54 protein-coding genes (1 of these 54 only partly in view) are annotated in these 55,524 nt (G+C 67.8%); 27 read left to right on the top strand and 27 right to left on the bottom strand.

The features are described 5' to 3' along the window. Nucleotides 1-395: 395 nt before the first annotated feature. The 6 genes from ABFP37_RS07195 to ABFP37_RS07220 all read left to right on the top strand — a co-directional run bounded on the left by ABFP37_RS07195 (nt 396) and on the right by ABFP37_RS07220 (nt 6,160). Nucleotides 396-644, top strand: coding sequence for an SCO4226 family nickel-binding protein (locus ABFP37_RS07195; protein ID WP_078028286.1), 249 nt, complete (start codon nt 396-398; stop codon nt 642-644). A 219-nt stretch (nt 645-863) separates the two neighbouring features. Beyond that, entirely contained in the window at nt 864-2,234 is a 1,371-nt protein-coding gene (locus tag ABFP37_RS07200; protein WP_347033120.1) for an MBL fold metallo-hydrolase, read from the top strand. Between the two features lie 39 nt (nt 2,235-2,273). After that, nucleotides 2,274-2,765: a universal stress protein gene (locus ABFP37_RS07205; RefSeq protein WP_078028288.1), complete on the top strand. Its 492-nt coding sequence runs from the start codon at nt 2,274-2,276 to the stop codon at nt 2,763-2,765. A gap of 108 nt (nt 2,766-2,873) precedes the next feature. Beyond that, nucleotides 2,874-4,190 (top strand): GNAT family N-acetyltransferase, encoded by a 1,317-nt coding sequence (locus ABFP37_RS07210; RefSeq protein WP_078028289.1) that lies wholly within the window; start codon nt 2,874-2,876, stop codon nt 4,188-4,190. 31 nt (nt 4,191-4,221) lie between these two features. Then, the gene (locus tag ABFP37_RS07215) at nt 4,222-4,872 is read left to right on the top strand and encodes a hypothetical protein (RefSeq protein WP_078028290.1); all 651 of its coding nucleotides are present in this window, start codon (nt 4,222-4,224) and stop codon (nt 4,870-4,872) included. A gap of 28 nt (nt 4,873-4,900) precedes the next feature. Then, on the top strand, nt 4,901-6,160 hold the full coding sequence (locus ABFP37_RS07220) for a low temperature requirement protein A (RefSeq protein WP_347033121.1): 1,260 nt from the start codon (nt 4,901-4,903) through the stop codon (nt 6,158-6,160). On the opposite strand, the gene ABFP37_RS07225 is transcribed toward ABFP37_RS07220, so the two are convergent. From ABFP37_RS07225 to gluQRS, 3 genes are read right to left on the bottom strand one after another with little or no spacing between them, the layout of a single operon-like run. Beyond that, complete coding sequence (locus ABFP37_RS07225) at nt 6,138-7,151, bottom strand: NADP-dependent oxidoreductase (RefSeq protein ID WP_078028292.1); 1,014 nt, start codon at nt 7,149-7,151, stop codon at nt 6,138-6,140. The genes ABFP37_RS07220 and ABFP37_RS07225 overlap by 23 nt on opposite strands. A 2-nt stretch (nt 7,152-7,153) precedes the next feature. Next, nucleotides 7,154-7,834 (bottom strand): phosphohydrolase, encoded by a 681-nt coding sequence (locus tag ABFP37_RS07230; protein WP_260680968.1) that lies wholly within the window; start codon nt 7,832-7,834, stop codon nt 7,154-7,156. A gap of 41 nt (nt 7,835-7,875) precedes the next feature. After that, complete coding sequence (gene gluQRS, locus ABFP37_RS07235; protein ID WP_078028293.1) at nt 7,876-8,757, bottom strand: tRNA glutamyl-Q(34) synthetase GluQRS; 882 nt, start codon at nt 8,755-8,757, stop codon at nt 7,876-7,878. Between the two features lie 365 nt (nt 8,758-9,122). Between gluQRS and ABFP37_RS07240 the strand changes: the two genes are divergently transcribed. Together ABFP37_RS07240 and ABFP37_RS07245 are read left to right on the top strand one after the other, a co-directional pair. Next, nucleotides 9,123-9,599: an Lrp/AsnC family transcriptional regulator gene (locus tag ABFP37_RS07240; RefSeq protein ID WP_260680967.1), complete on the top strand. Its 477-nt coding sequence runs from the start codon at nt 9,123-9,125 to the stop codon at nt 9,597-9,599. A 186-nt stretch (nt 9,600-9,785) separates the two neighbouring features. Continuing rightward, nucleotides 9,786-12,506 carry an FG-GAP-like repeat-containing protein gene (locus ABFP37_RS07245; protein ID WP_347033122.1) on the top strand — a complete coding sequence of 907 codons (2,721 nt, stop codon included), beginning with the start codon at nt 9,786-9,788 and terminating at the stop codon, nt 12,504-12,506. A gap of 75 nt (nt 12,507-12,581) precedes the next feature. Here the strand turns inward: ABFP37_RS07245 and ABFP37_RS07250 are convergent, their stop codons facing one another. Further along, nucleotides 12,582-13,037, bottom strand: coding sequence for an Lrp/AsnC family transcriptional regulator (locus tag ABFP37_RS07250; protein ID WP_078028295.1), 456 nt, complete (start codon nt 13,035-13,037; stop codon nt 12,582-12,584). A gap of 104 nt (nt 13,038-13,141) precedes the next feature. Here ABFP37_RS07250 and ABFP37_RS07255 point away from each other — a divergent pair, with 104 nt between their 5' ends. Continuing rightward, entirely contained in the window at nt 13,142-13,789 is a 648-nt protein-coding gene (locus tag ABFP37_RS07255; protein WP_347033123.1) for a LysE family translocator, read from the top strand. 7 nt (nt 13,790-13,796) lie between these two features. On the opposite strand, the gene ABFP37_RS07260 is transcribed toward ABFP37_RS07255, so the two are convergent. The 6 genes from ABFP37_RS07260 to ABFP37_RS07285 form a co-directional block, all read right to left on the bottom strand. Next, nucleotides 13,797-14,156 carry a nuclear transport factor 2 family protein gene (locus ABFP37_RS07260; protein ID WP_078028297.1) on the bottom strand — a complete coding sequence of 120 codons (360 nt, stop codon included), beginning with the start codon at nt 14,154-14,156 and terminating at the stop codon, nt 13,797-13,799. Nucleotides 14,157-14,214: 58 nt separating this feature from the next. Next, complete coding sequence (locus ABFP37_RS07265; protein WP_347033124.1) at nt 14,215-15,177, bottom strand: hypothetical protein; 963 nt, start codon at nt 15,175-15,177, stop codon at nt 14,215-14,217. A 26-nt stretch (nt 15,178-15,203) separates the two neighbouring features. Next, nucleotides 15,204-15,707, bottom strand: coding sequence for a DUF456 domain-containing protein (locus ABFP37_RS07270; protein WP_078028299.1), 504 nt, complete (start codon nt 15,705-15,707; stop codon nt 15,204-15,206). A 158-nt stretch (nt 15,708-15,865) separates the two neighbouring features. Then, nucleotides 15,866-17,071, bottom strand: coding sequence for a malic enzyme-like NAD(P)-binding protein (locus ABFP37_RS07275; protein ID WP_078028300.1), 1,206 nt, complete (start codon nt 17,069-17,071; stop codon nt 15,866-15,868). A gap of 287 nt (nt 17,072-17,358) precedes the next feature. Continuing rightward, complete coding sequence (locus tag ABFP37_RS07280) at nt 17,359-17,961, bottom strand: TetR/AcrR family transcriptional regulator (RefSeq protein ID WP_347033125.1); 603 nt, start codon at nt 17,959-17,961, stop codon at nt 17,359-17,361. Between the two features lie 142 nt (nt 17,962-18,103). Then, the gene (locus tag ABFP37_RS07285; protein WP_347033126.1) at nt 18,104-19,405 is read right to left on the bottom strand and encodes an MFS transporter; all 1,302 of its coding nucleotides are present in this window, start codon (nt 19,403-19,405) and stop codon (nt 18,104-18,106) included. 161 nt (nt 19,406-19,566) lie between these two features. On the opposite strand from ABFP37_RS07285, the gene rraA reads away from it, so the two are divergent. From rraA to ABFP37_RS07300, 3 genes are all read left to right on the top strand, one after another. Then, nucleotides 19,567-20,082: a ribonuclease E activity regulator RraA gene (gene rraA / locus ABFP37_RS07290; RefSeq protein WP_078028302.1), complete on the top strand. Its 516-nt coding sequence runs from the start codon at nt 19,567-19,569 to the stop codon at nt 20,080-20,082. Between the two features lie 106 nt (nt 20,083-20,188). Continuing rightward, nucleotides 20,189-21,841, top strand: coding sequence for an MDR family MFS transporter (locus tag ABFP37_RS07295; protein WP_347033127.1), 1,653 nt, complete (start codon nt 20,189-20,191; stop codon nt 21,839-21,841). A 236-nt stretch (nt 21,842-22,077) separates the two neighbouring features. Further along, nucleotides 22,078-23,517 carry a sugar porter family MFS transporter gene (locus tag ABFP37_RS07300; protein WP_078028304.1) on the top strand — a complete coding sequence of 480 codons (1,440 nt, stop codon included), beginning with the start codon at nt 22,078-22,080 and terminating at the stop codon, nt 23,515-23,517. Nucleotides 23,518-23,639: 122 nt separating this feature from the next. Here the strand turns inward: ABFP37_RS07300 and ABFP37_RS07305 are convergent, their stop codons facing one another. Then, on the bottom strand, nt 23,640-24,128 hold the full coding sequence (locus ABFP37_RS07305; protein ID WP_347033221.1) for a GNAT family N-acetyltransferase: 489 nt from the start codon (nt 24,126-24,128) through the stop codon (nt 23,640-23,642). Nucleotides 24,129-24,381: 253 nt separating this feature from the next. Between ABFP37_RS07305 and ABFP37_RS07310 the strand changes: the two genes are divergently transcribed. Both ABFP37_RS07310 and ABFP37_RS07315 read left to right on the top strand, forming a co-directional pair. Further along, complete coding sequence (locus ABFP37_RS07310; RefSeq protein ID WP_347033128.1) at nt 24,382-24,510, top strand: hypothetical protein; 129 nt, start codon at nt 24,382-24,384, stop codon at nt 24,508-24,510. Nucleotides 24,511-24,609: 99 nt separating this feature from the next. Next, nucleotides 24,610-25,653: an NAD(P)-dependent alcohol dehydrogenase gene (locus ABFP37_RS07315; RefSeq protein WP_347033129.1), complete on the top strand. Its 1,044-nt coding sequence runs from the start codon at nt 24,610-24,612 to the stop codon at nt 25,651-25,653. 143 nt (nt 25,654-25,796) lie between these two features. Here the strand turns inward: ABFP37_RS07315 and ABFP37_RS07320 are convergent, their stop codons facing one another. The 5 genes from ABFP37_RS07320 to ABFP37_RS07340 form a co-directional block, all read right to left on the bottom strand. Beyond that, a complete protein-coding gene (locus ABFP37_RS07320) occupies nt 25,797-26,504 on the bottom strand; it encodes an alpha/beta hydrolase (protein WP_078028306.1) in 708 nt (235 codons plus the stop codon). Further along, a complete protein-coding gene (locus ABFP37_RS07325; RefSeq protein ID WP_347033130.1) occupies nt 26,501-27,292 on the bottom strand; it encodes an alpha/beta hydrolase in 792 nt (263 codons plus the stop codon). Before ABFP37_RS07325 ends, ABFP37_RS07320 begins: the two co-directional genes overlap by 4 nt. Nucleotides 27,293-27,403: 111 nt before the next feature. Further along, entirely contained in the window at nt 27,404-28,567 is a 1,164-nt protein-coding gene (locus tag ABFP37_RS07330) for a mannitol-1-phosphate 5-dehydrogenase (RefSeq protein ID WP_347033131.1), read from the bottom strand. Next, nucleotides 28,567-30,597, bottom strand: a complete 2,031-nt coding sequence (locus ABFP37_RS07335; RefSeq protein WP_078028309.1) for a PTS mannitol transporter subunit IICBA — start codon at nt 30,595-30,597, stop codon at nt 28,567-28,569. Before ABFP37_RS07335 ends, ABFP37_RS07330 begins: the two co-directional genes overlap by 1 nt. A 57-nt stretch (nt 30,598-30,654) precedes the next feature. Continuing rightward, the gene (locus ABFP37_RS07340; protein WP_078028310.1) at nt 30,655-31,383 is read right to left on the bottom strand and encodes a TetR/AcrR family transcriptional regulator; all 729 of its coding nucleotides are present in this window, start codon (nt 31,381-31,383) and stop codon (nt 30,655-30,657) included. 162 nt (nt 31,384-31,545) lie between these two features. Between ABFP37_RS07340 and ptsP the strand changes: the two genes are divergently transcribed. From ptsP to ABFP37_RS07360, 4 genes are all read left to right on the top strand, one after another. Next, the gene (gene ptsP / locus ABFP37_RS07345) at nt 31,546-33,231 is read left to right on the top strand and encodes a phosphoenolpyruvate--protein phosphotransferase (protein WP_347033132.1); all 1,686 of its coding nucleotides are present in this window, start codon (nt 31,546-31,548) and stop codon (nt 33,229-33,231) included. Between the two features lie 181 nt (nt 33,232-33,412). Continuing rightward, nucleotides 33,413-33,832, top strand: a complete 420-nt coding sequence (locus ABFP37_RS07350) for a helix-turn-helix domain-containing protein (protein WP_078028312.1) — start codon at nt 33,413-33,415, stop codon at nt 33,830-33,832. 138 nt (nt 33,833-33,970) lie between these two features. Further along, a complete protein-coding gene (locus tag ABFP37_RS07355; RefSeq protein WP_139362819.1) occupies nt 33,971-34,243 on the top strand; it encodes a hypothetical protein in 273 nt (90 codons plus the stop codon). A gap of 89 nt (nt 34,244-34,332) precedes the next feature. After that, nucleotides 34,333-35,706 (top strand): FAD-binding protein, encoded by a 1,374-nt coding sequence (locus ABFP37_RS07360; RefSeq protein WP_078028313.1) that lies wholly within the window; start codon nt 34,333-34,335, stop codon nt 35,704-35,706. On the opposite strand, the gene ABFP37_RS07365 is transcribed toward ABFP37_RS07360, so the two are convergent. Continuing rightward, complete coding sequence (locus ABFP37_RS07365; protein ID WP_347033133.1) at nt 35,703-36,923, bottom strand: helix-turn-helix domain-containing protein; 1,221 nt, start codon at nt 36,921-36,923, stop codon at nt 35,703-35,705. The two genes, ABFP37_RS07360 and ABFP37_RS07365, sit on opposite strands and share 4 nt — an antisense overlap. A gap of 233 nt (nt 36,924-37,156) precedes the next feature. Here ABFP37_RS07365 and ald point away from each other — a divergent pair, with 233 nt between their 5' ends. Beyond that, a complete protein-coding gene (gene ald / locus ABFP37_RS07370) occupies nt 37,157-38,275 on the top strand; it encodes an alanine dehydrogenase (RefSeq protein ID WP_078028315.1) in 1,119 nt (372 codons plus the stop codon). Nucleotides 38,276-38,385: 110 nt separating this feature from the next. Here ald and ABFP37_RS07375 read toward each other — a convergent pair whose 3' ends face one another. Both ABFP37_RS07375 and ABFP37_RS07380 read right to left on the bottom strand, forming a co-directional pair. Continuing rightward, nucleotides 38,386-39,444, bottom strand: a complete 1,059-nt coding sequence (locus tag ABFP37_RS07375; RefSeq protein ID WP_347033134.1) for a Gfo/Idh/MocA family oxidoreductase — start codon at nt 39,442-39,444, stop codon at nt 38,386-38,388. A 9-nt stretch (nt 39,445-39,453) separates the two neighbouring features. Continuing rightward, nucleotides 39,454-40,065, bottom strand: coding sequence for a TetR/AcrR family transcriptional regulator (locus ABFP37_RS07380; RefSeq protein ID WP_260680966.1), 612 nt, complete (start codon nt 40,063-40,065; stop codon nt 39,454-39,456). Nucleotides 40,066-40,187: 122 nt separating this feature from the next. Here ABFP37_RS07380 and ABFP37_RS07385 point away from each other — a divergent pair, with 122 nt between their 5' ends. Together ABFP37_RS07385 and ABFP37_RS07390 are read left to right on the top strand one after the other, a co-directional pair. Further along, nucleotides 40,188-40,754 (top strand): NADPH-dependent FMN reductase, encoded by a 567-nt coding sequence (locus tag ABFP37_RS07385; RefSeq protein WP_078028318.1) that lies wholly within the window; start codon nt 40,188-40,190, stop codon nt 40,752-40,754. A 190-nt stretch (nt 40,755-40,944) separates the two neighbouring features. Then, nucleotides 40,945-41,796, top strand: coding sequence for a GerMN domain-containing protein (locus ABFP37_RS07390; RefSeq protein ID WP_347033135.1), 852 nt, complete (start codon nt 40,945-40,947; stop codon nt 41,794-41,796). A gap of 101 nt (nt 41,797-41,897) precedes the next feature. On the opposite strand, the gene ABFP37_RS07395 is transcribed toward ABFP37_RS07390, so the two are convergent. Continuing rightward, nucleotides 41,898-42,782, bottom strand: a complete 885-nt coding sequence (locus ABFP37_RS07395) for an isocitrate lyase/phosphoenolpyruvate mutase family protein (RefSeq protein ID WP_347033136.1) — start codon at nt 42,780-42,782, stop codon at nt 41,898-41,900. A gap of 112 nt (nt 42,783-42,894) precedes the next feature. Between ABFP37_RS07395 and ABFP37_RS07400 the strand changes: the two genes are divergently transcribed. From ABFP37_RS07400 to ABFP37_RS07410, 3 genes are all read left to right on the top strand, one after another. Next, nucleotides 42,895-44,190 (top strand): PLP-dependent aminotransferase family protein, encoded by a 1,296-nt coding sequence (locus ABFP37_RS07400; RefSeq protein ID WP_347033137.1) that lies wholly within the window; start codon nt 42,895-42,897, stop codon nt 44,188-44,190. Between the two features lie 133 nt (nt 44,191-44,323). After that, nucleotides 44,324-44,755, top strand: a complete 432-nt coding sequence (locus ABFP37_RS07405; protein ID WP_078028321.1) for a universal stress protein — start codon at nt 44,324-44,326, stop codon at nt 44,753-44,755. Between the two features lie 241 nt (nt 44,756-44,996). Beyond that, nucleotides 44,997-45,335, top strand: a complete 339-nt coding sequence (locus ABFP37_RS07410; protein WP_078028322.1) for a hypothetical protein — start codon at nt 44,997-44,999, stop codon at nt 45,333-45,335. A gap of 46 nt (nt 45,336-45,381) precedes the next feature. Here the strand turns inward: ABFP37_RS07410 and ABFP37_RS07415 are convergent, their stop codons facing one another. The 5 genes from ABFP37_RS07415 to hisC form a co-directional block, all read right to left on the bottom strand. After that, complete coding sequence (locus ABFP37_RS07415; protein ID WP_078028323.1) at nt 45,382-45,990, bottom strand: phosphatase PAP2 family protein; 609 nt, start codon at nt 45,988-45,990, stop codon at nt 45,382-45,384. Between the two features lie 90 nt (nt 45,991-46,080). Then, nucleotides 46,081-47,589, bottom strand: a complete 1,509-nt coding sequence (locus tag ABFP37_RS07420; RefSeq protein WP_078028324.1) for a dihydrolipoamide acetyltransferase family protein — start codon at nt 47,587-47,589, stop codon at nt 46,081-46,083. A gap of 83 nt (nt 47,590-47,672) precedes the next feature. After that, complete coding sequence (locus ABFP37_RS07425; protein ID WP_078028325.1) at nt 47,673-48,653, bottom strand: alpha-ketoacid dehydrogenase subunit beta; 981 nt, start codon at nt 48,651-48,653, stop codon at nt 47,673-47,675. Continuing rightward, nucleotides 48,653-49,885 (bottom strand): pyruvate dehydrogenase (acetyl-transferring) E1 component subunit alpha, encoded by a 1,233-nt coding sequence (pdhA, locus tag ABFP37_RS07430; protein WP_347033138.1) that lies wholly within the window; start codon nt 49,883-49,885, stop codon nt 48,653-48,655. The genes ABFP37_RS07425 and pdhA overlap by 1 nt, the downstream gene beginning before the upstream one ends. Before the next feature lie 148 nt (nt 49,886-50,033). Then, nucleotides 50,034-51,152 (bottom strand): histidinol-phosphate transaminase, encoded by a 1,119-nt coding sequence (hisC, locus tag ABFP37_RS07435; protein ID WP_185982365.1) that lies wholly within the window; start codon nt 51,150-51,152, stop codon nt 50,034-50,036. Between the two features lie 61 nt (nt 51,153-51,213). Here hisC and ABFP37_RS07440 point away from each other — a divergent pair, with 61 nt between their 5' ends. Further along, nucleotides 51,214-51,642, top strand: a complete 429-nt coding sequence (locus ABFP37_RS07440; protein WP_347033139.1) for a phage holin family protein — start codon at nt 51,214-51,216, stop codon at nt 51,640-51,642. 45 nt (nt 51,643-51,687) lie between these two features. On the opposite strand, the gene ABFP37_RS07445 is transcribed toward ABFP37_RS07440, so the two are convergent. Both ABFP37_RS07445 and ABFP37_RS07450 read right to left on the bottom strand, forming a co-directional pair. Then, the gene (locus ABFP37_RS07445; RefSeq protein ID WP_347033140.1) at nt 51,688-53,163 is read right to left on the bottom strand and encodes a hypothetical protein; all 1,476 of its coding nucleotides are present in this window, start codon (nt 53,161-53,163) and stop codon (nt 51,688-51,690) included. Then, a complete protein-coding gene (locus tag ABFP37_RS07450) occupies nt 53,163-53,468 on the bottom strand; it encodes a hypothetical protein (RefSeq protein ID WP_078028330.1) in 306 nt (101 codons plus the stop codon). Before ABFP37_RS07450 ends, ABFP37_RS07445 begins: the two co-directional genes overlap by 1 nt. A 197-nt stretch (nt 53,469-53,665) precedes the next feature. Here ABFP37_RS07450 and purB point away from each other — a divergent pair, with 197 nt between their 5' ends. Together purB and ABFP37_RS07460 are read left to right on the top strand one after the other, a co-directional pair. Beyond that, nucleotides 53,666-55,108, top strand: coding sequence for an adenylosuccinate lyase (gene purB / locus ABFP37_RS07455; protein WP_347033141.1), 1,443 nt, complete (start codon nt 53,666-53,668; stop codon nt 55,106-55,108). A 103-nt stretch (nt 55,109-55,211) separates the two neighbouring features. Continuing rightward, on the top strand, nt 55,212-55,524 hold the 5' end (the start) of the coding sequence (locus ABFP37_RS07460) for a histidine phosphatase family protein (RefSeq protein WP_347033142.1). 353 nt of this gene lie beyond the right edge of the window; only the first 313 of its 666 coding nucleotides appear in the window; the start codon lies at nt 55,212-55,214; the stop codon falls past the right edge of the window.

The raw sequence follows: 55,524 nt of genomic DNA on the forward strand, positions 1-55,524 counted from the left end.
CCCGCTCACCCTGCTCGTCACCCTCGTCGCCTGCGCCCTCATGGTCGCCGGCTGGTACGCCTGCCGCAAACGCATCCACGAAATCGCCGAAACCCGCGACGGCTACACCGGAATGTCCCCCGTAATCGCAAACCGCCCCGGCCCCGGCGGCACGGACCGCATCTAGCCCGCAACAATTGAGCGCGAACGGACACTCGAGGCCCTTGATGAAAGTGGCCCAAGTGTCCGTTCGTGCTTAATCCCAGGGTTCCTGCACGACCCCTGGGGCACCCGGGTTCCCTGGCAACTTAGCCGGGCGCCGCCGTCCGCGTTTTGCTTCTTGACCCCCGGGCTGGCGCGGGCGTAGCTTGGCCGCACCCTGCACCATCATCAAGCCCTAATAAGGAAGTGTCATCATGCCGGAATTCATGGATGTCCATCGCAACATGACTGGACTGACCAAGGAGGACCTTCAAGCTGCACACGATGCGGACCTGGCGATTCAAAGCGAGGAAGGCGTCGTGTTCAAGACGGCTTGGGGTGACCCCGAATCAGGCGTCGTCTACTGCCTGTCCGAGGCCCCGTCGGCGGACGCGGTGAGGCGCATACACGAACGTACCGGCCACCCGGCAGACGAGATACATCCAGTCCCCATTAAGGTCTGAAAACATCCTTCCCGGCATTTCTGCTCCGCTATACGCCGTTCCCCGACGGGCCCGGGCCGTGGTTCCGGGCCTCCACACCCGGGCGGCCCGGCAAAGTGGTGCAGAAATGCCAGAGTTTCCCGTGCGACGGGCCGTTTCCGCCGCCAATCGGCCTACGATTGAAGAATCCGGGGGCGCACGAAGGCGCGCGGGCCGCGGAACGTCGAAGGACCGGGATCAATGGACGTCGTCGTCATCGAAACCCCGCAGCTGGGGGACCGCAGCTACCTGGTCCATGACGGCCGAGTTGGGCTGGTGATCGACGCCCAGCGGGACACGGACCGCATCGAGGAAGCCGCGCGGCAGGCAGGCGTGCCCATCACCCACGTCGCCGAGACGCACGTCCACAACGACTACCTCACCGGCGGACTGATCCTGGCCCGCGCCCACGGCGCAAAGTACCTGGTCAACGCCGCGGATTCCGTGGCATTCGAGCGCGAGCCCATCACCGACGGACAGACCGTGCAGATCGGCGGCTTCTCCCTCAGGGCCGTGGCCACGCCCGGCCACACGCACACCCACCTGTCCTACGTGGTCACGGACGGGCGCACCAAGGCTGTCTTTTCCGGCGGCAGCCTGCTCTACGGCTCGGTGGGCCGCACGGACCTGGCCGGCCCCGCAGATACGGCCGGGCTGGCCAGGGACCAGTACGCCTCGGTGCGCCGGCTGGCTGACGAGGCCGGTCCCGACGCCGCCCTGTTCCCGACCCACGGTTTCGGCTCATTCTGCTCTACCGGCCCGGCGACGGGCGCGGCGGCGTCCACCATCCGGGAGCAACGCGCCACCAACCACGCCCTGACCGATCCGGACCCCGAGCATTTTGTGGCCGAACTGATGGCCAACCTTTCGGCCTATCCCTCCTACTACGCCCACATGGCCCCGATCAACATGACCGGCCCAGAGCCCGCGGACCTGAGCCTGCCAGAATCCCTGGACGGCGCTGAACTCGTCAGCCGGCTGGCGAGGGGCGAGTGGGTGGTGGACCTCCGTCGCCGGGTGCTGTTCGCGAGCAGCCACCTGATGGGAACCGTGAGCTTCGAGTATGGGTCCGGGTCCAGTTTCAGTTCGTACCTCGGCTGGGTCTTGCCGTGGGGAGAGAAACTGACCCTCGTGGGCGACCGCAAGGATCTGCGGAGCGCCATCCGGGACCTCTCCCGCATCGGTATCGACCGCCCGGACGCCGCTGTCGGCACGGAGCCCCACGCACTGGCGCCGGGCGCCGCCGTCGCCTCCTACCCCCGGGCCGGGTGGGCCGCCGTGGTCGCCGAAAAACCCGCCGGCGACACGGTGCTGGATGTCAGGCGCACGGAGGAGTTTAACGCATCCCACGTGGCCGATGCGCTCAACGTGCCGCTGCACGAACTGCTGGGACGCCTGGACGAACTTCCGCCCGGCAGGATCTGGGTGCACTGCAATTCCGGCTACCGGGCCGGCGTGGCGGCCAGCCTGCTGCAGAGGGAAGGCCGGGACGTGGTGCACATTGACGCCCGGTTCCGGGAAGCCGCAGCGGCGGGTGTTCCGATGCACCTGCAACAGGCGCAGAGACTCTAAACGGCTTATCGAGGATCCACATGTCAAAGGAGAACGGTGATGGATGCTGAAGGCAAAGTGGTTGTCGGCGTGGACGGTTCGGAGTCCTCCATAGAGGCGCTGCGCTACGCGGCCCGGGTTGCGCCCGCCCTGGACGCACGGGTTCACGCCGTGGCCTGCTGGAATTTTCCCGAGATGTACGCCGGCTATGTGCCGCCGGACTTCGACGCGTTCGAGGCCTCCGCCGCCAAAATACTGGCGGAAACCGTCGACAAGGCGTTCGGACCGGACGCCCCCGAGGGCCTCACCACGGAGCTGGTGCGCGGCCCCGCACCGGAGAAGCTGGTGGAGGCTGGAGCAGGAGCACGAATGCTGGTGGTGGGCCGCAGGGGGCACGGCGGATTCCTGGGCCTGCATCTGGGGTCGGTGAGCTCAGCCTGCGTCTCGCATGCCGACTGCCCGGTCCTGGTGGTGCATGTGAAGGAAAGCCACCGGCCCCACCATCTCTGGTGGGGCTCCAAGGCCAAGAACCGCGACCCGGCCAAGGGCTGACCGGCCCGCGTAACGCAACGCGCGCGCAACCCCCTGCCCGGCCGGTTCGCATATGCTCAGCAGACAGACTCAAACTGGCTCAGCGACGAACCATCCGGGAGACACTTCATGACCAATTGGCGGATCAGGGATTTCCACTCAGCGGACCTGGACGGCATCCTGCACCTCTGGGAGTCGTTGAAGGCCACCAACGTTGAACCCGTGTACGCGCTCTCCGAAGTGCTCGCGTCCTGCGAAAAGGACCACGCCGTCGTGGCGGTGCTGGGCGATCAGGTGGTGGGCGCCGCCGTCGGACGTGCCGCGCACGACCAAGGCTGGATCGTCTTCCTGGCCACGCTGCCCGAGTACCGCGGCCGCGGGATCGGAACGTCGCTGCTGGCCGCCGTCGAGAACCGGATGGCGCCACACGGGCTCAACAAGCTGTCCGCCCTCATGCCGGAGTCGGAAACCAGGGTGGAGGCCTTCCTGAGCCGGGGGTTCATGCTCAAGAAGAACCTGCGCTACTTCGAGCGCACCATCCCAGTCCAGCGCCAGGAGCTTGAGCCGCTGGGCCTGCTGGGCGGCCGCATCCTGGCCCGGGACCTGTGGGAGAACGTGGCCGGCATGCGCCGCGAAAAGGAGCTGCTGGAACGGCGCCTCGTGCTGCCGCTGGCCGAGGCGGACCTGGCGGACGAGTACGGCGTGGTGCCGCCGCGCGCCGTCGTGCTGTTCGGGCCGCCCGGCACCGGAAAGACCACCTTCGCCAAGGCAATCGCGTCCCGTCTGGAGTGGCCGTTCGTGGAGGTGTTCCCCTCCCGGCTGGCCTCCGATCCCAAGGGCCTGGCCGGGGCGCTGCGCGAGACGTTCCTGGAGATCGCCGAGCTGGAGCACGCCGTGGTGTTCATCGACGAGGTGGAGGAGATCGCCTCGCAGCGCTCGGGCGAGCCCCCGTCGCCGCTGCAGGGCGTCACCAACGAACTCCTCAAGATCATCCCGGCCTTCCGCGAACAGCCGGGCCGCCTGCTGGTCTGCGCCACCAACTTCATCCGCGCCCTGGACACCGCGTTCCTGCGCCACGGCCGGTTCGACTACGTCATCCCCATCGGGCTCCCGGACCGCCAGGCCCGCGAGGCCATGTGGCAGCGCTTCATCCCCGCCGCCGTGGTGGACGACGTCGACGTGGAGCTTCTGGTGGACCGCACCGAGGGCTTCTCCCCCGCGGACATCGAATACGCCGCCCGCAGCGCCTCCCAGCGTGCGCTGGAAAAAGCGGTGTACGACGACGGCGGGCTGGCGTCCGGGGGCACCGTGGCTGTCCGCGAGGCCGTCCGGAAGGGCCCCGCCACGCAGGACTATCTCGATGCCATCGCGGATACCCGGACCACCGTCAGCGACGAGGTGCACGAGACCTTCCTCGAGGACATCGAGGCACTCGGCCGGGTGTAGGGCTGCCCTGCCGCCACGGGAAGGAGGCGCCGTGATCCTGTTCCTGACGGTTGTGAGCGGGCTGGCCTGGACCGTGGTGTACGCAGAGGCCATCCGGATCGGCTTCCGCGGCCGCACCTACGCCATCCCGGCGGCGGCCCTGGCCCTGAACTTCGCCTGGGAGGTGGTCCACGCCTCGCATTCCGTGGCCACCGGGATTACCGCCCAGGGCGTCTTCAACATCGTGTGGGGAGTGGCCGACGTCCTCATCGTGTACACGTTCCTAAGGTTCGGGAGGGCGGAGCTGCCGTCCTGGGTCACCCGGCGGCTCTTCATCGGCTGGGCGGTGCTGCTGGGCGTCACGGCCATGGCGGTGCAGCTGCTGTTCGTGGTGGAGTTCGGCTGGGACGACGCCGCCCGCTATGCCGCCTTCCTGCAGAACCTGCTGATGTCCGGCCTGTTCATCGCGATGTTCGTGGCGCGCGGCGGCAGCCGGGGCCAATCGCTCGTCATCGCGGTGGCGAAATGGATCGGCACGCTGGCCCCCACGGTGGTGTTCGGCTGGTACGGGAATTCACCGCTGGTCCTTGGCGTCGGCGCGCTCTGCAGTGTGCTGGATGTTGCCTACATCGGCCTGCTGTGGCTGGCCCGGACCGGCTCCTTCCCGCCCCGTTACGCCGGTCCTCGCGATCCGTTGGAATAGAGGCCGCCCCGGCGCTACTCTTTGAGCCATGTCTCCGAACCCGCTGCGGCATGCCGCAGCCCGCATGGGCGGCCGCAATCCCCACGAGCAACACAGGACTGCCACGCCGCTGGAACTATTCTTCGACCTCACGTTTGTCATTGCGTTCGGGGTGGCGGGAAGCCAGTTCGCCCACGAGATCGCCGAAGCCCACTTCGGCGCGGGACTGCTCGGCTTCTCCTTCGCGATGTTCGCCGTGATCTGGGCCTGGATCAACTTCACCTGGTTCGCCAGCGCCTACGACACCGACGACTGGGTCTTCCGGGTGGTCACCATGGTCCAGCTCCTGGGCGTGCTGATTCTCGCCATGGGCATCGAGCCGTTGTTCCGCTCGCTCGTGGCCGGCGACCATGTGGACAACGCCGTGATCGTGGGCGGCTATGTGATCATGCGCCTTGCCCTGGTCTTCCAATGGCTGCGCGCGGCGCGGCAGGACCCGGCCCGCCGCCAGACCTGCCTGCGGTACGCGAGCTACCTTGGCACGGTGCAGCTCGGCTGGATCGCGGTGCTGATCATTCAGGCCGACCTACCGACGACCATCCTGATGATCGTCCCCCTCTACGTGCTGGAAATGGCCACGCCCTACGTCGCCGAGCGGTCAATGCGGACCCCGTGGCACACGCACCACATCGCCGAACGCTACGGGCTACTCGCCATCATCGCCCTCGGCGAATGCCTGATCGGCGCGATCGAAACCCTCCGCGCCATCGTGGCCAACCATGGCTGGAGCGTCGATGCGGCGCTGGTGGGGTTCGGCGGAACAGCGCTGGCCTTCAGCATGTGGTGGATCTACTTCATCCTGCCCGCCGGCCAGGCCCTGCACCTCCAGCGGCACCGCTCATTCTTCTTCGGCTACGGGCACATGCCGGTCTTCGCTGCCATTGCCGCGACGGGCGCCGGACTGCATGTGGCCGCCTACTACATCGACCATGGGGCGCACATCAGCGCCGCCGTGGCGGTTGCCAGCATTGCAATCCCCGTAGCGCTGTTCAAACTCTCCCTGACCTGGCTGTTCAGCGTCATGATCTGCGCGGACCGCACCGTCATTGCCGTCGCCGCCGGAGTGGTGGCGGTGCTGGCCGGCGCCGTTGCCCTCGCCGAAGCCGGGGTTTCGTTGCCCGTCTGCCTGATGGTGATTGTCCTGGCTCTTGCCGCGTCCATCGTCATTGATGAGCGCCGCGGCACGGAGCGGCTGGCCGCCGCATTGGAGCACTTGGAAGGCGGGGCTACCGTGGCGCCGGCAGAATGACCACGATTTTCCCTTTGGCGCGCCCATTCTCCAGGGCGGCGAAGGCGTCAGCGATGCCGCCGAACGGATACTCGCTGTCAACGACGGGCTGAAGCGCCCCTTCACCCACCAGCGCGGCGAGGAAGCGCAGGTCATCCCCGCTGGGATGCATGAAGAGGTAGCGGTAGCCGGCGCGCGCCCGCCTTGCCCGCAACCGGACCGGAAGGCTGATGGCCCAGAAGAGCGCCGCGACCCAGCCGGGGGCGGCCAGGTCCTTCCGCGCGGTCAGCGGCTCGGGGACTCCCGCGATCGACACCACCCTGCCTCCCGGCTTGAGGATCCGGAAAGACTGCTTCAGCGTGTCGCCGCCCACCAGGTCCAGCACGGCGTCATAGTCCGGCAGTTCGTCGGCTATGCGTTTCCGGGTGTAATCGATCACGCGGTCCGCGCCGAGTCTCCGCACCAGTTCGTCGCCGCGCGGGGACGCCGTGGTGGTCACCTCGGCACCGAAGTGCTTGGCCAGCTGGATCGCCAGCGTTCCCACGCCGCCTGCGCCACCGGAGATGAAGAGCCTGGTGCCCTTCCCGACGGCGAGTTCGTCGCGCAGGGCCTGAAGCGCGGTCAGGCCGGCCAGCGGCAGTCCCGCCGCTTCGGCGAATCCCAGCGACGCCGGCATGGCGGCGACGATCGCCTGATCAATGCACACAAGCTCTGCAAAAGCGCCGAGGGTGGCCTTGTCGACGCGCGCATACACGCGGTCCCCGATTTCGAAACCGCCCGTTCCGGGTCCGACGGCGTCCACCGTTCCGGCCACCTCGCAGCCGGCGATGATGGGAAGCCTGTAGGAGCTGATGGCCCGCAGCTTTCCCTGGCGCAGCTTGTAGTCGACCGGGTTGAGCCCCGCGGCAGCGACCCGGATCCGCACCTCGCCGGGTCCGGGATGCGGTTCGGGGACGTCCCGGAGTTCCATGGCGTCTGCCCCGCCGTACCGGGTGAGGACGTAGGCCAGCATGGCTAGTCCCTGGGTGCGCCGTCCGTCCCGGGGGTGCCGACAGGCTCGACCGGCGGCTCAGGCTCGGGGGTCGCGGCAGGCCCGACCTGCGGGGCGTCTTCGTAGGACAGATTCTCGTAGTCGGTGTCGTCCGCCTCGTCCAGGCGGTCGTCCAGTTCCTCGAGCAGCCAAGGGTTCACCCTCGCCAGGATCATCCGGATCTCGGCCTCGGGAACGGCTGCGTACAGCACGGGACGGGCGTCGGCATAGCGCGTCACCGGCGGCTTGTCCGGCCACTTCTCGGCCAGCGCCTTCACCCGTTCGGGCAGGGAATTGTGCGCGTTGTCGGCGATTTTCACCAGGGTGGCATCATGGTCCTCGGCGATGAAACGGATGCCGGCCTCGTAATCGTCCGGGTTGTCGTGCAGCCGCTTGGTGACCCGCTCGATGATGCCCACCGCCCGCTCCGAGACGCCCATGTCCAGCAGCGCCTGCCGCGTGATGGGCGTGTCCTCCGCGATGTCATGGAGGTAGCCGGCGATCCGGATGTCGTCGTCGAAATCGGCGAGCGCATCACCGACCGCGATAACGTGCTCGCGGTACGGGCGCTTGAGCTTGTCCTTCTGGCGGTTGTGCGCCACTTCGGCGAGGACCTTGGCGGTCTCTACGGTGAAGCGTGCTTCCGGCAATCCTTGTTCTGGCATGTATTCAGCGTACCCACCGGCACCAACTCCGCGGGCACCAACTAGACGCCCGGCCACACCCACGGCTCCCGCGGCAGCGATGCGGGATCAAACGCGTCAAGCGCCGACTCCAGGCTCTCGCCGGGCAGCCCCAGCGATTCCAGGATCGTCCGGCGGGCGGCGTCGGGGGAAACCCCGACGGCGGCCAGGTCTGCCAGCGTCACCGCGCCGTCGCGCTTCGCCAGCCGTGCGCCGTCGGCGTTGACCACCAGCGGGACGTGCGCATATTCCGGAATCGACATATGCAGCAGCGAGGCGAGATATGCCTGCCGCGGCGTGGACGGCAGGAGGTCGTCCCCGCGGACCACCTGGTCGATGCCCTGATCTGCATCGTCCACCACCACGGCGAGGTTGTAAGCCGTCACGCCGTCGTTGCGGCGCAGCACGAAGTCGTCCACCATGCCCGCGTAGGCCCCGTGCAGGGTGTCGTGGACCGCCCATTCCGCGACGGAGGACCGCAGCCGGATGGCGGCGGGGCGGGTGGACCGCCTGAACTCGAGTTCTGCCGTCGACAGCCCCCTGCACGTCCCCGGGTAGGCGCCCTGCGGCGCATGCGGCGCGGACGGCGCCTCCTGGATCTCCCGGCGCGTGCAGAAGCATTCGTAAGTGAGCCCATCGGCCGCGAGCCCGGCGATCGCCGCCGAGTAAAGCGGTTCACGGTCGGTCTGCCGCACGACATCGCCGTCCCAGGTCACGCCGACGGCCGCCAGATCGCGGAGCTGCTCAGCCTCCGCCCCGGCGCGGGCCCGGTCCAGGTCCTCGACGCGCAGCAGGAAGCGCCGGCCGGTGGAACGGGCGAAGAGCCACGCAAGGATGGCCGTCCGGAGGTTGCCGACGTGCAGCTCACCGGACGGGCTGGGGGCGAAACGGCCAGCGCTGGTCATGCCCTCCAGCCTATGCCGAACAACACAAGAGCCCCTCAGCTACCGCGCACTCCGGCAAATACCGGGCTCGGTGGCTCAGGGGCTCTTGCCGTGCCGGATCCGGGCTTCAGAGCTCCGTATCGGAGCTCCATCCCTCGAACCGTGGCACTGCTTGCGGACAGACGATGCGTGAACAAGTGTCAATCAGCGGCGGCTTCCTTGCGGGAAGCGTGGTCCAGGGGCCGGGTGGTGTGCCGGGGACCTGTAGCCTGCGGGCGTAGGCGGTGGCCGCTGCCCTTGTTGCCACAATTTGAGCAGAAGTCATACAGTTGGCGCAACAGGCATTGCCTGAGATGGTCAATCTGACCAACTCCAGGGTCCCTGATATGCAGGAAGTGATCAGATTGCAGCAGCTCGATGCCACCGACCGGCGGATCCTGGCCGCCTTGGACGAGGATCCGCGGGCGCCGATCATGGTGCTGGCCCAGCGCCTGGGACTGGCCCGCGGAACCGTTCAGTCACGCCTGGAGCGGATGACGGCGTCGGGCGCGCTCCGTCCCAACAGCAGCCGCGTGCTTCCCGCCGCCCTGGGGCGGGGTGTGGCGGCAGCGGTGAGCGCTGAACTGGACCAGAGCCACCTCAACGAGGCCATCGCGGCCCTCCGCGAGATCCCGGAGGTGCTGGAGTGCCATGCCCCGGCCGGGGACACCGACCTCCTGATCCGGGTGGTGGCCACCAGCCCGGATGACCTGTACCGGGTCTCCGAGGAGATCCGGCTGTGCCCGGGGATCGTGCGTACGTCCACGAGCATGTTTCTGCGCGAAGTGATTCCTTACCGGACCACGGGGCTTTTAGGCGACTGAGGGGCGACATTCCGCGCGCCACTCCGATCTTGTGCAAATCATTGGATAAAACTGCGGATATTCTGCCGCCTGTCCTGCGGTGCCGACTGTAGCCTGATCCTGCATCAGCCTGCAGCGCGTCGCGGCCGGCCGTTGCGCCCTCCACCCCAAGGTCTCCGCCAGGGTTCGGTCTCAATAAGGAACTCCATGCGCTTAATTTCCCGTTCCATCGCCTCTGCCACCGGCCTGCTGGTGCTCGCCGCGGGGCTTGTCGCCCTCCCGGCCAGCCCGTCACTGGCGGCGGCCGATCCAGCAGTGGACGGTCCCGCTGCGCAGTTCATCGAGGGGACCCCGCACGGGGATCACGTGTACGAGTCGGCCCCCGGGGTGCCCATGGACGGGCTTCCCACGGGACTCGCCCTGCAGACGGAGGCGGGGGGTACGGCCGCGGCACCGATCAACGTCAAACTGGTGATCGCCAAGCTGGCTGACAACAGGAACATCGTTTCCCTGGCCTCGGCCGAGCAGGCCGTCGCGGCTTCCAGCAACTACTGGAAGGCGATGTCCAACGGCCGCATCTCCATGACCGTCACCAGCCGCACCACAGGGTTCCTGTCCGCCGCCAAGTCGACGCAGTCCTACTACGACGTCATCAACACGATTACCAGCGAGCTGAAGTGGGCCTACAGCGCTAACACCGCGCTCGTCGTCTTCGTCCCGACCGCCACGCTGTCCTCCGGCGCCCTGGGCGCCGGCTACAGCAGCAACGGCAACAGCGGGCGCGTGCTGATGCCCCAGATCAGCACCTACACCAGCAGCGTGATCGCGCACGAGTTCGGCCACGTTCTGGGGTCCATGCATGCCGACGCACTGCAGTGCAGCAGCGGCGCGTCCGACGTCGGCACCACCAGCACCGGACAGTTCACCGATTCCTCCTGCTACATCCGTGAATACGGCGACACCACCGACCTCATGGGCGCATCGCACCCGAGCATGCCGGTGATCAGCTCGCCTTTCTGGGACTGGAGGGGCCTCGGCCTGGGCAACGAAATCCGCGACCTGGGCGTCGCCGCCGGCGTGAAAAGCTACACGCTGAAACCGTGGGGCGGAACCGGCGCAGGCCGCGCGGTGAAGTTCACCGATCCCGTCAGCCGGGAGGTCTACTACCTTGAGCTGAGGGAGCCGGCCGGCTATGACTCCTACCTCGCGTCGGGGTCCGCAGGCAACCGCGGCGTCAAGATCGTCCAGCGCGGCGGGGCTACCCCGTCGTCGTCCCTGACGCTGATGCCGTCCACCATTCCGTTCAGCGGCTATTACAGCCCCAACCACGCCTGGCAGGCAGGCCGCACGTTCACCACCCACGCCGGGACACGGGTGACCATCAACGCCGTCACGGCCGCTTCGGCCACCGTCACCATCGACGCCGACCTCGCGCTGCGCACCAAAATCCAGTTCTCGGCCGGCGACATCAACGGCGACGGCCGCGCAGATGCCATCTCACGCGAAGCCGACGGCTCACTGCTCCTGCTCGTCGGCCAGGCCGGAAACAAGCTGGGCGCACCGGTCAAGATCGGCATCGGGTGGAACGCCTTCAACACGGTCCTGGGCGACGGCGACTTCAACGGTGACGGCCGCAGTGACCTCATTGCACGGACCTCCGACGGCGCCCTCTGGCTGTACCCGGGCACGGGCACCGGCGGCTTCCAGGCACGGAAGCAGATCGGGTCCGGCTGGGACATCTTCAAGCGCATCATCGCGGCCGGCGATTTCGACGGCGACCAGCGCCGCGACCTGATCGGCATGCGCGCCGACGGATCACTGTGGCTGTACCCGGGCAACGGGACCGGCGGCTTCCTGCCGGCAAAACTCGTGGGAACCGGCTGGCAGGGGTTCACTGCCCTGGCGGGCGCCGGCGGGCTCGCCGGCGGCGCCCCCGGCCTGCTGGCACGGAGCAGCGACGGCACCGTGTACCTCTACCCGGGCACCGGAACGGGCGGATTCCTGGCGCGCACCACCCTAGCGACGGGCTGGAACGGCGCGGCCGACCTGATGGGCGGCCAGGACTTCACCGCCGACGGCCACACGGACGTTCTGGTTGCCAGCAAGACCGGCGCCCTCATGGCGTATCCCGGAAACGGCGGCGGCGGGTTCGCAGCCAAGCTCAAGATCGGTTCGGGCTGGAACTCCTTCAGCCAGGTCTGGGAGGCCGGCGACTTTGACGGCGACGGTAAACCGGATGTCCTGGCCCGTTCCGCGGACGGCGCGTTGCGGCTTTACTCCGGAAACGGTTCCGGCGGGTTCCGCGCCGCCCGCCAGATCGGCAGCGGCTGGCAGGGCTTTGACCAAGTGATCTCCGCGGGCAACTTCAACGGCGCCGGCGGCCCGGACCTGGTGGCCCGGCAGGCCGACGGCTCGCTCTGGCTCTACCCGACCGACGGGAAGGGAACCTTCCTGGCGCCCAAGAAGATCGGCAGCGGCTGGAGCATTTTCACGCGGATGCTGGCACCGGGCGACTTTTCCGGCGACGGACGCAACGACGTCATCGGCCAGTCCGCGGACGGCAAGCTCTGGCTGTACCCCGGGAACGGGACCGGCGGCTTCCTGGCACGCAAGGAGATCGGCTCCGGCTGGGGGATCTTCGACCAGGTGATTGCCGCGAACGACTTCAACGGCGACGGGAAGGCCGACCTCATGGCCCGCACCGCTGACGGCAACCTCTGGCTCTACCCCGGCAACGGAGCCTCCGGCTTCCTGGCCCGCAAGCAGCTCGGCGCCGGCTGGAACGCCTTCCAGTCACTGGCCAGCGTGGGCAGGTTCGCCGGAACAGCCAACCCGAACATCCTCTCCACCTCGCCCGACGGGACGCTCTGGCTCCATACGGGCACGGGAACGGGCGCCCTCCAGAACGTTGTCCTGAATCCCCGCTGAGCCCGGGGCCGACAACAACGGGCCGGCCGCGGAAGTCACCTTCCGCGGCCGGCCGCATTTAACGCTGGAGCGTGCTCAGACGGGCGGGCCTGCGTTCGACTTCAGGTTCTTCATCACCAGCGTCGACGTCAGCCGTTCCACGCCCGGGAGGGACGTCAGCTCGCTGTCGTAGAAGCGCTGATAGGACGGAAGGTCCGCGGCAATCACCTTCAGCAGGTAGTCCGGGGAGCCGAACAGCCGCTGGGCCTCCACGATGTTGGGATTCCCTGCCACGCGGTTCTCGAAGATCTCCATGGTGGGCCGGTCCACCTGCCGCAGGGTCACGAAGACGATCGCCTCAAAACCGAGCCCGACGGCGGCCGGGTCAATGTCCGCTTTATAGCCGCGGATCACGCCGGACGACTCCAGGTCCCGGAGCCGGCGGTGGCACGGCGCCACGGTCAGGCCCACCTTCGCAGCGAGGGCCGTGGCAGTCATCCGCCCGTCCTCTTTGAGGTAGCGCAAAATATTTCTGTCGATATGGTCGATCACGCAAAAATCTTACCCGCCAGGCGGCGATCTGGGCGAAAACAGTGAACACTTATGGCGGTGATTTGCCTAGGCTTTTTCCTGTAACCCTCAGTCAGGAGCCCAGCGTGAATCTTCAGCTATTCCTAGCGTTCGTGGTGGTCGCCGCCGCCCTCGCCTGCACCCCCGGGGTGGACTGGGCCTACTCCATCACGGCGGGCCTGGGGCGGCGCAGTTTTGTCCCCGCGGTGGCCGGCCTGTGCAGCGGCTACGTCCTGCACACCGTCCTTATGGTGGCGGGCCTGGCAGCCCTCCTTGCCGGCATGCCCGGAGTCCTGGGCTGGATCACCGTTGCCGGCGCCGCCTACCTGCTGTGGCTGGGGACCGCCACCATCAGGTCCTGGCGGGGCGCGAGCTTCACCGCGGCGGCCGCCGCCGACAACCCCGGGCAGAACCAGCTCCGAACCTTCCTCCAAGGCATGGGGACCAGCGGAATCAACCCCAAGGGCCTGCTCTTCTACGTCGCGCTCGTGCCGCAGTTCGTCAGCGCCGAGGCGCCGCTGCCCGTACCGGTGCAGTCGGGACTGCTCGGCCTGACGTTCGTGCTGCTGGCAGCCATCGTCTACACCTGCGTCGCCTTGCTGTCGCGGAAGCTTCTGCAGTCCCGGCCGGGCGCCGCCCGCAAGGTGACACTGACCAGCGGGATCATCATGGTGTGCCTCGGCGCGGTACTGCTCTCCGAACAGCTACTCCCGCTCATCGCGGACCTGGCCTAGCCGACCCTCAGGCCTTGCGCTCCATGAACCACTCGGTGAAGGCGCTGGCCCGTCCGTCCGCGCCAAGCCGGATCACCCAGAGGTTCTCGTAGCTCGGCCTGTCATCGAGATAGGTGGTGCGTCCCTGCACGAAGGCGAGGTCGCCGTCGGTTCCCAGGACGGACCACTCGAACCTCCAGTCCTCGGGCTTGTCTGCGGACTCGATCCACTTCTCCACGATCTGCTCCCGGCCGCGCCAGGCGTCCGGGTCATACGGGCGGGTGGCGTAGACGGCATCCTCGGTGAACAGTGCCCGGATGTCGTCGGCCGCGTTGGAGGTCCAGGCCCGGATGTAGGCTTCCACCCAGCTGTTGATTGCGTCGGTCATTTGTCCGTTCTACCCCGGCAGCGTGCCACCCACAAGGGCCACAGGACGGGCAGCGGCGTCAGTCCCCGTCCAGTTCCTTCCACTCCTGCTCCCAGAGCCGGCGCTCCTCGACGTCCTTGCGGATGACCTCGAATGTCTCGAGCTCGGCACGCCGGCGCCGCCAGTCCCGCGGGTTCAGGGACTTGCGGCCGTTATCCAGCGCGAGCAGGGCCCGGTCAGTCAGGGCGTCGTTGCGCAGGGCCATGCTGGTTTTGCGCCGCCGCAGGACCTCCTTCAGGGCCCGCTGCGCGGGCTCGTGGGCGCCGAGCCGGCGCAGCGAACGCGCCCGGACCAGCAACAGGGCGGCGGAGAGGTCATCCGCGTTGAGCAGCCCTTCAGTCCAGACCACAACCTCGCGGTCCCGCCCAAGGGTGTAGGCCAGCGCGCATTTGGCGAGGGCGGTGGGCAGCGACGGCGGCAGCATGGAGAGCGCCTCCAGCGCCGCTTCCGTCTGCCCTGTCTCGCGCAGCGCATGCGACAGGGCCAGGAACACCGATTCCTCGCTGAACAGCACCGGCACTTCGACGCGTTCGGCGACTTCCACCCGGGTGACCACGCGCGTCAGGTAGCTGGCCGCGAACTGGTTCGCGTCGTCGTCGTTCCTGATGCTGAGGCCGCGCTGCAGCAGTTCCACGGCACGCAGGTAGCCGCCCTGCTTGTGGGCGAGCAGCCCGGCCATCACGCAGCAGAGGCCCGCCCAGCCGGGGTACTCGCGGGCGGCGGCAATCAGCCGGTTGGGGTCGGTGCTGGCGAAGATGGCCTCGTAGACGGCCTTGGTGGCTTTGCCCGGGAGGAGCTTGAGCCTGGGGACGCTGCCGTCCACGCTGATCCGCGCGGAGTCCCTGCCGCCAAGCACACCGTGGAGCAGCCCGCCGACGCCCTCGGCAATTTCCTTCACCGGGGTGCGGACCTGACTGCCGCCAAACGGCGTGAGGTCGCGGGTGTCGCGGTAGATCGGTCCTGGAATCTGCCCCGCGGTCATTCCTCCATGCTAATAGCTCAGCGAATCTAGCCCGCAGCCGCGGCCACCCACACGCCAATGACCCAGGTGCTGGCGGCCAGGCAGGCCAGCCCGAACTCCGCGAGCATGCCCAGGCCGGTGGCTTTGAGCGCCGCCCAGCTGGTGGTCAGGGCGGTGCGGAAGTCGCGCGTTCGGTGGAGTTCGCTGAGCAGGAGCCCGGCGGCAAAGCCCACGAACAGCCCCACCACGGGAATGATGAACATGCCCGCGATGCCCAGCACGATGCCGGCCACGACGCTCCGGTTGGGGATCCTGTGCTGCCTGAGCTTGCGGCCGGCGAGCACGGCGCTGGCCGCCATGCCGGCCAGCACGAAGACCATGCCGATGGCAAAAACCACCCAGCCGGTGGTGCCTTCGCCGCCCCAGATGGCCCAGGCCAGCAGGCTCAGGCCGATCAGGAAGCTGCCGGGCAGCACGGGGATGACGGTGCCGGCCACGCCCACGACGATGGCCAGGCCGCACAGGACGGTCACTACGGTCTGGGCGTTCATTCCCCCAGTCTAGGGTTCCCGTCCCGGAGTTCCGGTCCCGCGTTCCCGTCCGGGGAACGACGACGGCGGCGCCTCCCCAGCACGGGAGGCACCGCCGTCGGGCTTCAGTCAGCCGTCTCAGCTGCCGTTGGCGGCAGCCGCTCTCAGGCAGAGGCCCGTTAGACTCCGTCTTCCACGGCCGCCGCGGCCACGGCGGCCGTGACGGCCGGCGCCACCCGCGGATCCAGCGGGCTGGGCACGATGTAGTCCGCGGACAGCCCCTCCTCGGCCAGGGCAGCGATGGCGCGTGCTGCGGCGAGCTTCATGGCAGGCGTGATGCGGCGCGCACCGGCGTCCAGCGCGCCGCGGAAGATGCCCGGGAAGGCCAGGACGTTGTTGATCTGGTTCGGGAAGTCGCTGCGTCCGGTGGCAACCACGGCAGCGTACTTGGCGGCCACCTCGGGCAGCACTTCGGGGTCCGGGTTGGACAGCGCGAACACGATAGAGCTGTGGTTCATCAGCTTCAGGTGTTCCTCGGCCAGCTTCGAGGACGAGACGCCGACGAAAACGTCTGCGCCGAGCAGGGCCTCGGCAGGGCCGCCCGCGATGCCGCGGGGGTTGCTGCGCTGCGCCATCTGGGCCTTCTTGCTGGCGGAGTCCGCGGCGATGTCCGGGCGTTCGGCGTTGATCACGCCGCGGGAGTCCAGCAGCACGACGTCGCTGATGCCTGCAGTGAGCAGGATTTCGGCGACGGCGATGCCGGCGGCGCCGGCGCCCGAGACGACCACGCGCAGGCCTTCGAGCTCGCGCCCGGTGACCTTGGCAGCTCCGGTCAGTGCGGCAAGGACCACGACGGCGGTGCCGTGCTGGTCATCGTGCATGACGGGGCAGTCCAGGGCCTCGATGAGCTTTTCCTCCAGCTCGAAGCAGCGCGGCGCCGAGATGTCCTCGAGGTTGACGGCGCCGAAGCTGGGACGGAGCCTGACAAGGGTTTCCACGATCTCGTCCACATCCGTGGTGTTGAGGACCAGCGGGATGGAGTCCAGTTCACCAAAGGCCTTGAAGAGGGCGGACTTGCCCTCCATGACGGGCAGCGAGGCGCTGGCGCCGATGTTTCCCAGGCCGAGGACGGCGGTGCCGTCGCTGACTACCGCCACCAGGCGCTGGGCCCAGGTGTGGGTCTTGGCAAGCTTGGGGTCGGCGTGGATGGCGCGGCTGACCTGGGCGACGCCCGGGGTGTACGCGATGGAGAGGTCGCGCTTGTTGGCGAGCGGGACGGTGCTGGCGATGGAGAGCTTGCCGCCCTCGTGGGCCGCGAAGATTTCCTGGTCCGTCAGCGCTTCGGCCGCGGTGTTGTCGGTGGGGGCAATCGTTTCAGTGGACACGTCGTTGTCTCCTGGGCTAGCCGTGGGCGCACGGCACAGTGGGCTCAAGCATTGGAGGCTCAAGATGGTCGGGTGCGCGCTTCGCTGACGGCCCAAAGGGTGGCGGGGTCCGTCCGGAAGCCCGCTGGTACGGGTTGCTAGCCACTCCGGTCCTGCAATGGTAAACACTCCGGAACGGCCTGCTTGGCCACGGGGCGGCCATTTGACGGGATGCAGTGGATTTTGGCGGGTTCTGTGGCCTATTTCACCGAATTTTGCGCTTCAGAAGGGCTGGCGGTCTAGACCGGTTACGCTGTGTGGCGCATGGAACTGGGACGCGGCACCAGCAGGGTGCAGGCCTTCTTCAGGTCTTCTTCCGCTTCGAACAGCGACAAGCGGCGGCAGCGGACGGACTGGACTAGACCGGTGACGGTCAGCAGCAGGATCCGGGAGATGACGGCGTCGCCACTGGCGGCGGTGACCGCACGCTCGGCCAGGGTGTCGATCTCGCGCAGCAGCACCGTGGTGTCCCTGTCCTTGAGGTACACGCCTTGGTTGAGGCACTGTTCGACGGCGGGCTGCATCACCCGCATGTGGAAGATTTCCATGACCACGCCGGAGAGCGCATGGATCCGGACCGTGCCCGCACCCGGCCAACTCCCCACCTTGAGCTCACTCAGCTGGTGCCGGTAGAGGGCCAGCATCAGATGCGTGGCGGAGGGGAAGTAGCGGTACAGGGTGCCGAGGGGGACATCGGCCTTCGCGGCCACTTCGGACAGCGTTACCGATTTGAGCCCCTTGCGCGCGAACCCGGCCGCGACCTCGAGGATACGGCCGTAGCGGCGCTGTTGTCGGGGCAGGGACGGCGGGTCGGCCATGGGCGGAAGATCAGGATTAAATTCAAGCATCATCAGTCCGGAGGTTGAGATTCCTGCGGCAGCCAGGAGAACCCCCATCCCGATCCCGCCCGCATTCGCAGTCAACTATACGGCACGGCCGCAGACGCCATCCGTCAGCGGTACGCAGGGGAAATGCGAACAGCCAAGCGAAAACCTAGTCGACGCCCTTGATCTTCACGACGAACACGGCGCCCAGCAAGCCGATCACTGCCGCGGCGACGTAGAGCGAAACGTAGCCGCCCCAGAGGGTCACGAACGGCCAGGCCAGGGCCGGAGCGATGACCTGCGGCAGTGAGTTGGCGATGTTGATGACGCCGAGGTCCTTGCCCCGGTCAACGGCGTGCGGCAGCACCTGGGTGATGAGCGCGAAGTCCACCGCGAGGTAGGCGCCGAAGCCGATCCCCAAGACGCTGGCGCCCACGATACCGCCGATCCACGTCGGCGCGAACGCCAGGATCAGTGACGCCAGCGCAATGATCACGGAGGAGGCTATGACCAGGGGCTTGCGCTTGCCCATGCGGTCGCTGAGCCGGCCGCCGATCACGCTCGTGATGATCACAAACACGGCGTAGAGCCCGGTCAGCACCAGCACGCCGAAGGCCGGCTCCATCCCGGTGGTCGCCTTCAGATGGACAGCGTCCGCGAGGAAGAACAGCAGGTACAGGGTGACCATGTGGTTGCCGATATTGACGAGCAGCCGGGTGATCCAGGCCCAGGCGAAGTCCGGGTGCCGCAGCGGCCGGACAAAGCCAAGCAGGAAATCGATCCAGTTCAGCGGCGGCCTGTCACCGGCGGGGAGCGGCACATCGGCGCTCTTGAACAGGTACATCACCACGCCGGCCAAAAGCGCGAGCGCGCAAACGATGTACCCCAGGGCGAAGTTTCCGCTGACGGCGGCGGCAATCACCGCGCCAATGAGGATGCCCACCGTTTGTCCCATCGCGGCAAGGCCGCCCACCGTGGCCCGCTGCGGTAGCGGAACGCGGTCGGGAATGGCGGCGGTGATGGCAGCGTAGGCGCCGTTGCATCCGGCCTGCACGAGGCACCAGAGCAGCGTCATGACCGCCACGTTCGGCGCCCCGGCCAGGCCTATCAGTGCGGCCGCCCCCAGGACGGCCCCCACCACGACCCACGGCACGCGCCGGCCGAAGCGGGACGTGGTGCGGTCGCTGAAGGCGCCGAACAGGGGGTTGGCCACGAGGGAGACCGCCGCCCCTGCTCCGGTCACGAGCGCGAGGATGGCCTCCTTCTGGCCGGCGTCGAAATGTTCGGCCTGCTGGCTGAGGAGCACCTGGATGGGACCGAAAAACGCGGCGTTGATTCCCAGGTTGACCAGCACCACGCCCGTGGTCCACAGCGGCGTCACGCGGGACGTCGGTTCGGCGAGTGCCGTGGCCGATCGCGTCCCCACCAGCCCGGGATCGGGAACTGCACCGGGAATGTCGGACAGACTCATGGCAGGTTCCCCCTGGATCGTTTTGATCGTGTGAAATCAGACTATCGTGGGAGCCACCAGCAACGCGGGGTCATTTGAGGCCCGATTCCCGCGTCTCATGGGGCGTTAAGTGACCCCGCGTTGCTATCAACCGGACCCGATCCAAGAGCCAGGGAGAATCAATGTCCGCTTCGCCTGCCAGCCGTTCCGCCGCCACATCCGAGAAGGCCGCCGCCGTCAACACAGCCGACCTCTACGACGAGCGCGGCGAGGAACTCGACTCGATCGCCCTGCAGTTCCAGTCACTGGGCGGACGCTCGCACTTCAGCGGCCCTGTCCGGACCATCCGCTGCTTCGAGGACAACGCGCTGGTCAAGTCCACGCTGGCCACACCCGGCGACGGCGCCGTGCTGGTGGTGGACGGCAGCGGCTCGCTGCGCACCGCCCTGATGGGGGACATGATCGCGGCGAGCGCCGTGGAAAACGGCTGGGCCGGCGTCGTCATCAACGGCGCAATCCGCGACCGCGAGGCCATTGCGGAACTGCCGCTCGGGGTCAAGGCGCTCGGCAGCAATCCGCGCAAGAGCGCGAAGGCCGGCGCCGGCGAGACGGACGTGGAACTGCTGATCGACGGCGTGACCATCCGCCCCGGCGCCATGATCTGGTGCGATCCGGACGGCATCCTGGTGGAGCGCTGAGGTGAATTCCTCATTTTTTAGAGTCAAGGGAACAAATCACGAAGTAAGATAGTTACTGAAAGCAACTATCAAGCTTGATCCCCCTTTTCTTCGTAATGGAGCAGTCATGTCCAAAACCGCCGCCGGGCCCGCAGCCGGGGACGTCCTGACGAAGCGTCAGACCATCACAGTGATGGTAGGTCTTATGCTCGGCATGTTCCTGTCCTCGCTGGACCAGACCATCGTGTCCACGTCCATCTACACCATCGCCAACGATCTCGACGGCCTGTCCCTGCAGGCCTGGGCCACCACCGCGTACCTCATCACGTCCACGGTGAGCACTCCGCTCTACGGAAAGCTCAGCGACATCTTCGGCCGCCGTCCGCTGTACCTGGCCGCGATCCTGATCTTCCTGGCCGGCTCCCTGTACGCCGGCTCGGTGCACTCGATGACCGAACTGGCCATCGCCCGCGGCATCCAGGGCATGGGCGCCGGCGGCCTGCTGGCCCTCGCGCTGACCATCATCGGCGACATTGTCGCCCTGAAGGACCGGGCCAAGTTCCAGGGCTACTTCATGTCCGTCTTCGGCATCTCCTCCGTGCTGGGCCCCGTGGTGGGCGGCGCCTTCGCAGGTTCCGCGAACATCCTGGGCTTCGACGGCTGGCGCTGGGTGTTCTTCATCAACCTGCCGATCGGCCTCGCCGCGCTGACCGTCGTCTTCCTGTACCTGCACCTGCCCGCCAAGCACGTGAAGCAGAAGATTGACTACTGGGGCGCCGCGGCCATCACGCTGGCTATCGTTCCCCTGCTCCTCGTGGCCGAACAGGGCCGCAGCTGGGGCTGGACCTCTGCCGGTTCCCTGCTGTGCACCGGCCTGGGCATCGTCGGCATCGCGGCGTTCCTGCTGGCCGAGAAGCGCGCAGGCGACTACGCACTCATTCCGCTCCGGCTCTTCCGCAACCTCACCTTCGGCCTGTCCTCGCTGCTGAACTTCATCATCGGCATCGGCATGTTCGGTGCGATCGCCATGCTGCCCATGTACCTGCAGCTCGTGAAGGGCCTCACCCCCACCGAGGCCGGCCTGATGATGATCACGTTCACCGTGGGCATCCTCACCGGTTCCATCACCGCGGGCCGGACCATTTCGTCGTCCGGCACCTACCGGATCTTCCCCATCCTGGGCACGGCGGTCCTGACCGGCGCCGCCGTCGTCATGGGCTTCTCGCTCGGCGTCGACACCGGGCTCTGGGTTCCCGGCCTGATCGCGGTGTTCTTCGGCCTGGGCCTGGGCTTCTGCATGCAGCCGCTCACGCTGGCCATGCAGGTCTCCGTTCCGCCCAAGGACATGGGCGTGGGCACGTCGTCGGCTGCGTTCTTCCGTTCCATGGGCGGCGCCGTAGGAACGGCCGTCTTCATTTCCATGCTGTTCAGCCTCGCGGCGGACAAGATCGCCTCCGGGATGAAGGACGCCGTGCAGAACGCCGACTACCTCAAGGTCCTCAAGGACCCTGCCGTGGCCGCCGATCCCGCAAACGCCAAGCTCTACGAGTTCTTCAAGAACGGCGCCAGCAACGACTCCCTCAACGACACCAGCTGGCTGCACGCGGCCAACCCCGTGCTCACCCGGCCCATCACCGAGGGATTCGCCCAGTCGATCGACGCCGTCATGCTCACCGCGGCCGTGCTCACGGGCATCGCCTTCCTGATCAGCTTCGCCCTGCCGAACAAGAAGCTCACCGACCCCAAGGCCGTCGCCAAGGAGTCCGTGCCGGCCCACTAGGGGCTTTCGCGCACGCGTCACGGCAGGCAGCCTTGCGGGGCTGCCTGCCGTTTCGTTTCCCCGCCCCGGGACGACGACGGGGGGACGTTCCGCCGTCGTCGTCTTCTGTACCGAAGTGGAACAGCGGGCGGTGACGTGGCACACTGTTAGGCGCGTGTGCGCCGGCTGTCTGGGCCGGTATCCGCAGCCGACGACGTCCGCACCGCATTCACCCAACCCCAACCCCAGGGAGCACCATGTCCACCGCCAAGGAGCAAACTACCGCCAAGATCCCGCAGCGGGTCATATGGCTGGCGCTTGCCGGCGCCGTGGGCGGCTTCCTGTTCGGCTTCGACTCGTCCGTGGTCAACGGCGCGGTCGACGCCATGAAGGACGAATTCGCGCTCAGCGAGGGCGTCACCGGGTTCGCCGTGGCCGTCGCACTGCTGGGCTGCGCCGCCGGGGCGTTCATGGCCGGCAAGGTGGCCGACCGCTACGGCCGCATTCCCGCCATGAAGTTGGGGTCGCTGCTGTTCCTGGTCAGCGCCATCGGCACGGGCTTCGCGTTCAGCGTCTGGGACCTGATCTTCTGGCGACTCGTGGGCGGCCTTGGCATCGGGCTGGCGTCGGTGATCGCACCCGCCTACATCTCCGAGATCTCTCCGCGCCACGTCCGCGGCAGGCTCGCCTCGCTGCAGCAGCTGGCCATCACCACCGGTATTTTCGCCGCGCTGCTCTCCGACGCGCTGTTCGCAACCGCCGCCGGCGGCGCCCACCAGGCCCTGTGGCTCGGCATCGAGGCCTGGCGCTGGATGTTCCTGGCCGCCGCGGTTCCGGCGGTCGTCTACGGCCTGATCGCCTACACGCTCCCCGAGTCCCCGCGTTTCCTCGTATTCCAGGGCAAGGAAGAGGAAGCCCGCAAGGTCTTCGATTCCATCGCGCCGGATGAGGACGCGGACCGCCACCTCCGCGAGATCCGCGAGGCCATCGAAGAGGACCAGCTGGCCGGCAAGAAGGGCTCGCTCCGCGGCAAGACGTTCGGGCTGCAGGCCGTGGTCTGGATCGGCATCACGCTGTCCGTGCTGCAGCAGTTTGTCGGCATCAACGTGATCTTCTACTACTCCACCACGCTGTGGAAGGCCGTGGGCTTCCAGGAGAAGGACTCGCTCACCATTTCCGTGGCAACGTCCATCACCAACATCCTGGTGACCCTCGTGGCCATCGCCCTCGTGGACCGGATCGGCCGGCGCCCCATCCTGCTGGCCGGCTCGATCGGAATGGCCGTTTCCCTCGGCACCATGGCCCTGGCCTTCGCGTCCGCCACGGGCACCGGCTCCGAGATCTCACTCCCGGGCGCCTGGGGCCCCGTTGCCCTCGTGGCCGCGAACATCTTCGTGGTCAGCTTCGGCGCGTCCTGGGGGCCGCTCGTGTGGGTGCTCCTCGGCGAGATCTTCCCGTCCCGGATCCGCGCACGCGCCCTGGGCCTGGCCGCGGCAGCCCAGTGGGTCGCCAACTTTGCCATCACACTGAGCTTCCCCGTGATGGCCGCAGGTTCGCTGCCGCTGACGTACGCCATGTACGCACTTTTTGCGGCGGCATCGTTCTTCTTCGTCATGTACAAGGTGCCGGAGACGAACGGCATGTCGCTGGAACAGGCCGAAACCCTGTTTGTTCCAAAGGGGTCCGCCAAGGTCTGACCGGCTCTTGGCTCCCCCGGCATGAAAAGGAAGACGCCCAGGTTCAGCGGAACCTGGGCGTCTTCTGCGTTGCGGCGCGGCCTCGCGGGAGCACTAGGGGAGGCGGCACTTAGGGAGGCGGCTCAGAGCGTGAGCTTCATGCCTTCGTGGCTGGCCGCGAATCCGAGGCGCTCGTAGAAGCGGTGGGCGTCCTGGCGGGACTTGTCGGTGGTCAACTGCACCAGCGAGCAGCCCCGGCGGCGGGACTCCGCCACAACCCAGCCGATCATCGCGGACCCGACACCCTTGCCCCGGAGGCTTCGGTCCACGCGCACCGCCTCGAGCTGGCTGCGCCAGGAACCGCGGCGGGAGAGGCCCGGAATGAAGCTGAGCTGGAAGGTGGCCACCAGAGGGCCTACGCTTTCGCCCTCCCCGAGCAGCTCCCCCACGACGAGGAGATGCGCGGGGTCGGCGTGGATCGCGTCAAACGCCTGCTCGTAGGACGTCAGGTCCCCCGTGTCCTCGCGGCTTGCGCCACGCCGGTCATCGGTCAGGAGCCGCAGGATGGCCGGCAAGTCGGGCTTCTGCGCGGGGCGCAGCCTGAAGGTGCCGCTCCCGACGGCGAAGATCATCAGGGCGGGCTGGTCACGGGAGTCGAAAGTCACCTTCACAGCTTTTCACAACGGGCGGCGACGGGGGAGCGCTCCTCAGGCGTGCCGCCCGGTCCGCGGCCTACTCAGCCCGCGGCCTGCCCGGCCTGCTGGACAGGCGGCAATGGCGGCGGCAGAGCCAAGGGGGTACTGCCAGTCCTAGGATCATCAGGGACTCCCGCAGCGGGTGAAGTTCCTGTTTCCTTGAATAAGAGGCATATCGAAAGGACGGCTCATGATGGCGGACATCCTCGCGGGAACAATTCAGCCCGGCCAGGTGTTGGACCATATTGTTGCCCAGGGCGACGTCCACGCCGGCCCCGCGACCGGCCACACAGCACTCAGAGTGCTCATCCGCCCATAAGACTTCCCCTCGGGACCGCCGGACCTTCCCGCTCCGCCGTTCCAACCAACCCAAACAGCCACCCAACCAAACGAATCCCTCACCCAACACAGGAGAGACATGCATACCGTCAACGCTTACGCCGCACCGTCCGCCACCGGCGACCTCGTCCCCACCACCATCGAACGCCGCGCCGTCGGCCCGCAGGATGTGCTGATCGAGATCAAGTACGCCGGAATCTGCCACTCGGACATCCACACCGTCCGCGGTGACTGGGGACCCCAGCAGTACCCGCTGGCACCGGGCCACGAAATCGCCGGTATCGTCACCGAGGTCGGCGCCGAAGTCACCAAGCACAGGGTTGGCGACCGCGTCGGCGTCGGCTGCATGGTGAATTCCTGCCGCGAATGCGCCAACTGCAGGAAGGGCGAGGAGCAGTACTGCCTCGCAGGCAACACCGGCACTTACGGCGCCGTCGACCGCGACGGGACCATCACGCAGGGCGGCTACACCACGCACGTGGTGGTGACCGAGGACTTCGTCGTGCGCATCCCGGACGGTCTTGACCTCGACGTCGCCGCGCCGCTGCTCTGCGCCGGCATCACCACCTACTCGCCGCTGCGCCACTGGGGCGCGGGACCCGGCAAGAAGGTGGCGGTCGTCGGCCTCGGCGGGCTCGGACACATGGCCGTCAAGCAGGCACACGCCATGGGCGCCGAGGTGACCGTGCTGTCGCAGTCGCTGAAGAAGATGGAAGACGGCCTGCGCCTCGGCGCGGACGCCTATTACGCCACGAGCGACCCCGCCACGTTCGAGGCCCTCGCCGGCACCTTCGACCTGATCATCAACACCGTCAGCGCCTCGATCGACATCAGCTCCTACCTGCAGCTGCTGACCCTCGACGGAACCCTGGTGAACGTGGGCGCGCCCGCAGAACCGCTCCCGGTGAACGCGTTCTCGCTGATTATGGGCCGCCGGTCCTTCGCCGGTTCAATGATCGGCGGCATCCGCGAGACCCAGGAAATGCTCGACTTCTGCGCAGAGCACCAGCTGGGCGCCGAGATCGAGGTCATCCCGGCTGACAAGATCAACGAAGCCTACGAGCGCGTCCTTGCCTCGGACGTGCGCTACCGCTTCGTCATCGACACCGCAACCATGAGCTAAGCGGGCTACCCGCGCAGGCACCGTCGAAGCGGCCCGTCAGCACAAGCTGGGGGCCGCTTCCGGCGTCTCCGGCCAACGGGGCGTTCCCGGCCACCGGGGCGTTCCGGGCTACAGGTCAGATGTTGCCGCCGGACCGCCGGTCATCACGGCTGCCGGGACTCGTGCGGGCCGGCGGGGAGGTCTGCCGGCATCTGCTCCAAGATGGCACGAACGGTCTCCGCGTGGCCCAGGATCCGGAAATGCCCAGCCACCGGGACCCGGATGTTCTTGGCTCCGGGCAGGACGCTGCCTTCGGGGATATGCGGGTCAAAATCGCCGTAAATGGAGCTGATCCGGTGGTTGATCGCTTCTTCGCGGGCCATCTGCCGGGTCAGGGCGTTGCGGGGAGAGAAGATGCGAAGGCTCGGGATGAGCAGGTACCGGGCATAGCGCGATCCGGAGAACGGCGTGCAGATGGCGATCAACCGGTCGATGCGCTGGTCCGGGTCCAGGGCGAGCATGATGTACTTCCCGATCAGGCCGCCTTTGCTGTGCGCGACGATCACGGCATCGTTCAGGCCGGCCGCGGCGATGTGTTCTGCTACGAACCGGGCCGCGACAGGCACGCCCAGCCGGTTCCTTTGCAGCAGGGTCACGACATGTACCGGGTGCCCGGCGCCGTGCAGGGCAGTAATCAGCGGCAGCATGAACTGCCAGCTTTCATACACTCCGGGGATCACGACTATGGGCCTGCCGTCACCGGTATGAAAGGCGTCCGCCCGGGTCCGGGAAAGCGCGCCCCGGACCTGCCATCCCGCGGCATAGGCGTAGTCCTGGACCCACCAAAGCGCCCTGCGCAGCGTGCCGTTCACGCCGGACTTTCCAGGGCCCGGCCGGGGCTTGCCACGAAGTCCCTGATGGCCTGCGCCACCTGGCCGGAGGCAGTGTGTTGGACGACGTGACCGGAGCCGGGTATCTCGCGGAATTCTCCGGACATGGCTCGGCCCGCCAGGCGGCGGCACCAGTCCCGCGACGCCACAGTATCCCTGAATCCCCGCAGGACGAGGACGGGCGCGTCCACTTCGGCGATACGCTGCTCGGTGGGATAGGCCATCATGACGGGGAGCTCGGTCAGGTACCACCGGGGCCCGCACCGGAAATAGTCGGCAAGGACCAGCAGGTTGGAGCTAGGGCTTTCGAAGAAAAGGCAGTCCACGGCCAGGTCGAAGGCCTGGCGCGCCACAGTACGGCGCCGGGAATCGACCACGGGTCCCATCAGCACCAGCTGCGTGAACCTGCCGGGCTCTTGCCTGGCGGCTTCTACGGCCAACTGCGTGCCCATGGAGTGGCCGATCAGGACGCACGGACCCACGCCTGCCTGGTCCAGGGACGCCCGAAGAAAGCCGGCATAGTCTGCCATCGACAGCCGGCGGTCCGGTTTTGGCGTACTTCCAAAGCCTGGAAGCTCGACCGAATAGGTCTCGGCGGTTTCAGCCAGCAGCCGGTGCAGCCGGTGCAGGTATCGGTGCGACGTGCCGATCCCGTGCACCAGAACGAACGTCGGCGCGGAACGTCCATCGGTGCCTGCCGGGCGCCGCGAGGCATGAATCCGCCCGGTCAGGCCCTCGAAGTGGACCTCGGAAATGTCAGGATCAGCCATCTGTCGAGGATAGCCCTTACCGCAGCCCTGCGGCATTACTGACCCCCAAACGCACGACGCCGGAACTCACCTTCGTGAGTTCCGGCGTCGTGCGTTTGGCTGCGGATGGGGTCAGGCCGGAGCGGTGACGCCTTCTGCCTTGCGTTCCTCGACCAGGCCGCAGACGGCCGCGAACAGCGGGTGGTCCGCCGCCAGTCCCGTGATCCGCTCGGTCGCTTCAGCGGGCTCGGAGGCGGACAGGATCTGCCCGAGCTCCACGGCCTCGGCGTCGGCGGGATCGTTGAAGCGCAGGGCTGCGGCGATCGCCCCGAGAAGGGCCTCCGGCACGATCCCGCGCTCCGCCAGCTCAGCCGCCGGGCCGATGAACCGTTCATGCCGGCTGAGCTTGCGCAGCGGCGCCCGCCCCACGCGGTTCACAGTGTCCGGCAAGTGCGGGTTGGAGAAGCGGCCCAGGATCTTCTGGACGTAGGCTTCCTGTTCGTCGTGGTTGAAGCCGTGCTTGGACACAAGCAGCTGCTTGGTTTCGTCGAGCACGGCACGCACGTCCGCCGCCACGTCCTGGTCAGCCATGGCCTCGGAGATTTTTTCGACCCCGGCCTCGAACCCGAAGTACGCCGCAGAGGCGTGCCCCGTGTTGACCGTGAACAGCTTGCGCTCGATGTACGGCCCGAGCTCGTCCACAAACGTTGCCCCGGGGATGACCGGCGCCGCGCCGGCAAACGGTGTGCGGTCGATGACCCACTCGTAGAACGTCTCCACCGTGACGTCCAGCCCCTGGCCCGGTTCCTGGTTGGGCACGATCCGGTCCACGGCGGTGTTGGCGAACACGGCCACATCCTCCAGCGGCCCTGCGGCGTCGTCCCAGGACTGCACGATTGCCTCGCGCAGGATGTCCGTGGCGTTGATGGCGTTCTCGCAGGCCATAACCTGCAGCGGCGCCATTCCTGCGGCCCGGGCGGCAATTCCCTTGGCGATCGCGGGGGCCACGAACTTGAGGATGTGCGGCCCCACGGCGGTGGTGACGATGTCCGCCGTCGCGATCTCCTCGATCAGCTGCGCCTCCTGGGTGCTGGAGTTGACTGCCCGGAAGTTGTCCACGGTGCGCACGGTGGGGTTCTCCCCAACCTCGTGGACGGCATAGCTGTCCGCGGCTGCGAGCTGGGAGATGAGGGCGTCCGCAACGTCCGCGAACACCACCTCATACCCGGCGTCGTGCAGCAGCAGCCCGACGAATCCGCGGCCGATGTTTCCGGCGCCAAAATGTACAGCCTTCACTACGCGTTGACCTTTCCGAACAGCTCCAGAACTTCCTCGACGGATGTTGCGGCCTCAAGCTGCGCCACCTGCGCCTTGTTCGTGAAGACCTTCGCGATCGAGGAGAGGATGTGGAGGTGTTCGTTGTTGATGCCGGCCACGCCCACCACGAACTTGACCTCCTTGCCGTTCCAGTCGATGCCGTCCGGGTAGCGGACCACGGAGACGGCCGACTTCTTGATGTGGTCCTTCGCGGCGTTGGTGCCGTGCGGGATCGCCAGGAAGCTGCCCATGTAGGTGGACACGGATTCCTCGCGCTCATGCATGGCGAGGATGTAGTCGTTATCCACGGCTCCGCGGGCCAGCAGCAGCTGGCCGGCCTCATCGATCGCGGCGTCCCGGGTTGCGGCGGAGCCGTTGAGGACCACGCTGTCAGCCACCAGGATGTCCGACGGCGGGGCGCCGGCTTCGGCGGGCGCCTCGGCAGCCTGCGTCTCCGGAGCTGCCGCGGCGCCTGCGACGGCACCGGCGGGTGCCGCAGCTCCGCCGCCAGCGGCTTCGGGTGCGTTGGCGCTCTTGACGAGTTCCACGATCTCGTCATAGCGCGGGCTGTTCATGAAGTTGTCCACGGAGTAGTGGACGGCGCTGGCCGTGGCAGGCTTGGCCCGCTCGGTGAGGTCCTGGTGCGTGATCACCACATCGTAGGTGTCGCTAAGGCTGGCGATGGACGAGTTGGTGACCTTGACGTCCGGAAAGCCCGCCGCCTTGATCTTGTTCCGCAGCACGGAGGCGCCCATGGCGCTGGAGCCCATGCCGGCGTCGCACGCGAACACGATGTTCCCGATGGGCCGGGTCAGGACCGCAGTGCCGCCGGCGCCCGCACCCGCACCCGTGAGCACGGAGGAGACGGAGCTCTTCTTGCCCTTCATGTCTTCCATGCGGCTGGTGGCGGCGCTGAGGTCGTCCTCGTCACTGTGGCGGGTGGTCTTCAGGATCACCGAGGCGACCAGGAAGGACACCGTGGCGGCGAGCAGAACCGAGAGGATCACGCCGACATAGCTGTCCCGCGAGGTTTGGGCAATCACCGCAAAGATGGATCCCGGAGCCGCCGGAGCCACGAGGCCCGAGTTGGTGACGGCAAGTGTCGCGATGCCCGTCATACCGCCGGCGATCGCTGCAAGGATCAGCAGCGGGCGCATGAGGACGTACGGGAAGTAGATCTCGTGGATGCCGCCGAGGAATTGAATGATCGCGGCACCGGGGGCTGATGCCTTCGCCGCGCCGCGGCCGAAGAACATGTACGCGAGCAGGATGCCGAGGCCCGGGCCGGGGTTGGCCTCGAGCAGGAACAGGATGGATTTGCCCTGCGCGAGCGACTGCTGAATGCCCAGCGGGGTCAGCACGCCGTGGTTGATGGCGTTATTCAGGAACAGCACCTTGGCCGGTTCGATGAAGATGCTGGTCAGCGGCAGGAGGCCGTTGTTCACCAGGAACTGAACGACGTTCCCGGCTCCCGTGCTGAAGGCCTGGACCAGCGGGGCGATCCCGTAGAAGCCAAGCATGGCCAGCAATGCTCCCCAGATACCGGCGGAGAAGTTGTTGACCAGCATCTCGAAGCCGGGCCGGATTTTGCCGTCCCAGAGGGCGTCCAGCTTCTTGATTGTCCAGCCGCCCAGGGGACCCATGATCATGGCTCCGATGAACATCGGGATGCCGGCGCCGACGATGACGCCCATGGTGCCGATGGCGCCAACCACGCCGCCCCGGACGTCGTAGACCATCCTGCCGCCGGTGTAGGCGATCAGGAGCGGCAGCAGGTACGTGATCATGGGGCCGACGAGGCCCACATTCGGCGCACCTGCGGCGTTGGTGCCGAAGCCGCCGAGTGCCGGGACGGGGATCCATCCCTTCTCGATGAAGAGGGCCGTGATGAGGCCCCAGGCGATGAACGCCCCGATGTTGGGCATGATCATTCCGGACAGGAACGTCCCGAATTTCTGGACGTGGACCCGCACGCTGGTGCGGGGTTTTGCAACTGTCTCTGTTGCCATGTGATTTCCTAACCGTGATTCCTGCTGCACCGCAGGATGGTCCGATATTTTCGACGACTAGCTGGTGGAACTGTTGGAGATCCTGTGGAGCCATTCGAGAAAGAGCTTGAGTTCCGAGCTGGACAGCTGGTCCGAGTGGGATGCCTGCAGCGCCGCGTTCAGCGCGATGGCAGCCACTACCACGGATGATTTCCCGGAATCCCCGGGCCCGGCATCCTTGGCCTGGTCGCTGGACACCGCGAAGATCATGGCGTCCCGGGTCATGGTTGACAGTTCGAGGTTCCGCTCCGGGGCCGGCTCCGCGATCAGCATGAGGGTGACGCCGACGTTGGCCGCCAGGATGCTTCGTGCAGCCTCCCTCGGCTGGACGTTCAGCTGACCGGCCGCGGCGGCCTTGTTCAGCATCTCCTCCATGAGGGCCTCGGCATCGGCAACGATGGACGGGCGGCTCTCGGGGCGGATGTTACCGAACATGACCAGATACAGTTCCGGCTGGTTGAGCCCGAACTGGACATGGTTGTCCCACATCCGCCGGATGTCTTCCAGCGGCTGCCCGGACGGGGCGAAGTCCCGTTCGCCCGCCACGTATTCTTCGAATCCTGCGGCCACAACCGCGTCAAACAGGCCCTCCTTGTCACCGAAGTGGTGATACAGGGTGGGTGCCGTGACGCCTGCCAGCTGCGTGATCTGGCGGGTTGATACAGCTGCTCCCGCGGAGTTGGCCAGCAACTCGGCTGCCGCACGCAACAGCCTCAGTTTGGGCGGGAGCTGGCCATCGAAACTCATAACCGCTACCCTAGCACCTATAGCAACGCTATATGAACTGCATCACATACAATTTTTTCAGGCACCGCACAGAAATTTCGGACGTGGCCGTTCGAACCGCCCGGACCACTGTCCGGGCAGAGACCGGCGGGCCTGGCTACCGGCAGAGAATGAGGACCTTCAGTGCAGAACTTCACAGGAGTTGGCGTCAGCCCCGGCCGCATCATCGGCACCGTCCGGCAGATGCCCAAGCCCATCAGCGAACCTCCCGCCGGCGAGCAGCTGGCGGCGGGCACCTCCCCCGAAGATGCGACGGCGGCGCTGAAGGCAGCGGCGGGCGCAGTCCACGATGACCTCAAGGCGCGTGCCAGCCACGCCACCGGCGACGGCAAGGCGGTCTTGGAAGCCACGGCGCTGATGGCCAAGGACACCATGCTGATCAAGGGCGCGGGCAAGCTCATCGCCCGCGGAATGTCCGGCCAGCGCGCCATCTGGGAATCCGGATCCTCGGTTGCGGAAATGCTGCACAACCTGGGCGGCTACATGGCAGAGCGCGCCACCGACATCCTGGACGTCCGTGCCCGCATTGTGGCCGAACTCCGCGGCGTGCCCGCTCCCGGCATTCCCTCGTCCGAGAAGCCCTTCATCCTCGTGGCCGAAGACCTCGCCCCCGCCGACACCGCCACCCTGGACCCGAACAAGGTCCTCGCGCTGGTGACGGCCGGCGGCGGCCCGCAGTCGCACACCGCCATCATTGCCCGTTCGCTCGGCCTGCCGGCCGTGGTGGCCGCCGTGGGCGTGGATGAGCTGCCCGACGGCACCGAGGTCTACGTCGACGGCGCCGCAGGCACCATTACCGCCGAACCGGACGACTCCCTGCACGCCGCTGCGGAGGCCTGGGCGGCCACGGCCTCCCTCCTGGCCGAGTTCAGCGGCACGGGCACGACGTCGGACGGCCACCTCGTCCCGCTCCTTGCCAACGTGGGCGGCGCCAAGGATGCCGAAGCCGCAGCAAAGCTCGGGGCGCAGGGCGTGGGACTCTTCCGCACCGAGTTCTGCTTCCTCGAGCGCGACACCGAACCCAGCGTGGACGAACAGGCCGCCGCCTACAAGGGCGTGTTTGACGCCTTCCCCGGCAAGAAGGTGGTGCTTCGCACGCTGGACGCCGGTGCCGACAAGCCGCTCCCCTTCCTCACCGACTCCACCGAGCCCAACCCGGCCCTCGGCGTCCGCGGCTACCGCACGGATTTCACCACCCCGGGCGTCCTGGAGCGCCAGCTGGAAGCCATCGCCCGGGCCGAGAGGGAATCCGAAGCGGACGTGTGGGTGATGGCGCCCATGATTTCGACGGCGGAGGAGGCCGCGCGCTTCGCCACCATGTGTGCCGAGGCCGGCATCAAGACGCCCGGTGTCATGGTGGAGGTCCCGTCCGCCGCCCTGACCGCCGACACCATCCTCCGCGAGGTCGCCTTCGCGAGCCTGGGCACCAACGACCTCACCCAGTACGCCATGGCGGCCGACCGCCAGCTTGGCCCACTGGCCGGCCTGAACACGCCGTGGCAGCCTGCCGTCCTGCGCCTCGTCGGGCTGACGGTGGAAGGCTCGGCGATCGAAGGGCACAACAAGCCCGTGGGCGTTTGCGGTGAGGCCGCGGCGGACCCGGCCCTTGCCGTCGTACTGACCGGGCTCGGCGTCACCACCCTGTCCATGACCGCCCGTTCGCTGGCCGCCGTGGCCGCGGTGCTCAAGACCGTCACGCTGGCCGAGGCGCAGGAGCTGGCCAAGCTGGCCCTCTCCGCACCGAGCGCCACCGAGGCCCGCGCCTGGGTGCGGGAAAAGCTGCCCGTCCTGGAGGAGCTGGGGCTGTAACCCTTCCGGGAGGCCGGGGAAGGTCCGGGCGGGAGCCGGGCGCCGCGGTGCAGGGTGCCCGCTTCCGGTGTTTAATCCGGTGTTTTTGGTGCGGTCAGCTCCGCTCCCGGCCGGCGGCCGGCCGGGGAGTTCGCCCGGCCCGTCCCCCGGCCCGTCGCCGCGCAGCCGCTAGGCTTCTGCCATGGCACTGATAGCTCCCAGGGTGACCCCCGCCCTCCCAGCCGAGGACGCACTGAACCTCCGGCACGCGCTGGATGGCGGCAACGACATCACGGTGTTCGTGGACGGCACCGTCCACCGGCTGCCGCCCCAGGCGAGGGACGCCGTCGTCGACCTCCTGGCAAGGTTCAGCCGCGGCGAAGCCGTAACGGTGAGCAGCGTGGAGGAAATGCTCACCACATCCCAGGCGGCCGAACTCGCCGGAATCTCCCACACCTACCTGCGGAACATGACGGACCGCGGCGAGATTCCGGTGGAATACCGGGGCACGCACCGCCGGATCCGGCTGGCCGCCATCATGGCGTGGCTGGAGGCGCAGAAGAAGAAGCAGTCCGCCGCCGAACCGGCCGGCAACGCCACCGGCGAGAACCCTGGCCCGTAGCTCCGCCGGCCGCGCAGCCCGTGCCTGCGTGCCGGCCAAATGACATGCCCCCGGCACTGGATGACGGCGTGATAAGGATCAAGCAACGATCCCGCCCAGGCAGGGATTCCGGCCCGCGCACGGGGTTACTCTTTATTCGTGGTGAGACTCAGGGGATTGCACATCGTGGCGGGCATCGTCGCCATGGGTGTGGCTGCTGTACTCGGAAGCATCATGGGGCTGAACGACACGGCCGTGTTCACTTCCAGCTGCGTTGCGTACGTGGCCGTGTCCATGTGGGCGGAAGGCCGGCTCTCCCGGCGCGGCGGCACTGCCTCCGGTCCGATCCAGCTGCAGCCGCAGGCGTCGGACCCCGTGATCCTGGACCGCACCGCTGACCAGCTTCCCCGGCAGGAGGGGAACGCGGCCTGACCGCGCCGGGCATTGACAGGACCCGGCGGTGCCCTGAAGTATTGTTAGCGTTAACACTCGCCGGGGCGGTTCCGGCCTGAAGGGGGATCATGGGTACTGCACCGACGGAACTGGGCGGCACTGAACTCAACTGGGCCGGGAACTACCGGTACGGCGCCACTGCCATCCACCGCCCGCGTACCCTCGGTGAAGTCCGGTCCCTGGTGGCCGCCGCGCCCAAAGTCCGGGCCGTAGGGTCGCGCCACTCGTTCAACTCGATCGCCGACTCATCGGGCATCCTCATCTCCCTCGAGGACTTCGAACCGGATATCAGCATCGACGCCGCCGCACTCACCGTCTCCGTGTCCGGCGGAACCCGCTACGGAACGCTCGCCGCGGAACTGGACCGGCAGGGATTCGCCCTCGCCAACCTCGCCTCGCTGCCGCACATCTCCGTGGCCGGCGCCATCGCCACCGCCACGCACGGCTCCGGCGACGCCAACGGAAACCTGGCCACTTCGGTGGCTGCCTTGGAGCTCGTCTGCGCGGACGGTTCCGTGCGCACGCTGAACCGCGGGAGTTCCCCGGGATTCGACGGCGCCGTGGTGGGCCTGGGTGCCCTGGGCATCGTCACCCGGGTGACCCTGGACATCGAACCGCACTTTGAGGTGCGCCAGGACGTCTTCGAACAGCTGCCGTGGGACACGGTCCTGGCGGACTTCGACGCCGTCACCTCCAGCGCATATAGCGTCAGCCTGTTCACGGACTGGAGCGGCAGCACCGTGGCGCAGGCCTGGCTCAAGAGCAGGATTCCCGACGGCGGTCCCCCCGCCGGCGCCCACGCCGCCGTCCCCGCCGGCTTCATTGACCGCTTCGTTGCCGGCACCTTTGGCAGCACGGAGGGGGCAGGCCGGCCGGACCCGGCGCCCCGCACGTTCTTCGGCGGCACCGCCGCTCCGGAAGCACGCCACCCCCTGCCGGGCGTATCCGCGGAAAACTGCACCGAACAGCTCGGCGTCGCCGGCACCTGGGCGGAGCGGCTGGCGCACTTCCGCATGGCATTCACCCCCAGCAGCGGCGAGGAGCTGCAGAGCGAATTCTTCGTGCCGCGGGAACATGCCGTGGCGGCCATCGGCATCATGCGCGGCCTGTCGGAGGCGGTGACTCCGCTGCTGCAGGTGGCCGAAATCAGGACCGTGGCGCATGACCGCCTCTGGCTCAGCCCGGCGTACGGCCAGGCTTCCGTGGGGCTGCACTTCACCTGGAAGCCGGACCAGGCGGCCGTGGAGAGGGTGCTGCCGCTCATTGAAGAGAAGCTCGCCCCGCTGGGCGCCCGCCCGCACTGGGCCAAGCTGTTCACGGCCGGCGCCGCGGCCCTGGCGCCGCTGTATCCGCGTTTTGACGACTTCCGCAAGCTGGCGGAGGGAATGGACCCGGAGGGCAAGTTCCGGAACGCGTTCCTGGAACGCACGGTTTTCGGCTAGATGCGCGGCCGTCCGGCCCAGCGCCGGGCTTTGAGCGCGCCGTGCAGCTCCATCCGGACCATGCCCTTCAGCGGGTCCACGCCCAGCAGCTGCCGGATGCGGCCCAGCCGGTTGTAAATGCTGCTGCGGTGCAGGTGGAGTTTCTCGGCCACGTCCTGGACCGAGCCGTCGTTGTCGTAGAGCAGCTCCAGCACCGGCAGCAGTTCCCCGTTCCGGTCGTGGTCCTCGAGGGTCCGGAAATTGACCGAGCCGGCGTCGCCCCAGACTCCGGCCCCGCCGCCGGCGGACGCCAGGAGCTGGTACACGCCGGCGGCCCGGCAATCCACGAGCTCCCCGAGCTGCGGGTCCACCGCTGCCGCCTGGGCGGCCACCTTCGACTGGCGGTAAGCCTCGGCCAGTTCCTTGGTGCGGGTGAAGCCCTCGCTGATGCCCAGGATGATGCGCTCCACGGGACGCCCGGAGCGCTTGGCGAGTTCCAGCTGGTAATGCACCAGGACCTGCGCGTGGCTGGCGCGCCCGGTGGACTCCCGGAACAGGACCACGGCGTGCGTTTCGGCCCCCGCGCTGAAAAGGGTGGCGTCCACGCCGATGGTTGCCTGCAGCGCCGCGGACCGGTGGATGAGCGTGGAGGCGATCGGATCGGGTCCGGCGGACCAGCCGTCGGCGTCGAGGACGGTCACCAGCTGCCACGGGCCGCGGTCCTGCACTTCCTTCCAGCCGGCCACGGCCGCCACGGCATTGGCTTCCCCGGCGCAGGCCGCCAGGAATTCGCGTTCGCGGCTGCGCCGGAACTCGGATTCCGCGGTATTGGAGTCCAGCAGGAGCCCGGACAGCAGATCAAGCTCGTCCCGGACGTCCGGCAGTTGGGTGAGGATCGCCGCAGCGCTCTGCTCCTCCGCGTCCTGCTGCACCCAGAGATACCCGACGCGGAATCCGCGGACCAGCAGCGGGACGCAGACGCGCCCCAGCATTCCCAGGTCCTGGTTGGCAGGAACGACGACGGGACGCACCGCCGTGGCGATCCCGTGCGAAAGCTGCCACGCCTTGACGTCCAAAGGCACGCGCTTGCTGAGCAGGAAGTTCACCCGGACCCTGTCCGCGTGCGACTGGTTCGAGCTGTAGGCCAGAAGGAGGCCGTCGAGGTCCTCCAGCGATAGGCCGCGGCCCAGTTTCAGCGCCACCCGTTCCACGAGCTGTTCCACGTCCTGCTGCTGCATGCTGCAAGACTACGTCCCGGACGGCCTGCGGGGCGAACGGACAGCAGGCGACACCTGACGCTTCGGGACTCGACAAACGTCGAACCGTGGTGCTCAAAATCCGCGGAATCACGCGGACGACGGCACTCACCGGCGCACCGTTCCTGTCGCCTGCCTCACAGGCGGATCTATTCTGGAATCACACCTCCCCCGCAACTTTCGGCCTCAACAGCCCATCGAATATGGAGCCCAAAATGATCATCGGTGTCCCCAAAGAGATCAAGAACAACGAATTCCGCGTTGCCATCACGGCCGCCGGCGTTCACGAGTTCCGCACGCACGGCCACACGGTCCTGGTCGAGCGCGGCGCAGGCCTGGGCTCCGGCATCACTGACGAGGAATATGCCATCGCCGGCGCCGAGATCGTCGCCGATCCGGACGAGGTCTGGTCCCGCGCCGACATGGTGATGAAGGTCAAGGAGCCCATCAAGGCCGAATACCACCGCTTCCGGAAGGGCCTGATCCTCTTCACCTACCTGCACCTCGCCGCCGAGCCCGAGCTCACCCGTGAACTCATCAACTCCGGCGTCACGGCCATCGCCTACGAAACCGTCCAGGAAGGCCGCACCCTGCCGCTCCTGGCGCCGATGTCCGAGGTTGCCGGCCGCCTGTCGGTCCAGGTCGGCGCCACGTCCCTGATGGCCCCTGCCGGCGGCAAGGGCGTGCTGCTCGGCGGCGTCCCCGGCGTCCGCCCGGCCAAGGTTGTGGTCCTCGGCGCCGGCGTCGCGGGCACCAACGCCGCGGCGATGGCAATCGGCCTCGGCGCCGACGTCACCATCCTGGACATCAACATCAACCGCCTGCGCGAGCTGGACGCCCAGTACCAGGGCCGGCTGAAGACTGTCGCGTCCAACAAGTACGAGATCGAGAAGTCCGTGGTGGACGCGGACCTCGTCATCGGCTCCGTACTGATCCCCGGCGCCAAGGCCCCCAAGCTGGTCACCAACGAACTCGTGGCCCGCATGAAGCCCGGCTCCGTGCTCGTGGACATCGCAGTGGACCAGGGCGGCTGCTTCGAGGACACCCACCCCACCACGCACCAGGAACCCACGTACAAGGTGCACAACACCATCTTCTACTGCGTGGCCAACATGCCCGGCGCCGTCCCGAACACGTCCACCTACGCGCTGACCAATGTCACCCTGCGCTACGGAGTGGCCCTGGCCAACCTGGGCGTAAAGGCCGCGTTCGATAAGGATCCCGCCCTCGCCTCTGGCCTGAACATCGCCGCCGGCCACGTGGCACACCGCTCCGTCTCCGAGGCGCACAACCTGCCCCTCGTGGCGGACTGGCACGAGCTCGTCTCCGCCTAACCCTGGCACCGACCGACCGCACAGCTGGTTGAGTTCCGCTGGTTGAGCTCGTCGAAACCAAGGTTTCGATGAGCTCAACCAGCGGTTTCTTTTCGACCAGCGGTTTCGTTTTAAGCGAGCGAGCGGGCCTGCTCGATCAGTTTCAGGACCTCGACCGGGCCTGCCGGATCAACCGGGACGGGCAGAGCCGAGGCCGTGCCGCCCTCGGAGATCTTGGCCGCGAGGATCCGGTAGAACTCCGGGTAGGCGCCGCGCTCGGTGGACAGCCGGTCGAGGTGGCCGTCGCGGCCCAGCAGGCCTGCCCAGTCCTTGTCCTCGACGCCGTACTCTTCGTCCAGCGGGCTTCCGCCGGCAACAATGTAGGGCTCCTGCGGGTCCACGCCGTGCTTGGTGTAGGCGGCCTCGGATCCGAGCACGCGGTAGCGCGGCGCCTGCTGGGCGCAGAGCATGTTCATCCACAGGTGGCTCAGCACGCCGGACTCGTGCCGCACCACCAGGAAGCAGTCGTCGTCCACCTTCTCGCCCGGGCGCCGTGCCAGGAGTTCGGCGTGGACCACGGCGCCGGGCCCGAAGAGCAGCAGTGCCTGGTCCAGCAGGTGGGTGCCGAGGTCGAAGAGGACGCCGCCGCCGTCGGCCGCCGTGGCCTCCGCCTTCCAGGCCTTGGACACCTCGGGGGACCAGCGCTCAAACCGCGATTCGAACCGCGTCACCTGGCCCAGCGAGCCGGCCTCCAGGAGTGCCTTGACGGTCAGGAAGTCACCGTCCCAGCGGCGGTTCTGGAACACGGTGAGGACCCTGCCCAGTCTTTCGGCGAGCGCGATCAGCTCCTGCCCCTGCGCGCTGGTCACGGCGAACGGCTTGTCCACCACGACGTCGAGCCCGGCCTCGAGGGCGGCCTTCGCCAGCGGGTAGTGCGTGGCGGGAGGCGTTCCCAGCACCACAAGGTCAAGGTCGGCCGCCAGCGCAAGGACGGCGTCGCCGTCGGGCACTGTTTTCACGCCGGGGTACCGCCCGACGGCGGCCGCCTGGCGTCCGGCGTCGGACGTAGCAATGACGTCCAGCGAAAAGCCCGGCTCAGCGGCGATCAGCGGCGCGTGGAAAACGCTGCCGGAGAGGCCGTAGCCCACGACGGCCGTGCGGATACGGGAGGAAGCGGGGTCGGTGCGCATGGTGCAACGCTACTCCGCCGGCCGGACCACCCGCGTAACAAGCTGGCGCCATGATTCCTCCAGCCGCTCCGGGGACACGCCCTGCACGCGGACGGCATATAGGAGCCGCTCCGGATCCAGGGTTGCGCTGAGCGACATCGCCATGAGCCAGGGGTCCGCGTCCAGCCGGGCTTCGCGCAGCAGGTGCTCGATGTGCCGGTGCCACAGCACGGCGGCTGGCACCTCGAAGCGGTTTAGGACCGAATGGTCGGCGGCGCGGGCGAGGTCCCCGTATTCCAAGACGTAGCCGATGCGCCCGGCACCGAAGGCGATGAGCCGCTCCAGCGGCGGGGCCCCGGGGCCCAGCGGCGGCGGCCCGAACATGAAACGCCCCTGGAACTCGGCCTCGGAGTCGCTGAGCAGCGTCATCATGAGCCCGGCGCGGCTGCCGAAGCGGCGGAAGACGGTCCCCTTGCCCACGCCTGCGCGCTCGGCCAGCTTGTCCATGGTGAGGGCGTCGGCGCCGCACTCCTCGATCAGCTCCCGGGCCGCGCACAGCAGCAGCTGCCGGTTCCGCGCGGCATCGCTGCGTTCCGGGCCGGAACCGGACGGTGTCCCGGAGCGGATTGGGATGAGGCTCACAAGAAACATTCTAGACCGGGGAATATTATCCGGACCGTAGTCCGTTTGTATGGTGAAGGCATTAAGCGCCTCGACAACCAGCCAGCCGGCGGACCCTCCGCGGCCTGATACAAGGAGTTCAAATGTCCAAGAACACCGTCCTCACCCTGGTCGGCAGCCTCCGCGCCGATTCCACCAACCGCAAGCTCGCCGAGGCCATCCAGCTGAATGCGCCGGAAGACCTTGAAATCGTGATCCACGGGAGCCTGGGGAACATTCCCTTCTACAACGAGGACATCGACGTCGAGGGCCAGGTCCCCGAAGCCGCCGCCGCCCTCCGCGCCGCAGCCAACGCGGCGGATGCCCTGCTCCTGGTCACCCCTGAGCACAACGGCACCATGCCCGCCTCGCTGAAGAACGCCATCGACTGGCTGTCCCGCCCGTTCGGCGCCGGCGCCCTGGCCGGCAAGCCCACCGCGGTCGTCGGCACGGCCTTCGGCCAGTTCGGCGGCGTCTGGGCCCAGGACGAGGCCCGCAAGGCTGCCGGAATCGCCGGCGCCCGCATCCTCGAAGACGTCAAGCTGGCAGTCCCCGGCTCCATGGTCCGGTTCGCCGAGACCCACCCGAAGGACGACGCCGAGGTTGTGGAACAGATCAAGGGCATCTTCGACTCCCTGGCATCCGCCCAGCAGGCCACTGCAGCAGCCTGATCCAGCCTTTTCCACGCACGCCCCCGGCCGCACGACCGCTGCCGGGGGCGTTTGCCACTTAAGCGACAGGCTCCCCCCGGGGGCGCAATCATTCCGTGACTGAGCTGCGGCCGAACTGACACCCGCGGCGACTTCCTCCGCCTTAACGTTGATGTACGGGACGTACCGGGGCAGGGAGTGCGGTGCAGTCATGAGGAAGACCAGCCAGGACAGCAGGACACGGAGGGCGGCGGCTGCCGTCCTCTGCCTGCTGTTTCCGTTGTGGCTGGGCTCCTGCGCGCCCCTGCCTGTGTCCGCTCCCGGAGGATCTGCAGACGCCGCGGCTCCTGCCGCCGCCCCCGCTCCGCAGCCCCGCCCGGCCCCGCCGGTCAGTCCCCCGGAGGAGGGCGCCCCACCTGCGGCCGCCACGGGTCCGGCCGAAGGGTCCGGCTCCGGGTCTGCTGCCGCGTCCGGCCAGGGCGCCGGCATCGGCCCGGGCGCCGCTGACGTCCCGGCTCCGGCCTCCGGGCCGCCGGCCACAGCCGCCGGCCCGGCCATCCAGGATCTGCCGTCTGCCGGCGCGCCGGATGCCCCTGCGTCCGCCGCGGCACCCAAGGCCACCGGGCCCAAGAACACGGCGCCCGGCGCCGGGGCAGTCGCTGCCGCCGGAACCGCGGTCTACTACGTCGCCCTCGACGACGGCGGCACGTCGGGCGTGCGCTTCGGCTGCAACGACAGCCTGGTTGCCGTGCACGACGCCGATCCCTCCATCCGGGAACCGTTGCACGCCGCCATGAGCCGGCTGTTGTCCGGCCCGGGGGCGCCGCCGGCGACCGGCCTCTACAACGCCCTGTCATCATCCACATTGCAGTACGTTTCCGGGTACCTTGACGGCACCACCGTGGTGGTCAACCTGACCGGTTCGGTGCAGCCGGGCGGGGTCTGCGACATTCCGCGGATTGAAGCGCAGCTCACCCAGACCGCTGTCACCGCCGTGGGCGCCACCCGCGCGGAGATCTACGTCAACGGCGTCAGCCTGGCCGAGGTCCTCAGCCTGCGCTAGGCGCGGCTGCGTTGGATGCGGCGCCTTTCGGCGCCGCGCCGTTGGGCGCGTCCCCGCGGGCCGGGCCCTGCCTCATTCCCCTGTCCCTCATTCCCGGTGCTTCATTCCCCCGCGTCACGCTCCGCGGTGTCGCGCGGGGCAAACAGGGCGTCCATCTCGGCGTGGCTGCGCGCTCCGGCCAGTTCGGACCAGTTGCCGTCGCCGAGCACGTCGGCAGCCACCCGGGACACCGTTGCATACGCCGCCTTCGCGGTGTTGCCGCCGATGCTGATCCGCCGCACGCCGGCGTCGTGCAGTTCCCCCACGGAGGCGGCCCCGATGCCGGCGAGGGCGTTCAGTGGCGCAGCGACTGTCCGCGCGAGTTCGTGCAAAACGTGGAGGTCCGTCACGCCGGGAACGAAGATGCCGTCGGCCCCCGCTGCCACGTAGGCGGCGGCACGCTGCAGGGTTTCCTCGAAGGCCGATTCCGGAAAGCGGCCTGACAGGTAGGTGTCAGTCCGGGCGTTGATGAAAAGTGCCACGCCGAAGTCTTCGGCCGCGTCCCGGACGACGCCGATCCGGCGCGCCTGTTCGGCCACGGCGGTGAGCGGATCCCCGCCGGAGTCCTCGAGGTTCACGCCCACGGCGCCGGCCTCCAGCACCGCCGTGATGGTCTGCCGGAGCAGGCCGTCATCAAAGGCCCGGTCGGAGCCCGCGTACCCGGTCTCGATGTCCGCCGTCACAGGGAGGGCCGTGGCCGACGCGATCCGCCTGACCGCTTCCACGGCAAGGTCCACAGGCAGGTGGTTGCCGTCCGGAAACCCGAGGCTCCAGGAAACGGCGGAGCTCGAGGTGGCGAGCGCCGTCGCCCCGGCCTCCTCCACGAGCTTCGCCGACGCCGCATCCCACACGTTCACGAGCACCAGCGGCGCCGCCGCGGCCGAGTGGAGCTGGCGGAAGGCGGCTGCCTTGGCTGACTGGGCGCTGGCGGAACGGTGCGGTGTCATGGCTCCATTCCATGCCCTCGGCGGACGGAGGTAAAGACTGCCCCGGGATTTGGGGATTTCCTTGTCAACAACTGTTGCTTTCCTGGCAACAGCTGGCTGTATCCTTGGAAGTGTGACCCACGAAACACTTGATGCCGCGGCAGCAGTGCTGCCGGCCGAAGCCATTGACGCAATCGAACGCGCGGCCACGTCCGCCCACCGCCACGAGGAACTCTTCTCGGAGCGCGCAGCAAACATCAAGCAGTCGGCTGTCCGCGACGTCTTTGACATCTCCATGCGCCCGGGCCTCGTGTCCCTCGCCGGAGGCAGCCCCTACCTGCAGTCCCTGCCCCTGGAAAAACTCGCCCAGACGGCCGCGAGGATCATCGCCGAAGACGGCCTGACGGCACTCCAGTACGGCGGAGGCCAGGGCACGGAGGAACTCCGCACCCAGATCTGCGAGGTGATGGCCGCCGAGGGCATCCTCGATGCCAAGCCGGAAAACGTGGTGATCACCGCGGGTTCGCAGTCGGCCCAGGACGTGGCCACCAAGGTGTTCTGCAACCCCGGCGACGTCGTCCTCGTGGAGGAGCCCACCTATGTGGGCGCCCTGAACACCTTCGAGGCGTACCAGGTGCAGGTTGAGGCGGTGGTGATGGACGACGACGGGCTGGTGCCCGAGCTTCTGGAGGCCAGGATCGCCGCGCTCCAGACCGCCGGAAAGAACATCAAGTTCCTCTACACCATCCCCAACTTCAACAACCCGTCCGGCATCACCCAGGCGAAGGAACGCCGGCAGCAGATCGTGGACATCTGCCGCAACGCCAACATCATTGTCCTGGAAGACAACCCGTACGGCCTGCTGAGGTTTGACGGGCAGCCCCTGCAACCGCTGCGGGCGGCCAACCCGGATGATGTCATCTACATGGGGTCCTTCTCCAAGATCTTCGCGCCCGGCCTGCGCATCGGCTGGGCGCTGGTCCCGGCCCACCTGCAGCGCCGCTACTACCTCGCCTCCGAAGCCGTCACGCTGTGCCCGCCGACCCTGAACCAGATGCTGGTCTCGGCCTACCTCCGGGACTACGACTGGAAGGGCCAGATCCGCACGTACCGCGGCCTGTATGCCGAACGCTGCCACGCCATGCTGGCCGCACTGGAGGAGCACATGCCGGAGGGGCTTACCTGGACCCGGCCCGAGGGCGGGTTCTTCGTGTGGGTGACCCTGCCCGCGGGCGTTGACACTTATCCGCTGCTGCGCAAAGCGATCGATGCGGGCGTCGTCTTCATCCCGGGTGCCGCCTTCACCCACTCGGACGAACCGTCCAACAAGCTCCGCCTGGCATTCAGCGCGGTCCCGCCGGAGGCCATTGCCGAAGGTGTGCGGCGCCTGGCGCCGGTGCTGCGGGAGGCCATCGACGCACTGGTGTGAGCCGCGCGGTGTCCAATGGCTGGGCCGCACTCCGGAGGGGCGGTAGCCTGAGAACGGCGGCCGGACAGGTGCTGACGCAGAAGGCAGTGAGGCACTGCGCACGCAGGGCTGGCGAACGAAGAGGAGCAGGGGCATGGGCGGAATCATTGTTGTAGGCGTGGACAAAAGCGGTACTGCCCGCAAGGCCGCGGAAGCAGCCAGGGACCTTGCCCTGGCGCTCGGCGCGAGGCTGCACGTGGTGTCGGCGTTCGACACCGACCGGACCGAGGTCTACGGCAGCGGCAGTGACAGGTGGATCGTCTCGGATGCGGGCGAAGCCGAAAAGGTGGCCCAGAACGTCGCCACGGATCTGTCGGGCGCTGACCTCACCATCACCTATTCCTCGGCGCGCGGCAAGCCCGCCGAGGCCCTCGTCAGAGAGGCCGAACGGCTCGAGGCCCGAATGATCGTGGTTGGAAACCGCCGCATGCACGGCTTGGGGCGCGTGCTGGGCAGCGTGGCAAACAGCGTTGCGCACAGCGCCTCCTGCGACGTCTACATCGCCAACACGTACGGCGCCGACTAGGAGTTCTGCAGTGCCGCTCCCCTGAGCCGGGGGGCCTGAACACAGCCTGTAAGCAGAGCCTCGCGGCGCCCCCTGCGGTCCGCCGCGTCCGGGGGGAGCCGTCCTGGCTTGACGCGTGTCACCCCTCGTGGTGGGCAGTCTCACCCCGTTTTCCGGCGGGCGGCGACGAACCCGACGGTAAAATTTGAAGTGGCCCCGATGAAGCGGACATCCGAGAATCTACCACTTCAGGGGAAACATTTTGCTTACACTCCAGCGGCGTCAGCTCGTGGGTCACGACATCCTTCTTGCCCGCCACGGCAACCACATCAGCGCCATGCGCGTCGACCGTGCGGCCGGCCGTGTCATCGCCCTGCTGGATGACGGCTCCGTGGACAGCGCGCCCAACCTCATCTCCCCGGACCTGCGGCTGCCCGATACCGTGCAGAGTGTCCTGCGCGATGACTGGAAGTTCCTGGCAGCCGTATCGGGCGCCGTCGCCGCCGTATCCGGCGCGATGATTGCCGCCGCCTTTGGCCTGGCTGGCATGAGTTCCGATCCGGCCCTGGCCCAGATGCTGACCTCTTACGCCGCCTACTGAGGCCCGGCGCTTCCGCGGCTAATCCGGGCGGGGCCGGCCGCGTGCGTCACGCTGGGCGGACCATCAGCTCCAGCAGCAGCCACCACAGCAGCGTGGTGACGCCGCCGCCGACCACCGCGCCGGCCACAACCTGGGCCACCGTGTGCGCGCGGAGCACCACGCGGGACCAGCAGACAGCGGGAACCAGCAGCAGCACCGGACTCCACGGGGCGCCCAGCAGCAGCACGGCGACAGCCGTTGCGAAGGCGATGGACCCCGCATGCCCGCTGATTTTCCAGAAGAGGCTGATGACGGCAAGCACCACCACTCCGCCCACGATCGCGAGCACCATGGCAATCACGCTGCCCGGAGCGTTGATGGCGAGGAGCAGGCATAATCCGGCCAGCAGCGACACCACTGCCATGGCCAGCACGGGGGCGCGCTGCCTGCGGTCGCTGACGTGGTGGTCCGTCACCTTCCCCAGCCGGACCAGCAGCTCGACGGCGGCCAGCGGCAGCAGGCACACAAACAGCACTGCCAGGGCGCCGAACCAGGCCGTGCCCGGGAACCCCGGTTCGACGGCAGGGCTGAACAGCAGCACCAGGGCCATGGTGACGGTTGGCTGAAAGACCTCGGTGATGGCCCTGGCCGCGAGGTTCCTGGCACGAATGCTCATGAAGGGTGCCGTCCTGCCCACAGTCCCGCCTTCCGCTCCCGTGACGCTTGCCTGGGCTCCGGCCCTTGCACTGGCGTCGCACTGACTGAATCAGTCAAGCAGCAGCGCCGGCTCCTCAAGGATGGAGGCGACGTCGGCCATGAAACGGGCGGAGAGGTCGCCGTCCACGACACGGTGGTCGAAGGAGCCTCCCAGCGTGGTGATCCAGCGAGGGATGACCTCCCCGTCCAGGACCCACGGCTTCTGCTTGATGGTGCCGAAGGCCACGATGGCCACCTCGCCGGGATTGATGATGGGCGTGCCGGTATCGATGCCGAGGGCCCCGATGTTGGTGACGGTCAGGGTGCCGCCCTGCATCTGGGACGGCTGGGTCTTGCCGGCACGGGCCGTGGTGGCGAGGTCGTTCAGCGCCAGCGCCAGCTCCTTGAGCGAAAGGTCCTGGGCGTTCTTGATGTTCGGGACCATCAGGCCCCGCGGCGTCGCCGCGGCAATGCCCAGGTTCATGAAGTGCTTGACGTGGATCTCGGCGCCGTCGCTGCCGTCCGGGTTGTCCACCCACGTGGCGTTCACGCTGGGGTTGCGCGCCGCGGCCCAGATGACGGCCTTGGCGAGGATCAGCAGCGGGGAAACCTTGATGCCCTCAAAGTCGCGGGAGGCCTTGAGTCGCTTGACGAACTCCATGGTGCGGCTGGCGTCCACGTCCACGAAGATGCTGACGTGCGGCGCGGAAAACGCCGATTCCACCATGGCCTTCGCGGTGGCCTTGCGGACGCCCTTGACCGGGATCCGTTCGATCCGCTGGTCCTGCGGGCGGCCCGACTTGCCCCAGAATGTATCCGCCTTGTCCAGCTCCGCGTCCCGCTGCGCCTGGTAGCTGACCAGGTCCTCCCGGGTCACCTCGCCCCGGGCGCCGGTGGGGACGACGTCTGCCAGGTCAATTCCCAGGTCCCTGGCGATCTTGCGCACCGGGGGTTTGGCCAGGACCTTGTTCACGAGTCCGGTGATGGTGCCGCCGAGCGTGGGCTTTTCAGCGCTGCCGGCCGAATCCGCCGGAACCGCGCCGGTGGTTGAGCCTGTCGGAACCGGGGCCTCGAGAACGTCCCGCGAAGACCGGGGCTGCACAGGCTCGATTTCCGGAGCACCGTGGATTGGGTCCGCCGGAATCTCAGTCCTCGTCTTGCGCGGGCGGCGCTTGACGGCGTCGGCCTTGGGGCCGGAACCCACCAGCGGACCGCCGGCCAGGCCGCCGTCGGCTGCTCCGCCGTCGGACGCCGGCTGGTCATCTGCCGCAAGGTTCCCGTACATCAGTGCCGCCGGCGCCGGCGCCGGCACATCGGCAGGCGTGGGGTCGCCCGAGACGGCGTCGGACACGCTGATGATGGCAGTCCCGACGTCGACCGTCACACCTTCGGGGACCAGCAGCTCCGTGACGGTGCCGGCGAACGGCGACGGCAGCTCCACGAGGGACTTCGCGGTCTCGATTTCGCAGAGGACATCGTTGATGGCCACGGTGTCGCCCGGCTTGACCTTCCAGGAGACGATCTCGGCCTCGGTCAGGCCCTCGCCAACGTCGGGGAGGTTGAACTTGTTAAGCGTCATGGGGTCCTCGGGTTCGAAAGCTCAGGCGATCCGCTCAGTGCACGGCGTCGTCGGTAGGCGAAGGCGACAGTAAGGCTGAGGCGTCAGTACGCGAAGGTACGGTCCAGCGCCTCAAGGATGCGGTCGATGTCCGGCAGGTAGTCCTCTTCGACCTTGGCCACGGGGTACGGCATGTGGAAACCGCCCACGCGGATGACCGGGGCCTCCAGCGAATGGAAGGCCCGTTCGCTGATCCGGGCCGCGATTTCGCCGCCGATGCCGCCGAAGGTGGGCGCCTCGTGGGCCACGATCAGGCGGCCGGTCTTCTTGACCGAAGCTTCGATCGTGTCGAAGTCGATCGGCGAGATGGAACGGAGATCGATGACTTCGACGCTGCGGCCGTCTTCCGCGGCGGCGTTGGCGGCGGCGAGCGCCACGGGTACCAACGGGCCGTAGACCACCACGGTTGCGTCGGTTCCCTCGCGCACGACGTGGGCCTTGAAAGGATTCTCGGCCAGGCCGGCAGCCTCGGTGTCCACCTCTCCCTTGAGCCAGTAACGGCGCTTGGGTTCGAACACGATGACCGGGTCCTGGCAGTCGACAGCCTGCTGGATCATCCAGTAGGCGTCGTGGGGGTTGGACGGGGTGATGATGCGGAGCCCGGCGGTGTGGGCGAAGAGGGCCTCCGGCGATTCGGAGTGGTGCTCGATCGAGCCGATGCCTCCGCCGTACGGGATGCGGATGACCACGGGAACGGTCAGGTTGCCGCTGCTGCGGGAATGCATCTTGGCCAGCTGCGTGGTGATCTGGTTGAAACCCGGGAAGACAAAACCGTCGAACTGGATTTCACAGATGGGCAGGTAGCCGCGCAGGGCCAGGCCGATGGCTGTGCCGACGATCCCGGATTCGGCGAGCGGGGTGTCCACCACGCGGTCCGCGCCGAATTCGGCGATCAGGCCGTCGGTGACACGGTAGACACCGCCGAGCGGCCCGATGTCCTCGCCCATCAGCAGGGACTTCGGGTTGTTGCTGAGGGTGGCGCGCAGGCCCTCGTTGATGGCCTTGGCGATGGTCATGGTGGTCATCAGTTGCCTGCCCCTTCTGCGGTGTCCTCGCCGGCGAATCCCGCGCTGTATTCCTCGAACCAGGCCAGCTCCTCGGCCACGAGCGGATGAGCCTCCACGTAGGTGTTGGCGAACGCCGTCCGGATGTCCGGGGTGTCCGATTCATAAGTGGATTTGCGGATGTACGCGGCGAGTTCGTTGCCGTCCGCGGCCACCTGTTCGAAGAACGCGTCGTCGGCCATGCCCTCGGAGCGGAGGTACTTCTCCAGCCGGTCCAGCGGATCCTTGGCCCGCCAGAGCGCCTCTTCCGAGGACTCGCGGTACTTCGTGGGATCGTCCGCCGTGGTGTGCGCTCCGACCCGGTAGGTGAAGGCCTCGATCAGCACCGGGCCGTTGCCCTGCCGCGCGTGCTCGAGAGCCCACTCGGTGACGGCATGCACGGCGATGACGTCGTTGCCGTCCACCCTGATGCCGGGGAAGCCGTAGCCCTTGGCACGGTTGGACAGCGGAATGCGGGTCTGCACGGCAGTCGGTACGGAAATGGCCCAGTGGTTGTTCTGGCAGAAGAAGACCACCGGCGCGTTGTAGGAGGACGCGAACACCATGGACTCGTGGACGTCGCCCTCGGAGCTGGCGCCGTCGCCGAAGTAGACCATGACGGCGGCCTTCGGTTCCGCCGTTCCGGACTCCGCCAGGCCGTTGGCTTCGGCGAGCCGCTGGTCGCGCTGGATCCCCATGGCGTAACCGACGGCATGGGGCGTCTGGGCAGCCAGCACCAGCGTGTACAGGTGGAAGTTGGTGTCCTTGGGGTTCCAGCCGCCGTTGGAGATGCCGCGGAACTGCCGCAGGAGTTCGGCCAGGTCCACGTTCCGGGTCAGGGCCACGCCGTGCTCGCGGTACGTCGGGAAGATATAATCCTGCGGCTGGCTGGCCCGGCCGGAGCCGATCTGCGCGGCTTCCTGACCGGTCAGCGGAACCCAGAGCGCCAGCTGGCCCTGGCGCTGGAGCGCCGTGGCCTCCTGGTCAAAGCGCCGGATCGCAGCCATGTCGGCATAGAAGCCGCGAAGCTTCTCCGCATCCAGCCGCTCGGCGTACTTGGAAAACACGGAGTCCGTGCCGAGCGTGCCGTCGGGTCCCAGTAACTGGACCATCTCGGCCGCCGGCTCGCCAAGGGCAGCCTCGGCCTCCGCCTCGAGCTGGTCGTCCAGCCCCGTTCCGTCGAACTCGGTGGAGGGCAGATGTGTGGCGCCCATACCGTCTCCTTGCTTGCCGCATCCGGATGCGTTGCAATGTCGCTGGGATATATGCTTCATACGGAATGCATTCCGCATGGGGCATATATTTCTGGCTTACTGTTCCTTACTTTATCCGGCGTAACCACCGGGGCGCGTTTGTTAACCGCTAGGAACGCCGCGGGGGTTTTGTATAGATCGCACAGAGCTCGAGGAAGCGGGTGTTGGCCTCCGGTTCGCCAATGCTGACCCGGACGCCCTCATTGCCGAAGGCACGCACGGACAGGGCGCGTTCGCCTGCCAGCTGGGCGAACTCGGCGCTGTTCTCGCCCAGATTCAGCCACACGAAGTTCCCTTCCGCCTCCGGAACGAACCAGCCCAGTTCCCGGAGACCGGCCGTCACGCGGTCCCGCTCATCCACCAGGCTTTGTACCCTTTCTACAACCTGGTCATAATTCTCCAGGGACACCACGGCGGCCTGCTCGGCGATCTGCGACACCGCGAAGGGTGTGGCCGCCACGCGCAGGTGCTGCGTGAGTTCCGGCTGGGAAATGCTGTAGCCCACGCGAAGGCCGGCCAGGCCGTGTGCCTTGGAGAAGGTCCGGAGCACCACCACGTTCGGGTATTTCCGGTACATCCGGACGCCGTCCACGGCGTCTTCCGCGCGAACGAACTCCTGGTAGGCCTCGTCGATGACCACCACCACATCCGACGGCACCGCGTTGATGAACCGCTCCGTTTCCTCGGCAGTGAGGATCGGGCCGGTGGGGTTGTTCGGTGTGCACAGCAGGATCACCTTGGTGCGCACGGTCACGGCGGCTGCCATGGCGTCGAGATCGTGGCGTCCGTCCGGCGTCAGGGGGATCCGGACGCTCTCGGCTCCGGCCAGCCCGACACAGATGGGATAGGCCTCGAAGGACCGCCAGGCGTAGATCACTTCGTCGGCCTTGCCGTCGTCGTTCTGGCCGGCAAAGGTGGCCAGCAGCTGGTTCAGGGCGCCCAGGCTGCCTGCGCCGGTGACGATGTCCTCGGCGGGCACGTCCAGGAATTTCGCGATCGCCGTCCGCAGCTTGGTGCTCAGCGGATCCGGGTAACGGTTGAAGTCAGTCTGGGCCGCGATGGCCTCGACGACGGCGGGAATCGGCGGCAGCGGGTTTTCGTTGGACGACAGTTTGTAGCTCGCCAGGCCGTCGACGGCGACGGGCGGCTTCCCTGCGGCGTAGCGGGGCAGCCGGTCCACAACCGGTCTCGGCCTGATGCTTCCCGCCGTGGTCTCTGATGAAGTCATGCCAACAAGCCTACTTCGCGGCATCCGGCCATGCCGCCCCGCGATATGACAGCATGGGCGCATGCGGTCTCTCATCGTGCGCGTCATCATCAACGGCCTGGCGCTGTGGGTTGCCAGCTGGATTCTGCCCGGGCTGGACATCTCGACGTCGGCCACCACCGAGGCAGTGGCGAAGTCGGGTCTCAGCCAGGGAACCGATGCCGTCGGCGTCGTCCTGGCCTACCTGTTCATCGGCCTTATTTTCGGCGTGGTGAACGCCTTCGTGCGGCCTGTGGTCAGTTTCCTGTCCCTCCCTATCACCATCCTCACCCTGGGCCTGTTCACCATCGTGATCAACGCGGCCATGCTCTACCTGACCTCCTGGATCAGCAGCTACACGCCGGTGCATTTCACCATCGACTCCTTCTTCTGGACGGCCGTGCTGGCTGCCATCATCATCACCATCATTTCCCTCGTGGCGGACAGGATTCCGGGCGCCCGCCGCCGGTAAGAGCCGCCGCCAAGACAGGTAAGGGGAAGACCGGCATGGCGCCGTTCATCGGCCGCCGGCCGGCCTGATGTCCGCTGGCCTGGCCGGTCGCTGGTCCTCGGACCGCCGCCCGGGTTCCTGCGCCTTCGGTGCGCGAACCAGCTGAAAACGCGTGGCCGTGGCCGCTCCCCCGGCGCCCACCACGCCGGCAAGCGCGGCCGTGGACGCGACGAGGGACGGGTCGCCGCTCGCCGAGACGGCCCGGGCCCCGGCTTCATAGTTGGCCAGCCTGTGGCCGGGTCCCAGACCTGGGTCCTGCCCCACTGGCGTCAGCACACGGTTTTGGAGTGTGACTGTGACGCGGTCGCGGGTGTCCGGGCTGGGGACCCCGTCCGCTCCCGGAACCCAGTCCTGACGATGCTCCAGATGCAGGCTGCTGATCCCGGCCCCGGGATTGAAGCCGCCCACCGGTGATCCTGCCGTCAGCACATACTTGAGGTCGTATTCCGTGAGGAAAGCCTTGTCCCGGCTCAGGTTCATGGCGTGGATTCCGCCCTGGCTGTAGCCAACCGCCACCACCTGGGCTCCGGCCTCCGCACCGGCCTGCCGCAGCGCCTCCCGGATCGCCGCACCCGTGGATGCGGAGCCGTATCCCAGGCCTTCGGCGATGCCGTATTCATCGAAGGGGTTCGGGCCGCCTGCGTCACCAGGCTGCGTGCCCGGAACGATGACGATGAAAGCCTCCCGGCCGCCGTGTTCCGTCCTGATGACCTCGATCTTGCCGCGGCCGTCGTCGGCCACGGCCTCAGCCCTGGCCAAAAGGCCGGCCGGGGAGGCATCGAGGGTGATCTCCGCACTGGGCGATGCCGTTGCGGTGACTGGGCGGGGCGTGAGTTGCGGCATCACACCGCCGGCAAGCATCCGGATGACATCGGGGACGCCTGAGCCCCTCATCCCGGTGGCCGCCGCCATGGTGACGGCCCCCATGACGGCGGGGGCATTCAGCCCCAGCAGGCCAAGGATGAGCGGGTAGTTGCCCGTCACCTCCTCCATGCTGTCCCGGTTCAGCAGCCTGCTGAAGTCCGCGCGGAGAGGGTCGCCAAGTCCGCCGAGATGCAGATCCATGAGCTGGGCCGGCAGGAGCCTGAGGCCGTCGGTGCCGGAGCGGAGCCCGGCCAGGCTTCGCTGTTCGGCAGCTTCATAGTCCCGCTGGCATGCCTGAACGTGGCTTGCGATGTCCTGCAGTTCCTCACGCACGGCCGCGACCGCACGCCGCCCTTCCCAGACGGACGTGACTGCTTCCGTCCCGCTGGACGGCGGATCGTTCTGGTACGGGCCCAGTTCCGTCCAGACCCTGTGGGCATCAAGCTCGACTGAAGCCAGGTCCCGGACGAGGCCGTCCAGCCCGATGGCTCCCGCCGCGAGCTCCTCCAGCTGGAACGCGATTCCGCCGACACCGCCGCGCACCGAAAGGAATGCGTCCGCGGCCGGCTCGACCGGCCGCAGCGGGCCCCCGCTGCCGGAGGGCGTTAGTTCGGCCATCAGAAACCGCCAGCCGCGGTCCATGGCGGGGACAGAGGCACATTGTTGGCGTGCCGTCGCACGGACCCGGCGGCCGAGTCCATCTGCTCCCCGGCCCGGCGCAGGGCTGCGGCCTGCAGCCCCGCGCTGACCCGGAATGCCCTGCCCGCCGGCGACTGCCAGTCCGCGAGCTGCAACCGCGAGAGCCGTGAAAGCACATCCTCAATCCGTGCCGCGCACGCCTCCACCCGCTCCGCCAACAAATGGACTTCAAACCTGCGTGACGAACACGCCGCGGCGTCAGCCGCGGTGACGCTGGCATTCATCCCGTTACTCCTCTTCTTTCTGCCGCATCCGGCATCCCCGCTTTTCCCTCCCGCCCACGACGCTACGGATCCCGGCCGCGCTCCGGAACGGCCGCCGTCGGCTATGTGGACAGGTGCTTCCGGCACAGGCTGTTGGGGAGAAGTCACAACCCACCGCGCGCTTCAGCGGTCGCAGGAGTTCATGAAAGAATCAGGGCATGCCTGAAACTGCCGCCACAGCTGATACCCGTACGCCCTCCGGACGCCTGGCCCTCGCCGCGTCGCCGGAAAAGATTGCGCTCGGCCCGCTGGACGGCCGCTACCAGCCAGCCGTCGCGCCCCTCGTGGACTACCTGTCCGAGGCCGCCCTCAACCGGGACCGCGTCGCCGTCGAAGTGGAGTGGCTCATCCACCTGACCAGCAACAACGTTCTCCCCGGCGCCGGCCCGCTCACCCCGGAGCAGCAGGATCAGCTCCGCACGATCGTCACCGAATTCGACGCCGCATCCGTCTCGGAGCTCGCCGAAATCGAGGCCGTGACAGTCCACGACGTGAAGGCCGTGGAGTACTACATCGGCCGCCGGCTGCCGGCGATCGGCATTGAACGCCTGACCGCCATGGTGCACTTTGGCTGCACCTCGGAAGACATCAACAACCTTTCCTACGCCCTGGGTGTCAAGGGTGCTGTGGAGGACGTGTGGCTGCCCGCGGCCAGGGCGCTCGTGGCCCAGATCGGCAAAATGGCCGAGGACAACCGCTCCGTGCCCATGCTCTCCCGCACGCACGGCCAGCCCGCCACGCCGACCACACTGGGCAAGGAACTCGCCGTCATCGCCCACCGCCTCACACGGCAGCTGGACCGCATTGCCAAGACCGAATACCTCGGCAAAATCAACGGCGCCACCGGCACCTACGCCGCCCATGTGGCCTCCGTCCCGGGCGCCGACTGGCAGCAGGTCTCGAAGTCGTTCGTCGAGGGCCTGGGCCTGACCTGGAACCCACTGACCACGCAGATCGAAAGCCACGACTGGCAGGCCGAGCTGTACGCCGACGTGGCCCGCTTCAACCGGATCCTGCACAACGTCTGCACGGACATCTGGAGCTACATCTCGATCGGCTACTTCGCGCAGATCCCCGTGGCCGGCGCCACCGGTTCCTCTACGATGCCGCACAAGGTCAACCCGATCCGCTTCGAAAACGCCGAGGCCAACCTGGAAATCTCCTCCGGGCTCCTGGACGTGCTGGGCTCCACGCTGGTCACCTCCCGGTGGCAGCGCGACCTCACGGACTCCTCCAGCCAGCGCAACATCGGCGTGGCGTTCGGCCACTCGCTGCTCGCGATCTCCAACGTGGCCAAGGGCCTGGACCGCCTTGACGTCGCCGAGGACGTCCTCGCCGGCGACCTCGACACCAACTGGGAAGTCCTGGGCGAAGCGATCCAGATGGTCATGCGCGCCGAGGCGATTGCCGGCGTCGAAGGCATGGAGAACCCCTACGAGCGGCTCAAGGACCTCACGCGCGGCCAGCGCGTGGACGGCGCCCGCATGCAGGAGTTCGTCCAGGGGCTGGGGCTCTCGCCGGAGGCGGAAGCCCGGCTGCTGGCCCTGACGCCCGGGAAGTACACGGGCATCGCCGACCAGCTGGTGGACCACCTGAAATAAGCACGACGGCGGTGCCGGGCTTCGCTGCCCGGCACCGCTTCCGTTTCCGGGCACTTTCCGCGAAGTCCCGCTCACCTTCCGACGACGAAAAGGACTGCGAACCATGAGGCTCCTACTCATCCGCCACGGAGAGACTCCCGGAAACGTGCTGGGTCAGCTGGACACGGCCCACCCCGGCCCCGGCCTGACCGAGCTGGGCGAACGCCAGGCCGAGGCCCTGCCGAGGGCGCTCGTGAACGAGCCGATCAGCGCACTGTATGCCTCCATCCTGCTCCGGACCCAGGTCACCGCCAGGCCCCTGGGCCGTGCACTCGGGCTGGACGTCACGGTGCTGGACGGGATCCACGAAATCGAGGCAGGTGCCCTCGAAAAGCTCACCGACCACGAGTCGCACCGCCGGTACATGACGACAGTCT

This window comes from Burkholderia sp. RS01 (assembly GCF_039748055.1).
In the GTDB taxonomy this organism is placed as follows: Bacteria; Actinomycetota; Actinomycetes; order Actinomycetales; family Micrococcaceae; genus Arthrobacter.

Coding starts and splice junctions, on each gene's coding strand:
- ABFP37_RS07340 (WP_078028310.1), bottom strand. CDS start 31,383: ATGAGTTTCGATGGCCAGCTCCCGCCCAAACTGAGGCTGTTGCGTGCG.
- ABFP37_RS07420 (WP_078028324.1), bottom strand. CDS start 47,589: ATGACGCTTAACAAGTTCAACCTCCCCGACGTTGGCGAGGGCCTGACC.
- ABFP37_RS07335 (WP_078028309.1), bottom strand. CDS start 30,597: ATGGCAACAGAGACAGTTGCAAAACCCCGCACCAGCGTGCGGGTCCAC.
- ABFP37_RS07270 (WP_078028299.1), bottom strand. CDS start 15,707: ATGAACGCCCAGACCGTAGTGACCGTCCTGTGCGGCCTGGCCATCGTC.
- ABFP37_RS07310 (WP_347033128.1), top strand. CDS start 24,382: ATGATGGCGGACATCCTCGCGGGAACAATTCAGCCCGGCCAGGTGTTG.
- ABFP37_RS07450 (WP_078028330.1), bottom strand. CDS start 53,468: ATGAATGCCAGCGTCACCGCGGCTGACGCCGCGGCGTGTTCGTCACGC.
- ABFP37_RS07220 (WP_347033121.1), top strand. CDS start 4,901: ATGTCTCCGAACCCGCTGCGGCATGCCGCAGCCCGCATGGGCGGCCGC.
- ABFP37_RS07395 (WP_347033136.1), bottom strand. CDS start 42,782: ATGACACCGCACCGTTCCGCCAGCGCCCAGTCAGCCAAGGCAGCCGCC.
- ABFP37_RS07240 (WP_260680967.1), top strand. CDS start 9,123: ATGCAGGAAGTGATCAGATTGCAGCAGCTCGATGCCACCGACCGGCGG.
- ABFP37_RS07300 (WP_078028304.1), top strand. CDS start 22,078: ATGTCCACCGCCAAGGAGCAAACTACCGCCAAGATCCCGCAGCGGGTC.
- ABFP37_RS07350 (WP_078028312.1), top strand. CDS start 33,413: ATGGCACTGATAGCTCCCAGGGTGACCCCCGCCCTCCCAGCCGAGGAC.
- rraA (WP_078028302.1), top strand. CDS start 19,567: ATGTCCGCTTCGCCTGCCAGCCGTTCCGCCGCCACATCCGAGAAGGCC.
- ABFP37_RS07230 (WP_260680968.1), bottom strand. CDS start 7,834: ATGCCAGAACAAGGATTGCCGGAAGCACGCTTCACCGTAGAGACCGCC.
- ABFP37_RS07280 (WP_347033125.1), bottom strand. CDS start 17,961: ATGATGCTTGAATTTAATCCTGATCTTCCGCCCATGGCCGACCCGCCG.
- ABFP37_RS07405 (WP_078028321.1), top strand. CDS start 44,324: ATGGGCGGAATCATTGTTGTAGGCGTGGACAAAAGCGGTACTGCCCGC.
- ABFP37_RS07375 (WP_347033134.1), bottom strand. CDS start 39,444: ATGCGCACCGACCCCGCTTCCTCCCGTATCCGCACGGCCGTCGTGGGC.
- hisC (WP_185982365.1), bottom strand. CDS start 51,152: ATGACTTCATCAGAGACCACGGCGGGAAGCATCAGGCCGAGACCGGTT.
- ald (WP_078028315.1), top strand. CDS start 37,157: ATGATCATCGGTGTCCCCAAAGAGATCAAGAACAACGAATTCCGCGTT.
- ABFP37_RS07385 (WP_078028318.1), top strand. CDS start 40,188: ATGTCCAAGAACACCGTCCTCACCCTGGTCGGCAGCCTCCGCGCCGAT.
- ABFP37_RS07260 (WP_078028297.1), bottom strand. CDS start 14,156: ATGACCGACGCAATCAACAGCTGGGTGGAAGCCTACATCCGGGCCTGG.
- ABFP37_RS07210 (WP_078028289.1), top strand. CDS start 2,874: ATGACCAATTGGCGGATCAGGGATTTCCACTCAGCGGACCTGGACGGC.
- ABFP37_RS07205 (WP_078028288.1), top strand. CDS start 2,274: ATGGATGCTGAAGGCAAAGTGGTTGTCGGCGTGGACGGTTCGGAGTCC.
- ABFP37_RS07415 (WP_078028323.1), bottom strand. CDS start 45,990: ATGAGCATTCGTGCCAGGAACCTCGCGGCCAGGGCCATCACCGAGGTC.
- ABFP37_RS07360 (WP_078028313.1), top strand. CDS start 34,333: ATGGGTACTGCACCGACGGAACTGGGCGGCACTGAACTCAACTGGGCC.
- ABFP37_RS07445 (WP_347033140.1), bottom strand. CDS start 53,163: ATGGCCGAACTAACGCCCTCCGGCAGCGGGGGCCCGCTGCGGCCGGTC.
- ABFP37_RS07195 (WP_078028286.1), top strand. CDS start 396: ATGCCGGAATTCATGGATGTCCATCGCAACATGACTGGACTGACCAAG.
- purB (WP_347033141.1), top strand. CDS start 53,666: ATGCCTGAAACTGCCGCCACAGCTGATACCCGTACGCCCTCCGGACGC.
- ABFP37_RS07225 (WP_078028292.1), bottom strand. CDS start 7,151: ATGCTGGCCTACGTCCTCACCCGGTACGGCGGGGCAGACGCCATGGAA.
- ABFP37_RS07295 (WP_347033127.1), top strand. CDS start 20,189: ATGTCCAAAACCGCCGCCGGGCCCGCAGCCGGGGACGTCCTGACGAAG.
- ABFP37_RS07365 (WP_347033133.1), bottom strand. CDS start 36,923: ATGCAGCAGCAGGACGTGGAACAGCTCGTGGAACGGGTGGCGCTGAAA.
- ABFP37_RS07440 (WP_347033139.1), top strand. CDS start 51,214: ATGCGGTCTCTCATCGTGCGCGTCATCATCAACGGCCTGGCGCTGTGG.
- ABFP37_RS07245 (WP_347033122.1), top strand. CDS start 9,786: ATGCGCTTAATTTCCCGTTCCATCGCCTCTGCCACCGGCCTGCTGGTG.
- ABFP37_RS07285 (WP_347033126.1), bottom strand. CDS start 19,405: ATGAGTCTGTCCGACATTCCCGGTGCAGTTCCCGATCCCGGGCTGGTG.
- ABFP37_RS07425 (WP_078028325.1), bottom strand. CDS start 48,653: ATGACCACCATGACCATCGCCAAGGCCATCAACGAGGGCCTGCGCGCC.
- ABFP37_RS07200 (WP_347033120.1), top strand. CDS start 864: ATGGACGTCGTCGTCATCGAAACCCCGCAGCTGGGGGACCGCAGCTAC.
- ABFP37_RS07305 (WP_347033221.1), bottom strand. CDS start 24,128: ATGATCTTCGCCGTCGGGAGCGGCACCTTCAGGCTGCGCCCCGCGCAG.
- ABFP37_RS07325 (WP_347033130.1), bottom strand. CDS start 27,292: ATGGCTGATCCTGACATTTCCGAGGTCCACTTCGAGGGCCTGACCGGG.
- ABFP37_RS07265 (WP_347033124.1), bottom strand. CDS start 15,177: ATGACCGCGGGGCAGATTCCAGGACCGATCTACCGCGACACCCGCGAC.
- ABFP37_RS07315 (WP_347033129.1), top strand. CDS start 24,610: ATGCATACCGTCAACGCTTACGCCGCACCGTCCGCCACCGGCGACCTC.
- ABFP37_RS07390 (WP_347033135.1), top strand. CDS start 40,945: ATGAGGAAGACCAGCCAGGACAGCAGGACACGGAGGGCGGCGGCTGCC.
- gluQRS (WP_078028293.1), bottom strand. CDS start 8,757: ATGACCAGCGCTGGCCGTTTCGCCCCCAGCCCGTCCGGTGAGCTGCAC.
- pdhA (WP_347033138.1), bottom strand. CDS start 49,885: ATGGGCGCCACACATCTGCCCTCCACCGAGTTCGACGGAACGGGGCTG.